This is a genomic window from Phenylobacterium sp. (assembly GCF_041919955.1).
Classification (GTDB): Bacteria; Pseudomonadota; Alphaproteobacteria; order Caulobacterales; family Caulobacteraceae; genus Phenylobacterium.
The window spans coordinates 112,409-164,739 of the sequence record NZ_JAYRSU010000006.1 but is presented as its reverse complement, the minus strand read 5'-3'; the positions used below and the strand labels follow the sequence as shown (position 1 = coordinate 164,739).

General features: G+C 70.3%; 62 protein-coding genes and 2 pseudogenes (2 of these 64 running past the window's edge). 34 read left to right on the top strand and 30 right to left on the bottom strand.

Translation table 11 applies throughout. From position 1 onward, the window contains the following. The 4 genes in view from ACE3T2_RS07740 to ACE3T2_RS07725 are tightly spaced (at most 26 nt apart) and all read left to right on the top strand, a layout consistent with a single transcriptional unit that may run on beyond the window. Positions 1-241, top strand: the 3' end of a protein-coding gene (locus ACE3T2_RS07740; protein ID WP_374656395.1) for a hypothetical protein. Its footprint begins 368 nt before the window's first position; the window shows 241 of its 609 coding nt (coding positions 369-609); its start codon lies beyond the left edge, outside the window; the stop codon is at positions 239-241. Then, positions 238-756 (top strand): hypothetical protein, encoded by a 519-nt coding sequence (locus ACE3T2_RS07735; RefSeq protein WP_374656393.1) that lies wholly within the window; start codon positions 238-240, stop codon positions 754-756. Before ACE3T2_RS07740 ends, ACE3T2_RS07735 begins: the two co-directional genes overlap by 4 nt. Before the next feature lie 15 nt (positions 757-771). After that, on the top strand, positions 772-1,398 hold the full coding sequence (locus ACE3T2_RS07730; RefSeq protein ID WP_374656391.1) for a hypothetical protein: 627 nt from the start codon (positions 772-774) through the stop codon (positions 1,396-1,398). 26 nt (positions 1,399-1,424) lie between these two features. Further along, positions 1,425-1,796, top strand: a complete 372-nt coding sequence (locus ACE3T2_RS07725; protein ID WP_374656389.1) for a hypothetical protein — start codon at positions 1,425-1,427, stop codon at positions 1,794-1,796. Positions 1,797-1,812: 16 nt separating this feature from the next. On the opposite strand, the gene ACE3T2_RS07720 is transcribed toward ACE3T2_RS07725, so the two are convergent. Together ACE3T2_RS07720 and ACE3T2_RS07715 are read right to left on the bottom strand one after the other, a co-directional pair. Next, positions 1,813-2,595 (bottom strand): LytR/AlgR family response regulator transcription factor, encoded by a 783-nt coding sequence (locus ACE3T2_RS07720; protein WP_374656387.1) that lies wholly within the window; start codon positions 2,593-2,595, stop codon positions 1,813-1,815. Beyond that, positions 2,583-3,695, bottom strand: coding sequence for a sensor histidine kinase (locus ACE3T2_RS07715; RefSeq protein WP_374656385.1), 1,113 nt, complete (start codon positions 3,693-3,695; stop codon positions 2,583-2,585). The genes ACE3T2_RS07720 and ACE3T2_RS07715 overlap by 13 nt, the downstream gene beginning before the upstream one ends. Positions 3,696-3,908: 213 nt before the next feature. On the opposite strand from ACE3T2_RS07715, the gene ACE3T2_RS07710 reads away from it, so the two are divergent. Next, positions 3,909-4,427, top strand: coding sequence for a DUF3617 domain-containing protein (locus ACE3T2_RS07710; protein ID WP_374656383.1), 519 nt, complete (start codon positions 3,909-3,911; stop codon positions 4,425-4,427). An 84-nt stretch (positions 4,428-4,511) separates the two neighbouring features. On the opposite strand, the pseudogene ACE3T2_RS07705 reads toward ACE3T2_RS07710, so the two are convergent. Both ACE3T2_RS07705 and ACE3T2_RS07700 read right to left on the bottom strand, forming a co-directional pair. Next, a pseudogene (locus tag ACE3T2_RS07705) lies at positions 4,512-4,637 on the bottom strand (PEPxxWA-CTERM sorting domain-containing protein); the annotation flags it as partial. 710 nt (positions 4,638-5,347) lie between these two features. Then, positions 5,348-5,950, bottom strand: coding sequence for a DUF2726 domain-containing protein (locus ACE3T2_RS07700; protein WP_374656381.1), 603 nt, complete (start codon positions 5,948-5,950; stop codon positions 5,348-5,350). Positions 5,951-6,071: 121 nt separating this feature from the next. Here ACE3T2_RS07700 and ACE3T2_RS07695 point away from each other — a divergent pair, with 121 nt between their 5' ends. Beyond that, positions 6,072-6,500, top strand: coding sequence for an acetyltransferase (locus tag ACE3T2_RS07695; protein ID WP_374656379.1), 429 nt, complete (start codon positions 6,072-6,074; stop codon positions 6,498-6,500). Here the strand turns inward: ACE3T2_RS07695 and ACE3T2_RS07690 are convergent. Continuing rightward, entirely contained in the window at positions 6,497-7,327 is an 831-nt protein-coding gene (locus ACE3T2_RS07690) for a helix-turn-helix transcriptional regulator (protein WP_374656377.1), read from the bottom strand. The two genes, ACE3T2_RS07695 and ACE3T2_RS07690, sit on opposite strands and share 4 nt — an antisense overlap. A gap of 98 nt (positions 7,328-7,425) precedes the next feature. On the opposite strand from ACE3T2_RS07690, the gene ACE3T2_RS07685 reads away from it, so the two are divergent. Next, complete coding sequence (locus ACE3T2_RS07685; RefSeq protein ID WP_374656375.1) at positions 7,426-8,307, top strand: SDR family oxidoreductase; 882 nt, start codon at positions 7,426-7,428, stop codon at positions 8,305-8,307. Here the strand turns inward: ACE3T2_RS07685 and ACE3T2_RS07680 are convergent. Beyond that, positions 8,304-8,891: a histidine phosphatase family protein gene (locus ACE3T2_RS07680; protein WP_374656373.1), complete on the bottom strand. Its 588-nt coding sequence runs from the start codon at positions 8,889-8,891 to the stop codon at positions 8,304-8,306. The genes ACE3T2_RS07685 and ACE3T2_RS07680 overlap by 4 nt on opposite strands. A 93-nt stretch (positions 8,892-8,984) precedes the next feature. Between ACE3T2_RS07680 and ACE3T2_RS07675 the strand changes: the two genes are divergently transcribed. Then, positions 8,985-9,473 (top strand): hypothetical protein, encoded by a 489-nt coding sequence (locus ACE3T2_RS07675; protein ID WP_374656370.1) that lies wholly within the window; start codon positions 8,985-8,987, stop codon positions 9,471-9,473. Positions 9,474-9,567: 94 nt separating this feature from the next. Beyond that, positions 9,568-10,272, top strand: coding sequence for a glutathione S-transferase N-terminal domain-containing protein (locus tag ACE3T2_RS07670; protein ID WP_374656368.1), 705 nt, complete (start codon positions 9,568-9,570; stop codon positions 10,270-10,272). A gap of 12 nt (positions 10,273-10,284) precedes the next feature. On the opposite strand, the gene ACE3T2_RS07665 is transcribed toward ACE3T2_RS07670, so the two are convergent. The 4 genes from ACE3T2_RS07665 to ACE3T2_RS07650 form a co-directional block, all read right to left on the bottom strand. Further along, complete coding sequence (locus ACE3T2_RS07665) at positions 10,285-10,503, bottom strand: hypothetical protein (RefSeq protein WP_374656366.1); 219 nt, start codon at positions 10,501-10,503, stop codon at positions 10,285-10,287. A 113-nt stretch (positions 10,504-10,616) separates the two neighbouring features. Further along, a complete protein-coding gene (locus ACE3T2_RS07660) occupies positions 10,617-11,159 on the bottom strand; it encodes a CinA family protein (RefSeq protein WP_374656364.1) in 543 nt (180 codons plus the stop codon). A 4-nt stretch (positions 11,160-11,163) separates the two neighbouring features. Further along, positions 11,164-11,559 carry a DUF6766 family protein gene (locus tag ACE3T2_RS07655; RefSeq protein WP_374656362.1) on the bottom strand — a complete coding sequence of 132 codons (396 nt, stop codon included), beginning with the start codon at positions 11,557-11,559 and terminating at the stop codon, positions 11,164-11,166. A gap of 31 nt (positions 11,560-11,590) precedes the next feature. Continuing rightward, on the bottom strand, positions 11,591-12,121 hold the full coding sequence (locus ACE3T2_RS07650; protein ID WP_374656360.1) for a hemerythrin domain-containing protein: 531 nt from the start codon (positions 12,119-12,121) through the stop codon (positions 11,591-11,593). A 185-nt stretch (positions 12,122-12,306) separates the two neighbouring features. Between ACE3T2_RS07650 and ACE3T2_RS07645 the strand changes: the two genes are divergently transcribed. Continuing rightward, on the top strand, positions 12,307-17,334 hold the full coding sequence (locus ACE3T2_RS07645) for an alpha-2-macroglobulin (protein WP_374656358.1): 5,028 nt from the start codon (positions 12,307-12,309) through the stop codon (positions 17,332-17,334). A 131-nt stretch (positions 17,335-17,465) separates the two neighbouring features. Further along, positions 17,466-19,532 (top strand): penicillin-binding protein 1C, encoded by a 2,067-nt coding sequence (gene pbpC, locus ACE3T2_RS07640; RefSeq protein ID WP_374656356.1) that lies wholly within the window; start codon positions 17,466-17,468, stop codon positions 19,530-19,532. Between the two features lie 33 nt (positions 19,533-19,565). On the opposite strand, the gene ACE3T2_RS07635 is transcribed toward pbpC, so the two are convergent. From ACE3T2_RS07635 to ACE3T2_RS07620, 4 genes are all read right to left on the bottom strand, one after another. Continuing rightward, a complete protein-coding gene (locus tag ACE3T2_RS07635) occupies positions 19,566-20,189 on the bottom strand; it encodes a carbonic anhydrase (RefSeq protein WP_374656354.1) in 624 nt (207 codons plus the stop codon). Next, positions 20,182-20,826, bottom strand: coding sequence for a maleylacetoacetate isomerase (gene maiA, locus ACE3T2_RS07630; protein ID WP_374656352.1), 645 nt, complete (start codon positions 20,824-20,826; stop codon positions 20,182-20,184). The genes ACE3T2_RS07635 and maiA overlap by 8 nt, the downstream gene beginning before the upstream one ends. Continuing rightward, on the bottom strand, positions 20,823-21,506 hold the full coding sequence (locus ACE3T2_RS07625; RefSeq protein WP_374656350.1) for a fumarylacetoacetate hydrolase family protein: 684 nt from the start codon (positions 21,504-21,506) through the stop codon (positions 20,823-20,825). Before ACE3T2_RS07625 ends, maiA begins: the two co-directional genes overlap by 4 nt. An 85-nt stretch (positions 21,507-21,591) precedes the next feature. Continuing rightward, a complete protein-coding gene (locus ACE3T2_RS07620) occupies positions 21,592-22,182 on the bottom strand; it encodes a DUF4142 domain-containing protein (protein WP_374656348.1) in 591 nt (196 codons plus the stop codon). A 286-nt stretch (positions 22,183-22,468) separates the two neighbouring features. On the opposite strand from ACE3T2_RS07620, the pseudogene ACE3T2_RS07615 reads away from it, so the two are divergent. The 3 genes and pseudogenes from ACE3T2_RS07615 to ACE3T2_RS07605 form a co-directional block, all read left to right on the top strand. Continuing rightward, a pseudogene (locus ACE3T2_RS07615) lies at positions 22,469-23,095 on the top strand (PEPxxWA-CTERM sorting domain-containing protein); the annotation flags it as partial. Positions 23,096-23,178: 83 nt separating this feature from the next. After that, positions 23,179-24,381, top strand: coding sequence for a CaiB/BaiF CoA transferase family protein (locus tag ACE3T2_RS07610; RefSeq protein ID WP_374656346.1), 1,203 nt, complete (start codon positions 23,179-23,181; stop codon positions 24,379-24,381). 157 nt (positions 24,382-24,538) lie between these two features. After that, positions 24,539-26,053, top strand: a complete 1,515-nt coding sequence (locus ACE3T2_RS07605; protein ID WP_374656344.1) for a M20/M25/M40 family metallo-hydrolase — start codon at positions 24,539-24,541, stop codon at positions 26,051-26,053. Between the two features lie 12 nt (positions 26,054-26,065). On the opposite strand, the gene ACE3T2_RS07600 is transcribed toward ACE3T2_RS07605, so the two are convergent. Continuing rightward, positions 26,066-26,761, bottom strand: coding sequence for a VIT family protein (locus ACE3T2_RS07600; protein WP_374656342.1), 696 nt, complete (start codon positions 26,759-26,761; stop codon positions 26,066-26,068). A gap of 25 nt (positions 26,762-26,786) precedes the next feature. Continuing rightward, positions 26,787-27,338: a cytochrome b gene (locus tag ACE3T2_RS07595; RefSeq protein ID WP_374656340.1), complete on the bottom strand. Its 552-nt coding sequence runs from the start codon at positions 27,336-27,338 to the stop codon at positions 26,787-26,789. A gap of 98 nt (positions 27,339-27,436) precedes the next feature. On the opposite strand from ACE3T2_RS07595, the gene ACE3T2_RS07590 reads away from it, so the two are divergent. Further along, on the top strand, positions 27,437-28,237 hold the full coding sequence (locus ACE3T2_RS07590; RefSeq protein WP_374656338.1) for an alpha/beta fold hydrolase: 801 nt from the start codon (positions 27,437-27,439) through the stop codon (positions 28,235-28,237). On the opposite strand, the gene ACE3T2_RS07585 is transcribed toward ACE3T2_RS07590, so the two are convergent. Both ACE3T2_RS07585 and ACE3T2_RS07580 read right to left on the bottom strand, forming a co-directional pair. After that, positions 28,234-29,043 (bottom strand): class I SAM-dependent methyltransferase, encoded by an 810-nt coding sequence (locus ACE3T2_RS07585; RefSeq protein WP_374656336.1) that lies wholly within the window; start codon positions 29,041-29,043, stop codon positions 28,234-28,236. The two genes, ACE3T2_RS07590 and ACE3T2_RS07585, sit on opposite strands and share 4 nt — an antisense overlap. A 235-nt stretch (positions 29,044-29,278) precedes the next feature. Then, entirely contained in the window at positions 29,279-30,694 is a 1,416-nt protein-coding gene (locus ACE3T2_RS07580; RefSeq protein WP_374656334.1) for an HWE histidine kinase domain-containing protein, read from the bottom strand. 194 nt (positions 30,695-30,888) lie between these two features. Here ACE3T2_RS07580 and ACE3T2_RS07575 point away from each other — a divergent pair, with 194 nt between their 5' ends. The 4 genes from ACE3T2_RS07575 (at position 30,889) to ACE3T2_RS07560 (ending at position 32,545) form a co-directional block, all read left to right on the top strand. Next, the gene (locus ACE3T2_RS07575; protein ID WP_374656332.1) at positions 30,889-31,212 is read left to right on the top strand and encodes a hypothetical protein; all 324 of its coding nucleotides are present in this window, start codon (positions 30,889-30,891) and stop codon (positions 31,210-31,212) included. Beyond that, positions 31,209-31,601, top strand: coding sequence for a hypothetical protein (locus tag ACE3T2_RS07570; RefSeq protein WP_374656330.1), 393 nt, complete (start codon positions 31,209-31,211; stop codon positions 31,599-31,601). The genes ACE3T2_RS07575 and ACE3T2_RS07570 overlap by 4 nt, the downstream gene beginning before the upstream one ends. Before the next feature lie 70 nt (positions 31,602-31,671). After that, positions 31,672-32,298: a superoxide dismutase gene (locus tag ACE3T2_RS07565; RefSeq protein ID WP_374656328.1), complete on the top strand. Its 627-nt coding sequence runs from the start codon at positions 31,672-31,674 to the stop codon at positions 32,296-32,298. A gap of 73 nt (positions 32,299-32,371) precedes the next feature. Continuing rightward, a complete protein-coding gene (locus ACE3T2_RS07560; protein WP_082532120.1) occupies positions 32,372-32,545 on the top strand; it encodes a DUF1328 domain-containing protein in 174 nt (57 codons plus the stop codon). Positions 32,546-32,607: 62 nt separating this feature from the next. Here the strand turns inward: ACE3T2_RS07560 and ACE3T2_RS07555 are convergent, their stop codons facing one another. Together ACE3T2_RS07555 and ACE3T2_RS07550 are read right to left on the bottom strand one after the other, a co-directional pair. Then, entirely contained in the window at positions 32,608-33,393 is a 786-nt protein-coding gene (locus ACE3T2_RS07555) for a metallophosphoesterase (protein ID WP_374656326.1), read from the bottom strand. Beyond that, positions 33,390-34,274: a diacylglycerol kinase family protein gene (locus ACE3T2_RS07550; RefSeq protein WP_374656324.1), complete on the bottom strand. Its 885-nt coding sequence runs from the start codon at positions 34,272-34,274 to the stop codon at positions 33,390-33,392. The genes ACE3T2_RS07555 and ACE3T2_RS07550 overlap by 4 nt, the downstream gene beginning before the upstream one ends. 140 nt (positions 34,275-34,414) lie before the next feature. Between ACE3T2_RS07550 and ACE3T2_RS07545 the strand changes: the two genes are divergently transcribed. Both ACE3T2_RS07545 and ACE3T2_RS07540 read left to right on the top strand, forming a co-directional pair. Then, positions 34,415-34,747 carry a YMGG-like glycine zipper-containing protein gene (locus tag ACE3T2_RS07545; RefSeq protein WP_374656450.1) on the top strand — a complete coding sequence of 111 codons (333 nt, stop codon included), beginning with the start codon at positions 34,415-34,417 and terminating at the stop codon, positions 34,745-34,747. 84 nt (positions 34,748-34,831) lie between these two features. Next, entirely contained in the window at positions 34,832-35,293 is a 462-nt protein-coding gene (locus tag ACE3T2_RS07540; protein WP_374656322.1) for an OmpA family protein, read from the top strand. 222 nt (positions 35,294-35,515) lie between these two features. Here ACE3T2_RS07540 and ACE3T2_RS07535 read toward each other — a convergent pair whose 3' ends face one another. Further along, a complete protein-coding gene (locus ACE3T2_RS07535; protein ID WP_374656320.1) occupies positions 35,516-35,857 on the bottom strand; it encodes a hypothetical protein in 342 nt (113 codons plus the stop codon). A gap of 123 nt (positions 35,858-35,980) precedes the next feature. Here ACE3T2_RS07535 and ACE3T2_RS07530 point away from each other — a divergent pair, with 123 nt between their 5' ends. Continuing rightward, positions 35,981-36,169 (top strand): hypothetical protein, encoded by a 189-nt coding sequence (locus tag ACE3T2_RS07530; RefSeq protein WP_374656318.1) that lies wholly within the window; start codon positions 35,981-35,983, stop codon positions 36,167-36,169. Between the two features lie 19 nt (positions 36,170-36,188). Then, a complete protein-coding gene (locus ACE3T2_RS07525; protein WP_374656316.1) occupies positions 36,189-36,440 on the top strand; it encodes a hypothetical protein in 252 nt (83 codons plus the stop codon). Between the two features lie 40 nt (positions 36,441-36,480). On the opposite strand, the gene ACE3T2_RS07520 is transcribed toward ACE3T2_RS07525, so the two are convergent. Next, entirely contained in the window at positions 36,481-36,654 is a 174-nt protein-coding gene (locus ACE3T2_RS07520) for a DUF1328 domain-containing protein (RefSeq protein ID WP_374656314.1), read from the bottom strand. A 78-nt stretch (positions 36,655-36,732) separates the two neighbouring features. After that, positions 36,733-37,527, bottom strand: coding sequence for a response regulator (locus ACE3T2_RS07515; protein ID WP_374656312.1), 795 nt, complete (start codon positions 37,525-37,527; stop codon positions 36,733-36,735). A 224-nt stretch (positions 37,528-37,751) separates the two neighbouring features. Between ACE3T2_RS07515 and ACE3T2_RS07510 the strand changes: the two genes are divergently transcribed. Genes ACE3T2_RS07510 through ACE3T2_RS07495 form a run of 4 tightly spaced genes read left to right on the top strand, consistent with a single transcriptional unit; the run spans position 37,752 to position 40,457 of the window. Next, positions 37,752-37,940, top strand: a complete 189-nt coding sequence (locus tag ACE3T2_RS07510) for a NepR family anti-sigma factor (protein ID WP_374656310.1) — start codon at positions 37,752-37,754, stop codon at positions 37,938-37,940. Then, positions 37,940-38,539: a sigma-70 family RNA polymerase sigma factor gene (locus tag ACE3T2_RS07505; protein ID WP_374656308.1), complete on the top strand. Its 600-nt coding sequence runs from the start codon at positions 37,940-37,942 to the stop codon at positions 38,537-38,539. The genes ACE3T2_RS07510 and ACE3T2_RS07505 overlap by 1 nt, the downstream gene beginning before the upstream one ends. A gap of 12 nt (positions 38,540-38,551) precedes the next feature. After that, the gene (locus tag ACE3T2_RS07500) at positions 38,552-40,276 is read left to right on the top strand and encodes a sensor histidine kinase (protein WP_374656306.1); all 1,725 of its coding nucleotides are present in this window, start codon (positions 38,552-38,554) and stop codon (positions 40,274-40,276) included. Positions 40,277-40,319: 43 nt separating this feature from the next. Next, positions 40,320-40,457 (top strand): entericidin A/B family lipoprotein, encoded by a 138-nt coding sequence (locus ACE3T2_RS07495; RefSeq protein ID WP_374656305.1) that lies wholly within the window; start codon positions 40,320-40,322, stop codon positions 40,455-40,457. A gap of 6 nt (positions 40,458-40,463) precedes the next feature. Here the strand turns inward: ACE3T2_RS07495 and ACE3T2_RS07490 are convergent, their stop codons facing one another. Together ACE3T2_RS07490 and ACE3T2_RS07485 are read right to left on the bottom strand one after the other, a co-directional pair. Beyond that, positions 40,464-41,291 carry a protein-glutamate O-methyltransferase CheR gene (locus ACE3T2_RS07490; protein ID WP_374656303.1) on the bottom strand — a complete coding sequence of 276 codons (828 nt, stop codon included), beginning with the start codon at positions 41,289-41,291 and terminating at the stop codon, positions 40,464-40,466. Continuing rightward, positions 41,288-41,653 (bottom strand): PleD family two-component system response regulator, encoded by a 366-nt coding sequence (locus ACE3T2_RS07485; protein WP_374656301.1) that lies wholly within the window; start codon positions 41,651-41,653, stop codon positions 41,288-41,290. The genes ACE3T2_RS07490 and ACE3T2_RS07485 overlap by 4 nt, the downstream gene beginning before the upstream one ends. 182 nt (positions 41,654-41,835) lie before the next feature. On the opposite strand from ACE3T2_RS07485, the gene ACE3T2_RS07480 reads away from it, so the two are divergent. Beyond that, entirely contained in the window at positions 41,836-42,561 is a 726-nt protein-coding gene (locus ACE3T2_RS07480) for a glutathione S-transferase N-terminal domain-containing protein (RefSeq protein WP_374656299.1), read from the top strand. A gap of 19 nt (positions 42,562-42,580) precedes the next feature. Here ACE3T2_RS07480 and ACE3T2_RS07475 read toward each other — a convergent pair whose 3' ends face one another. From ACE3T2_RS07475 to ACE3T2_RS07465, 3 genes are all read right to left on the bottom strand, one after another. Next, a complete protein-coding gene (locus tag ACE3T2_RS07475; protein ID WP_374656297.1) occupies positions 42,581-43,393 on the bottom strand; it encodes an SDR family NAD(P)-dependent oxidoreductase in 813 nt (270 codons plus the stop codon). Positions 43,394-43,453: 60 nt separating this feature from the next. Further along, positions 43,454-44,332 carry a TauD/TfdA dioxygenase family protein gene (locus ACE3T2_RS07470; RefSeq protein WP_374656295.1) on the bottom strand — a complete coding sequence of 293 codons (879 nt, stop codon included), beginning with the start codon at positions 44,330-44,332 and terminating at the stop codon, positions 43,454-43,456. 71 nt (positions 44,333-44,403) lie between these two features. After that, entirely contained in the window at positions 44,404-44,790 is a 387-nt protein-coding gene (locus ACE3T2_RS07465) for a VOC family protein (protein WP_374656293.1), read from the bottom strand. Between the two features lie 74 nt (positions 44,791-44,864). Between ACE3T2_RS07465 and ACE3T2_RS07460 the strand changes: the two genes are divergently transcribed. Beyond that, on the top strand, positions 44,865-46,223 hold the full coding sequence (locus ACE3T2_RS07460) for an amidohydrolase family protein (RefSeq protein ID WP_374656291.1): 1,359 nt from the start codon (positions 44,865-44,867) through the stop codon (positions 46,221-46,223). A gap of 52 nt (positions 46,224-46,275) precedes the next feature. On the opposite strand, the gene ACE3T2_RS07455 is transcribed toward ACE3T2_RS07460, so the two are convergent. Together ACE3T2_RS07455 and chpT are read right to left on the bottom strand one after the other, a co-directional pair. Continuing rightward, entirely contained in the window at positions 46,276-46,653 is a 378-nt protein-coding gene (locus ACE3T2_RS07455) for a VOC family protein (protein WP_374656289.1), read from the bottom strand. A gap of 66 nt (positions 46,654-46,719) precedes the next feature. Next, positions 46,720-47,391, bottom strand: coding sequence for a histidine phosphotransferase ChpT (chpT, locus tag ACE3T2_RS07450; protein WP_374656287.1), 672 nt, complete (start codon positions 47,389-47,391; stop codon positions 46,720-46,722). 85 nt (positions 47,392-47,476) lie between these two features. Here chpT and ACE3T2_RS07445 point away from each other — a divergent pair, with 85 nt between their 5' ends. The 5 genes from ACE3T2_RS07445 to ACE3T2_RS07425 all read left to right on the top strand — a co-directional run. Further along, positions 47,477-47,674, top strand: a complete 198-nt coding sequence (locus ACE3T2_RS07445; protein ID WP_374656285.1) for a DUF3553 domain-containing protein — start codon at positions 47,477-47,479, stop codon at positions 47,672-47,674. Further along, positions 47,671-48,432: a 3'(2'),5'-bisphosphate nucleotidase CysQ gene (cysQ, locus tag ACE3T2_RS07440; RefSeq protein WP_374656283.1), complete on the top strand. Its 762-nt coding sequence runs from the start codon at positions 47,671-47,673 to the stop codon at positions 48,430-48,432. The genes ACE3T2_RS07445 and cysQ overlap by 4 nt, the downstream gene beginning before the upstream one ends. 326 nt (positions 48,433-48,758) lie before the next feature. After that, entirely contained in the window at positions 48,759-51,056 is a 2,298-nt protein-coding gene (locus ACE3T2_RS07435) for a TonB-dependent receptor (protein WP_374656281.1), read from the top strand. A gap of 192 nt (positions 51,057-51,248) precedes the next feature. Further along, entirely contained in the window at positions 51,249-51,932 is a 684-nt protein-coding gene (locus tag ACE3T2_RS07430) for a Fe2+-dependent dioxygenase (protein ID WP_374656279.1), read from the top strand. Between the two features lie 63 nt (positions 51,933-51,995). After that, on the top strand, positions 51,996-52,331 hold the 5' end (the start) of the coding sequence (locus tag ACE3T2_RS07425) for an acyl-CoA dehydrogenase (protein WP_374656277.1). The gene runs 855 nt beyond the window's last position; only the first 336 of its 1,191 coding nucleotides appear in the window; its start codon is at positions 51,996-51,998; the stop codon falls past the right edge of the window.

Genomic DNA, 52,331 nt, shown 5'->3' with positions numbered 1-52,331 from the left:
CCTGGACCTGGCCGGCCGCCAGGTGCGCATTCGCGGCATGTCGCTGATGGCCGCGGGCAAGAGCCGCGTGGACCTGGCGACCGGGGTGATGCTGGTCCCCTATGTCGGCGTCGCCTCGATCCTGATCGAGGGCGGCGAGATTCAGATACCTGCCGGCGCCCGCGGGACGGTGCGGCTGGCCGAGGACGTGGATTTTCCGGCCGTCGCGTCGCCGGCCGCCCCCGGGGAAACGACACCATGAAAGCTCTGGCCATCTTCGCGACGGGCGCCTGCCTCGCCCTCGCGCTCGGAACCTCCAGCCTGGCGCAGGACGCCCAGCCCGAAGCCGCGCCCGCGCCGGCTCCCGAGGCCGCGCCCGCAGCCGCTGCCCCGGCCCCCGCTCCGGCCGCCGACGCCGCGAACGGCAAGGCGCGCATCGTGTTCTTCCGCCCGGGCCGTCTGACCGGCGCGATCTATACCTACCACATCGTCGAGGTGGGCGATGACGGCAAGCCGGCCAAGGGCGCCGAGCGCCTGGGCGACCTGCCCAACGGCGGCGCGTTCGCGCTCGAGGTCGAGCCGGGCGTCCACGCCTACAACATCACCGGCCCCATGGCGGTGAACAAGGCCGAGGACCGCCTGCGGATGGAGGCCGAGCCGGGCCAGACCTACTATGTCGAACAGACCGTCCGCATGGGCCTGGTCACCGGCGGCTTCCGGCTGGTCCCGGCCGACGAGGCTCGCTTCACCGCGTCCAAGGTGAAGTTGGAAAAATAGGCGGCGGAGAGCCCCATGACCGGCCGGTCGCCAAGCGGCTTCAATCGCAAGCTCACGCAGGTTGTCGCCGCGCGACTGGAGCGGGGACAGGACCGCGCGAGCTTGCTGGCCGAGCTAGAAAGCCGGCTTGGCCGGGACGAGGCCGCCGCGATCCTCGATCGCGTCGAGGCCGCCGCGCCGCGGGCCGACCCGCGGCGACCGGCCGGCCGGTTGGAGACCGTTGTGCGCGTGGCGGCCTGTGCCTGGGCGGCGCTGCTTGTTCTCCAGAATCTCGGCGTCGTGTCCGGCGCGCGCTCGATTCTCGGCGGGGGTTCGCCCCTCGATCACCAGTCCGCGCTGGCGACCTCGATCGCCGTAGGCGGCGTGGTCAAGATCGGGCTACTGGCGGTAACGGCGGCTCTGTTCCTGGCCGGGCGATCCCGGGCGCGCTTCCTGACGTTCGCCGCGGCCATCATCTACGCCTATCCGGCCGGGCTATTCATCGAAGCCGCCCTCACGCCGAACCGCCCGGCCCCCGAACCGCGCATATTCTGGACTGGCGGAGCAATCCTGTCCTACGCGGCCGCTGCAGCCTTGATCGTACTGTGGCGCAAGGCGAGCGAGCGGCCCGATCCGACGCCGATCGCCGAGCAGTTCCGCTGAGGCCGCCCCTCGCCTAGGCTCGCAGCATGTTCCACGACGAGGCCGGGCCGGACTGGATGGGCAAGGCGAAGCGGGCGGCGCGCACGCTGAACGCGACGACGCGCGGCGCGCGCGGGGCCGGGCATTCGGTCTATGTGGTGCTGCTGCGCGACCGGCGGCGGGCCGACCCGTGGGGGCTCTATGTCGGCCAGACCTCGCGCGATCCCGACCTGCGTTTCGACCAGCACAAGGCCGGCTACAAGGCCAGCGGCGCGGCCCGGCGGTTCGGGTTGCGGCTGCTGCCGGCGCTGACCGAGCATCTCAATCCGATGCGCGCCTGGGAGGCGCTGGACCTCGAGGCGGCGCTGGCCGAAGCCTTCGTCGCCGCCGGCGTGCCGTGGGTCGAGGGCGGGCATTAGAGGCGCGAAGCACCTGTCAGTGGGCCGCGACGCCCGGCGACCTGTCCAGGCCCAGGGCCGAAACGACGCGGGCGGCGTAGCTCGCCCCCACATCGACCATGGCGCCGTCCTCTGTTTGCAACCGCATCAGGTTGCGCCCATTCCGCTCCACGCGCCGAACCAGGTCGAGACGAACGAACGCCGAGCGATGCACCCGAATGAGCTGTGCGGGGTTCAGGCGACGCTCGAGCTCGCCCATCGTCGTCCGCAAGATGTATGTCCGGCTGGCGGTATGCAGCAGGGCGTAGTCGCGGGCCGCCTCGATCCGGCGGATCTGGTTGACGTCGAGACGGATGAAGCCGTCGCGCTGCTTGATCCAGAACGCATCGTGGTAGCCAGGATCGTCCGGAACGGGCGCGGGAACCAGCGGCGGACCGCCGATCCCGGTGTTCCGCGCAGCCTGAAGCCGCCGCCCGGCCCGTCGGATCGCCTCCTGCACGCGATCGAACCGGACCGGCTTGAGGATGTAGTCCGCCGCGTCGAGCGCGAACGCTTCCAGCGCAAAATCGGTGAACGCCGTCACGAAGACGATCTCAGGGCGAACCTGCGCCTGGGCGAGCGCTCGCGTCACGGCGATCCCGCTCCGTCCCGGCATCTGGATGTCGAGGAGAACGAGGTCCGGCTTCAGGTCGGCGATCCGCTGCTGCGCATCGTCGCCATCGATCGCCGAGCCGACCAGCTCGACCTCGGGAATGAGCTCCAGGCATGCCCGCAGCCTCTCCAGGGCCAGCGGTTCGTCGTCGACGATCAGGATACGCACGCCAGACCTCCCTCTGCGAGCTGCTGGTCGATCTGGAGCGGCATGACCAGCTCAGCCGTATATCGCCCCTCGACCAAGCAGGTCCGCAGACCGCCGCGATCGCCGAACAGCGCCTCCAGCCGGGCCCGGACGTTGGCAAGGCCGACGCCGGCGCCGTTCGCGGCCGCGTGGACCGGGCCGATCGCCGCATCGTCCGTGACGGTCAGGACCAGGCGTCCGGCCGAGGCGCGCGCCCGGATCGCGATCGTCACCGGACGCTTGGCCTGGGCGACGCCATGCTTGATGGCGTTCTCGGCCAGAGGCTGAAGGATGAAATGGGGCACCATGGCGCGCCGCAGGGGCTCGGCGGACTCGATCTCGACCACCAGCCGGTCGCCGAAGCGCGCGGCCTCGATGTCGAGATAGGAGCCGGTGATGTCGAGTTCGTCCTCCAAGGGGACGAGGTCGCCGGGCGCGAGCGTCAGGGACGCCCGGAAGAACTCCGAGAGCCGGATGACCACCGCCTCGGCCTCGACCTTCCGGTCCGCTCCGATCAGGGCGGTGACCGCGTTCAGCGCGTTGAAGAGGAAGTGGGGATTGATCTGGAAACGCAGGGCGGTGAGCTGGGCGGTCTGGGCGGCGGCCTGCGCCGCGGCCAGCCGCCGCTCCTGGTCGCGCATGCGGGCCGACGCGGCCGCAAGTTCAATGGCCGCGACGTAGAGGCCGTAGATCCAGACGTAGATCAGAATGTTGAAGACGAAGCCGTCGATCAGGGCCGGCAACTGGTTCGCCGCCCGGAAAATCCGGGCGCTGACGACGAAGGCCTGGTGGTCGAGCGCGGAATGGACGACGGCGGCGACCAGCGCGGCGGCCAGCAAGACGCCAAGCCGCGTGCGGCCGGCCGCGTCGCGCAACACGCGGCCAAGGCCGTAGAGTCCCATGGAAAAGACGAAGCCACAGGCGACGATCCCCAGGTAAGCGGTCGTTTCCCAGACCGTTACGCGCCCAGTCCTCAAGGCCGGGGCCTGGAAGACGACAAGGGTGAACAGCCAGAAGACCAGGGTCAGCCAGACGATCGCCGGCCGCCGGCTCCAGTTGATCTCTCGACGTGGCGTAGGCATCGGCCGCTTCCTTCCAAACCAAGCCTATACTGTTTGGGCCCGCCCTCGCGCATGCTCGTCGCAAGGAATGCAGGGCTCGTCGCAGCCGTCGCAGGCTTCGGCCGGCCCGACCGTGGGTTCATCGCAGAAATCCGTCGACTGATCGCGCGGTCGTTGCCCGCCGTCGCGGACCACGCCCATTGCGCAGGCTCCCTTGACCAGAGCCGAGCCGCCATGCGCCCGATCCCGATCCTCGCCCTCACCCTCCTCGCCGTCGCCGCCTGCGGCCAGCAGGCCCCGTCCGCAGCCCCGGCCGCCGGCGAAACCACCGCCCGGCCCGCGGCCGCAACGCCGGGCGGGACGCCGCCCCTGGACGCCCGGGGCGTTCCACGTTTCCGGCCTGGCCTCTACGAGATCGTGCAGGTCTCCGACGGCGAGCCGCCCGAGACCAGCCGCGAGTGCCTGGGGACCGGCGCCTCGGCCGAGTTGCGCGATATCCTGACCCGGAAACCCAGCCCCGAGTGCAAGATTTCGCGGTCGAGCGGGCCAGCGGGGCTGCAGGTCGCGACCGAGTGCCGGCAGAACGGGAACATCAACCGACTGCGGCTGACCCTGACGGGCGGCGAGACGGCCTACAGAATGACCCTGGCCATCGCCGTGACCACTCCGAACGGCGAGACTTCAAGCACCGAGTCCGCCATTCAGGGCCGCTGGCTGGGCGCCTGCGCCGAAGGCGCAGAAGAGGACCGATAACCGCGGCGGCGAGCGCCGCCTTCCCGGTTTGCAAAAGCCCCGCTCCCGACTGAAGGGAGCGGGGCTCGCAGGTCTGGCCGGCGATTACGGACAGCCCAGAGAGAGATTCGCCGCGCTACGCCGGCGGGTGGAGCGCAGCATCGCGCCGGTCGCGCCGAAACCGACGATCATCAGCGCCCAGGTCGAGGCTTCCGGCACCCCGCTCACCACGCCGAGGTCGCCGTAGATCCGCATTTCGTTGAGGCCATAGGCGTAGTCCCCAAACGGGTAGGGCCGGGTCGCGGCGACCGAGCGCGGGCGGAACTGGATGTATCGATATCCCCCGCTTCGGGCCGCGAAGGTCTGGGCGTCGATCTCGGTGTCATGCTCGGCCAGCATCTTGCCGTTGACCAGGCGCACGATCCCGCCGCCCAGAGTGAACCCGTTGGCGCCGTCGGCGACCAGCTCCGATCCCGCCAGGATCTCGAAGCTTCCCACGCCGCGGTCGAAATGGTGGGCGTTGTGCGTGTTGAAGAGTTCGAAGGTCAGGTTCGAATAGACGTCGCCCAGGTCGATCGTGATGTAGGCGAGCGGGTTGGTGTCGCGGTGCAGCCAGAAGGAACCGTCGAAGGCGGCTTCGGGCGCGATCGCGCCGGTCTGGCGGTTGAAGATGTTTGCGGCATCCCAGGCCGAACCGAGGCTTTCCGTCGCCCCGACGATATTGCCGCCGCTCATCACGATCTGGGCGGCGTGCGCAACGTTGGCCGAGGCGAGGACGGCCGTCGCTGCGACCGCCAAACTAAGCTTTCTCATATTGAAACCCCATTTACAGAGGCGTGCAGAGGGGCCTTCCCGCCCCTGATCGACATCTGGTTTGCGATGAGCCCGACAGGCTTTGCGACGAGCGCCCGTCGGCCGGGCGGGCGGCTATCGCCCCGATGCTAGGATGAGGCGCGGGCGCCTTCGGCCACGCGCGAGATGGCGCGAGCCAGTTCGTCGGCGGGGTGTGTCGGGGTGATCTCGATATAGGCGACGCCAGCCAGGCGCAGCGCCTCGCGCTTGACCGCGTCCCGGGCAGGCGCAGAGCCCTGGTGATGCCCCTCGCCCTGATACTCGACCGCGGCCAGGGGCTCACCGGTCCGTGAGATAAGCAGGATGTCGACGCGCTTGCTGTTGATGGCGCGATAGGCTGCATCATCCGGCGACGACAGGATTTCGCCGAGGCTGACCTGGGCCATGACCCGCCAGTCCAGCCGTTGGGCGCTGATTGCATTCTCAGCGGCGTAGAAGACCTGGGCCTCTGACCGCGACATCAGCCGACGCTTGCGGAAGGTGGCGCCGATCACCGCACGGAGCTGGTCGACGGCGTCCCCTGGCGGGTCAGACTCGCCCGCGCGCGGCGCAAACTTCACGACATTCCTGGCCGGCCGCTTCGCCGACCAGGCCTTTCGCGCCCGCCGCGCCCGCCACTTCTCACCGTACCAGCCGGCCAGGAACGCCCCGGCGGTGAGCAGGAAGATCAGGATGATCAGGTCGTTGGACATGCGCGCCCCCGCCTCCGACCGGTGAAGCCTGAACGATCAAAGCGCGCAAGGACAGCTGCTGCAAGCCACAGGCGAACGCGCAGGCCTTTCGCCCAACTCTCCGACGGCCTATCTGGCGGCCATGATCAGAGCCATGACGCCCGACGACGCCCCTGCCCTGCTGGCCCTCTGGCGCGGCGCGGTGGAGGCGACGCACCATTTCCTGACGCCCGCCGACATCGAGGGGCTTGAGCCGGAGGTGCGCGGCTATCTGGCCAGCGGGGCGGAGATCTGGGTGGCCGAACGAGATGGGGCGGCGGCGGCCTTTCTCGGTCTGGACGACGCAGAGATCGCCACCCTGTTCGTCGATGCGGCGTGGCGCGGCCAGGGGGTGGGGCGGGCGCTGGTGGCCTTCGCGCTCGAACGCGGGGCCGATTGGGTGCAGGTCAACGAGCAGAACCCGCAGGCGGTCGGCTTCTACGAGGCGATGGGGTTCGCTCATGCCGGGCGCTCGCCGGTGGACAGCGCCGGGCGGCCCTTCCCGCTGCTGACCCTGAAGCGGAAGGCCTAAGGCGCGGCCTTCAGCGCCGCGGCGATCGCGGCGGCGTCGTCCGCCGTGGCGGGGTTGTAGACCAGCAGGCTGAGGTCGGGCCGCGCGTCGACCGCGAACACCGAATATTCGAACGAGACCAGGCCGAGCACAGGATGCCGGATCTGCTTGACCGCCTCGGCGTGGCCGGGGACCGGGCTCTCGCGCCAGAGGGCGGCGAACTCAGGGCTGGCGCGGCTGAGTTCCTCGACCAGGGGGGCGATGTCCTCGGACGCCCCGGCGCGGGCGGCCTCGATGCGGAAGGCGCCGACCACGAAGCGCGCCACATGCTCCCAGTTCAGGTAGGCGTCGCGGCGCCGCGGGTCTAGGAACAGCGAGCGCAGGAGGTTGCGGTCCTGCGGCGCGGCGGCGGCGAAGTCGGACAGCATGACGGTGGCGGCCCGGTTCCAGGCGAGGACGTCCCAGGCCGCCGTGCGGATCAGGGCCGGCGCGGGGTCGAGGGCGTCGAGCACCCGCTGCAGCCGGGGGGTGACGCTGTCGTTGCGGCGATAGCGCGCCTGGGGCGGGCGGCCCAGCGCCAGCAGGAAGAGATTCTCGCGCTCCGCCGGCGCCAGCACCAGGGCCGCGGCGATGCGCTCCAGCGCCTGGGCCGAGGGCGCGCCGCCGCGGCCCTGCTCCAGCCAGGTGTACCAGGTGGCGCTGATGCCCGCCCGCTGGGCGACCTCCTCGCGGCGCAGGCCGGGCGTGCGCCGCCGCTCCGCCGGAAATCCCAGGGCGGCGGGATCGAGCCGGGCGCGGCGATCCTTCAGATAGGCGCCGAGCTGTCCGTCTTCGGGGCGGCCGGTCATCCTGTTAGTCCTTATACCCCGATAATCTCACGACTTTACCAGGATACATCGGCGCCGCGAGACTGTCTCCGGACATTGGATTTGACGGAGATTCAGCCATGCGGGTGTTCGTGACCGGGGCGAGCGGGTTCGTAGGGTCGGAGGTGGTCGCCGAGCTGATCGAGGCCGGACACCAGGTGTCGGGCCTGACGCGGTCGGCGGCGGGGGCGCAGGCCCTGGAGGCGATGGGAGCGGCGGCCCATCATGGGTCGCTGGACGACCTGGACGGGCTGAAGCGCGGGGCCGAGCAGGCCGACGGCGTGATCCATCTGGCCTTCAACCACGACTTCTCGACGTACCAGGCCAATTGCGAGGACGACCGGCGGGTGATCGCCGCCCTGGCCTCGGTGCTGGCAGGCAAGCCGCTGCTGGTGACCTCGGGGACCGGGATGGGCGCGGCGGGCCCGGGACGGCTGGCGCTGGAGACCGATCCGCCCGCCAGTACGGCGGCCAGTCCGCGGGCGGCCTCGGAAGAGGCGGCGGACGCGGCGGCGGCGCAGGGCGTGAGGGCCTGCGTCGTGCGCCTGCCGCAGGTGCACGACCCCGAGCGGCAGGGCTTGATCACCTATGCGGTGCAGGCGGCGCGGGAGAAGGGCGTCAGCGCCTATGTCGGCGAGGGAACCGGCCGCTGGGCCGCCGCCCACCGGCTGGACGTGGCGCGGCTCTACCGTCTGGCGCTGGAGCAGGCCCAGCCCGGGGCGCGCTACCACGCGGTGGCCGAGGAGGGGGTGCCGATGCGCGCCATCGCCGAGACCGTCGGACGACGGCTGGGCGTGCCGGTCCGCTCGATCGCGCCGGACGAGGCGGCCGCGCATTTCGGCTGGCTGGCCATGTTCGCCGCCGCCGACGCGCCGGCCTCCAGCGCCCTGACGCGCGAGCGCCTGGGCTGGACGCCGACCGGCCCAGGACTGCTGGAGGACCTGGCGCGGCTGCCGCTCTAGGCGGGAGCGGTCGCGGTCTCGCGGAGGTGGGCGCGCTCGTTGAGGGCGACGATGTTCCGCTGGCCGCCGCGGGCGCACATGTAGCGGTGGACGCTGGTGTAGCCGGGCTCGAAGAACAGCCGCGGCGCCATGCCCAGCACATGGGCGGTCCAGACGTTGATCACCCCGCCGTGGCAGAAGACCGCGACCCGCTGGCCGGGATGGGCGGCGATCACCTCCTCGAGGCCGGAGACCACGGCGGCGTGGAAGGCCTCGATGTCCATGTCGTGCTGGCCGCTGGCCATGGCCAGCCACGCCTCGTAGTTCTCGCGCTTGAGCACCTCCATCGGGATGTAGGAGCCGCTGTCGCGGTCGAACTCGGCCACCCCCTCGTGCAGGCTGATCTCGTGGCCGAGATGGGCGGCGAAGGGCTCTGCGGTCTGGACCGCGCGGCGCATCGGGCTGGACCAGACCGCGTCGGCGCCCTCGTGCGCCAGCCAGGCGGCGACCTTACGCGCCTGGTCGTGGCCCTCGGCCGACAGGTCGGGATCGGAGCTGTCGTCGCGGCGCACCGGCAGGCCGTGGCGGATGAGGATCAGTTCCATGACGCTTTCCTTGGGTCTGACCCGCCTTATCCCCGAGCCGCAGGGGCGGCGCCAAGGGTGACGGTGCGGAAGGGGCCGGTCGCGAAATCTTGCGTGTTCTCCGCCCGCCTGACGGGCGATAGTGAAGAGCCTGGAAGGAGCCATGCCATTCGCGCCGCCTGCCTCATCGCCGCCCTCCTGCTGGCCGCTCCGGCGGCGGCGTCGGGCGCCGACGGCGCGGACCGGCCGATCGAGGCGCGGCCGGCCGACAATTCGTGCCGGGACTATGCGGACGGCTCCAGCCGCTGCGTGGGGCCGGACGGGCATGTGCGGATCGAACGGCTGGACGAGAACGGTCGCAGGCGAACGACCTCGACCGACCCGAAGCTCTGGGGAACCTCGAACGGCGACGGCAGCGGGATCACCCCGCCGCCTGGCCTGCTGGACCACCGCCCGGAATACCGCCGAGAGGCCTATGGCCGGGTGACCGAGCCGTGGACCGCGCCGCGGACCGCCCCGGCCAAACCGTCGAGTTCGGGCGTGCAGGTTCCGGGTTCGGATGGTTGCTCGGTCGCAGGCGGGCAGATGCGCTGCCGGCGGTGAAACGGGCCGCCGAACCCCGATCGCGCCGATAGGGACTGGCGCGGCGCCGTCGCGCCGCCCAATTATCGCGTCCCCCTTCGCCCAGGAGCGCCCCGTGGCCGACCTTTCCGCCTTTCCGATCACCCGCCGCTGGCCCGCCCAGCATCCCGACCGCCTGCAGCTCTATTCCCTGCCGACGCCCAACGGGGTGAAGGTCTCGATCATGCTGGAGGAGATCGGCCTGCCCTATGAGCCGCACCTGGTCGACTTCGGGACCGACGACCAGAAGACGCCCGAGTTCCTGTCGCTGAACCCGAACGGCAAGATCCCGGCGATCCTGGATCCCGACGGTCCGGGCGGAAAGCCGCTGGCGCTGTTCGAGTCCGGCGCGATCCTGATCTACCTGGCCGAAAAGACCGGCCAGCTGCTGCCCGCCGATCCGGCGCAGCGCTACGAGACCCTCGAATGGCTGATGTTCCAGATGGGCGGGATCGGGCCGATGTTCGGCCAGCTCGGCTTCTTCCACAAATTCGCGGGCCGCGAGTACGAGGACAAGCGCCCGCACGAGCGCTATCGCGCCGAGGCCGAGCGGCTGCTGGGGGTGCTGGAGACACGGCTGGCCGACCGGCCGTGGCTGGCGGGCGAGGACTACACCATCGCCGACGTCGCGACCCTGGGCTGGGTGCGCAACCTGATCGGCTTCTACGAGGCGCGGGAGATCGTCGCCTTCGACAAGCTGAAGAACGTGCCGGCCTGGCTGGAGCGCGGGCTGGCGCGGCCGGCGGTGCAGCGGGGGCTGAACATTCCGGCGCGGGCGTAAGGGGGCGGCGCCTCAGCGCCCGGCGGCGGCCCTGAGCTTCAGCGGCGTTCCGCGCGGGAAGGTCATCACGCAGCGGTGGCCTTGCCAGACCACGACGTGGGAGGCGGCGGCGTGCTCGCCCAGCACCTCGATGGCGTGGGTGACGGCGACGGCGTCGGAGGCGCACTCCACGGCTTCGAAGCTGGGGGCCAGTCCGTCGGGCCGGGTGGGGTAGAACGTATAGAGAGCCATCGGGACGTGCGCTTTCGCGCGTCGCCGGAAGCGAAGGGCGCTTTCGTTCTGCAACGCGAGCGGGAGCCTACGCCCTTGCGACCGCGTGCGGGGATTATTCGCGCGACAGGCGATCACGTTCGCGGCGCCGCGGCCGAGCTTGCCTGCGCCGTCTCCTCCAGGCGCTCCATCAGCATCTGCAGGCCGGTTTCCAGGCAGGCCAGGCGCAGGGCCGCGCGACCGGCGTCGCCGAACTCCATATGGCGGGCGACCACCTCGCGCCCACGCGCGGCGCTGGCGAACCAGACGCGGCCGGCGGGCTGGCCGGGCGCGGCCTCCATCCAGCCGGTGACGGCCAGCGTCAGGTCCGCGCCGGAGCGTTCCAGGGCCCCGGCGGCCATGGCGCTGGCGGCGGGCTCCGAAACCGGACCGGGTCCTGAGAGCACGCCGTCCGGCACCCCCAGCATCTGATGCTTGGCTTCGTCGGTATAGGTCACGAAGCCGCGCTCGAAGGCGTGGGAGCAGCCGGGGACGTCGGTCAGCAGCGAGGCCAGCAGCCCGCCGGTGCAGCTCTCGGCCGTGGCGAGCTTCAGGCCGCGCTCGCAAGCGGCCTTCAGCACGCGATGGACCAGGGCCTCGGTCGGCGGCGGCAGGATCGGGCTGAGGGCCTCGGCCATGGCGTCAGGCCTCGGTGTGGGCGTGCGGCTTGGAGTGGCCCGAGGTGCGCAGGTAGCGCTCGTCGATCTCGCGCAGCATGGCCTCGCCCCGCTCGGCTCCGACCAGGCGAATGAGCGCGTCGAGCTTGGCCTCGGCGCGGTCGTCGTTCTCCTTGGAGGCCGGCGAGCCGACATAGAGGAAGTAGGCCAGGCCCACGACCTGCCAGATCAGCTGCAGGAACTCGGACTGCCAGTTCTCGAAGGTGTCTCGGCCCATCTCGACAAGATAGCCCCCGATCGCCGGTTGGGCGTGCAGGGCGGTCTGCTCGTCGAGATAGGCGTACCATCCGAACGCCCAGTGCCCGGCGATCGAGACCAGGAAGAAGATGGCGGTGAGCCATCCATAGGCGTAGCGCTTCATGGCGTTCTCCCACGTTTCCGCGGGCGCCGCGTCAGGCGGTCAGACCGACATGCTGGACGCGGGCGCCCTTCAGGGCATGGACCTGCTGGACCGGCAGGCCGGACGCCGCGAACTGGGCCAGCAGCTCGGCCTTGCGGGCGCGCATGCGCTCGGCCAGGGCGTCCATGTCGAGGCCGGCCTCGCGCGCCTGGGCGAAGATGCCTTCGACCCGCATCTCCTCTTCCTTGACGTGGTGCTCGATCTCCTCTGACAGCACCTTGACCTTGGCGTCGTAGAAGGGGTCGGACGGCGCGCCGTCGACCAGTTCGGCGATCAGCATCTTGGCGCCGTCGTGCTCGACATAGGCCTCGTCGAGGTCGGAGTCCTCGACCTTGCCGCGGCAGGCCGGATAGAAGATTTCCTCCTCGATCAGGGTGTGCACGGTCAGCTCGGTGCAGATCTCCTTGACCAGGGCGGCCTTGCGCGTCGCGACGCGGGCCTTCTCGAACTGGGCGAACAGGTCCTCGACCTTGCGGTGGTCGGCCTTCAGCAGCGCGATCGCATCGGGCTGAGACGAAGCCATGGGGTCCTCCGTTGTAAGGCAGGCGGCGCAGCGCCGCGGGCGTGATGTCAAACACCATCCCGCAGGCGCGGTTCCGAAGGGCCGCTTGCACGCGTCCTCCACAGGCCCGTCACCTACCCGAGATTGACGGAGCGGAGCCTTTCGCGTCCCTTGGCGCCTGCGACATTCTGTCAGGAGAACGACCGATGGCCAGCGACGAGACCCCCGGTTCGGCCCGGAGCTGGCTCAACAGGCTGAAGACGAGCCGGATGCCGGGGCTGCTGGCCGCGGGCCTGGTGGTCGCCTCGTTCGGCGGCGGCTTCATCGCCGCCAAGGGCTTCGACGGATTCGCCAAACCGGCGGCGGAGAGCAAGGCCGAGCCGGGGGCGCAGGGCTGGTCGCTGTTCGGCAAGCTGCGCGGGGCCAATGCGCCGCGGCGAGGGATTCCGAAGCCCGAAGGGTTCGCCGTCTGGCGCCACCGGATCGAGACCGGCGGGAACCAGCCGGCCGCCTGCATCGAGATGACCCGGCCGCTGGACCCGGCCAAGTCCTATAGCGACTTCGTGCTGATCTCGCCCGACCTCGGCCGCACCCCGGCCGTGAGCGTGAAGGGCGCGGAGCTGTGCATCGCCGGGACCGGCTTCGCCGACCGCCGCGTGACGCTGCTGAAAGGGTTGCCTGCCAAGGGCGGCGAGACCCTGGCGGCCAACGCCGACGTCGACTTCACCTTCGGGGAAAAGCCGCCCTATGTCGGCTTCGCCGGCGAGGGCGTGATCCTGCCGCGCGAGGACGCCGACGGCATCGGCATCGAGACGGTCAATGTCAGCCGCCTCTCGATCGAGGTCTGGCGGGTGGTCGACCGCAACCTGGTGCGCAAGTCGATCAGCGCGCCGGACCCGACCGGCGAGGGCGAGTATCCCAGCGACTATGGGTCGGACAGCGCCGACGACGAAGGGCGCGTGGTCTGGAAGGGCGAGGTCAACGTGACCACGCAAGGCGCGGGCGAGCGGGTGACGACGGTCTTCCCGCTGGGCGCGGTGCTGAAGGAGATGAAGCCGGGCGCTTACGTGATCAAGGCGCGCGACGCCTCGGGCGGACGCGACCTGAAGGGCGGCGGCGAGGACGACTACGACCCCAATCCGCCGGCCCAGGCGCGGCGCTGGGTGGTGTTCACCGACATGGCCCTGGCCGCCTACGACGGCTCCGAGGCGCTGGACGTGGTGGTCCGCTCGCTGAAGACCGCCAAGGTGATGCCGAACGTGAAGGTGACCCTGGTCGCCCGCAACGGCGAGGACCTGGCGGTCGCCAAGAGCGACGCGCAAGGGCGCGTGAAGTTCGACCGCCCGCTGCTGGAGGGCGAAGGCGCGGCCGACGCCAAGATGGTGATGGCCTATGGCGACCAGGGCGACCTGGCGGTCATGGACCTGGACCGCGCGCCCGTGGACCTGTCCAAGCAGGGCATCGGCGGGCGCACCGACGACTCCGGCACGTCCGGCCGCTCGGTGGCGAGCACCATCGACGGCTATCTCTATGCCGACCGCGGGATCTATCGGCCCGGCGAGACCGCACACCTGAACGCGCTGCTGCGCGACCGCGAGGCCCGCGCGGTTAAGGACCGCAAGGGGGTGCTGGTGGTGCGCCGGCCCTCGGGCGTGGAGTTCAAGCGCTATCCGTTCGACAAGGCCCCGCTGGGCGCCGTGCCGGTCGACATCGCCTTGCCCAAGAGCGCGCCGCGTGGCCGCTGGACCGCCCGGCTGGAGATCGACGGGCTGGACAAGCCGGCCGGCGAGCTGTCGTTCCAGGTCGAGGATTTCGCCCCGCAACGGCTGGCGGTGACCGCCGTCGGCCAGGAGGCGACGCCGCTGAAGATGGGCGAGACGCGCAATGTCGAGGTGACGGCGCGCTTCCTCTACGGCGCGCCGGGCTCGGGCCTGCAGACCCAGGGCGAGGCGCGGCTGCGCGTCGACCCCAACCCGTTCCCGGCCTTCGAGGGCTATGAATGGGGCGACCAGCGCGAACCCTTCGCCGAGCAGTTCATCGAGGTCGGCGAGAGCGTGACCGACGGGTCGGGCCGCGCGGTGCTGGCCGTGCCGTCGGAGGCGGCCGGCGACACCGCCCAGCCGCTGACCGCAGCCTTCGTCGCCAGCGTGTTCGAGCCGGGCGGGCGGCCGGTGCGCGAAAGCCTGGACCTGAAAGTCCGTACTCGGAACGTCTATCTCGGCGCCAAGGTCGAACAGGGCGATTCCGCCGGCAAGGGCGACCCGGTCACCAGCATCGACCTGATCGCGGTCGACGCCGCGGGCCGGCGGATCGCGGCGCCGGGGACAACCTACGCCCTGATCGCCGAGAACTGGGACTACGACTGGTTCCAGCAGGACGGCCGCTGGCAGTGGCGGCGCACCAGCCGCGACGTGGTGATCACCCGCGCGAGCGTGAACCTGGCGGCGAACGCGCCGACCAAGATCAGCCGCCGGCTCGGCTGGGGCGACTACCGGCTGGAGATGACCGGACCCGGGGGCGCCAAGAGCGTGATCCGCTTCGCCTCCGGCTGGGGCGCGCCGGCCAAGGACGTCGAGGCCCCCGACTTCGTGCGCGTCAGCGCCGGAACCAAGACCTATGCGCAGGGCGACACGGTCGAGATCACCCTGAAGCCGCCCTATGAAGGCGAGGCGCAGGTCGCCGTCGCCACCGACCGGCTGATCGACCTGAAGACCGTCACCGTCGGCAAGGACGGGGCCAAGGTCCGGCTGAAGACCAGCGCCGCCTGGGGTGGCGGGGCCTATGTGCTGGTCAGCGTGATCCAGCCGCGAGACCCTGTTTCCTCGCCCAAGCCCAAGCGGGCCCTGGGCCTGGTCTATGTGCCGCTGGAGCCCAAGGGCCGCCGGCTGGAGGTGACGATCGACACCCCGGCCAAGATCGACTCCAAGGCCGTGCTGGAAGTGCCGATCGTCATCAAGGGCGCCGGTTTCGGCGGCCGCGCGCACGTCACCCTGGCGGCGGTGGACGAGGGCATCCTGCAACTGACCAAGTTCCAGAGCCCCGACCCGGTGAAGTGGTACTTCGGCAAGCGGGCCCTGACGCTCGACTATCGCGACGACTACGGGCGGCTGCTGGATCCGAACCTGGGGGCGCCGGCCAACGTGAACTTCGGCGCCGACGGCATCGGCGGCGAGGGGCTGAGCGTGACGCCGATCAAGACCGTGGCCCTGTGGTCGGGCGTGGTCGAGACGGGCCTGGACGGCAAGACGAAGATCAAGCTGCCGGCCGCCCAGTTCAACGGCGAGCTGCGGCTGATGGCGGTGGCCTGGACCGACAACGCGGTCGGGTCGGCGAGCAAGCCGCTGACCGTGCGCGAAGCGGTGGTCGCCGACCTCGCCCTGCCCCGCTTCCTGGCGCCGGGCGACAAGGCGTTCGCGACCCTGGAGCTGCACAACATCGAGGGCAAGGTCGGGCAGTACATCGCCCAGCTGACCAGCGAGGGCGGCATCCTCGCTCCGTTCAAGAAGGCCTTCCAGCTGCTGCTGGGCCAGCGCATCGCCGAGAAGATTCCCTTCGACGCGCCGGGCCGCGCCGGCATCGGCAAGATCGGCTTCAAGGTCAGCGGACCGGGCTTCGAAACCGGCAAGGACTATCCGATCCAGACCCGGCTGGGCTGGAGCGCGGTGACGCGGACCACCTACGAACTGCAGCAGGCGGGCGCGGCCTATACCCCCGCCTCGAGCCTGCTGGCCGGGATGGCGGCCGGCGACGTGACCCTGCACGTCAGCTACTCGCCGTTCCGCGGCTTCGACCCGGCGCCGATCGCCAACGCCTTGTCGCGCTATCCCTACGGCTGCACCGAGCAGACGGTGTCGGGGGCCTATCCGCTGATCTATGCGGCCGAGGTGGCCAGCGATCCGAAGGCTAGGCGCACCTCGGCCGCCCTGGCCGGGGCGGTCGGGCGGCTGCTGGACCGCCAGACCCTGGACGGGGCCTTCGGCCTCTGGCGGGTCGGCGACGGCGAGGCCGATCCCTGGCTGGGCGCCTATGTCACCGACTTCCTGATCGAAGCGCAAAAGGCCGGCGCGCCGGTGCCGCAGGACGCGGTCGACCGGGCGCTGTCGGCGATGCGGCAGGTCTCGCGGCCGGAGGGCTGGGCCTCGGTATCCTATCGGATGGAGTATCCGAGCTGGTGGGCGGGGTCGGAGGAAGCCTCCAAGAAGGCCACCGAGCGGATGCGCAGCCGCGCCTCGGCCTATGCGCTCTACGTGCTGGCCAAGGGCGGGCGCGGCGACTTGGCGCGCCTGCGCTGGTGGCACGACGTGCAGATGAAGACCGAGGCCTCGCCGCTGGCCAAGGCCCAGGTCGGCGCCGGCCTGGCGATGATGGGCGACAAGGCCCGCGCCCGCTCGGCCCTGCGCCAGGCGGCCGCCTCGCTCGGATGGCGCGACGAGGCCGACTGGTACCAGAGCCCGCTGCGCGATATCGCCGCCGTGGTCGCCCTCGCCTACGAGGCGGGCGAAGCGGACATCGCCCGCGGCCTGCAGAAGCGCCTGGAGAACGCGGTGAAGGACCCCGACGCGCTCAACACCCAGGAACAGGCGCGCCTGCTGCAGGCGGCCCACTGGATGCTGAAGGCGGCCGGCGCCATCCGCATCGACGCCAAGGGCGCCCAGCCGCTGAGCGCCATGGGCGGGGCCCCGCGCTGGGCAGTCGGCAAGCTGGCGGAGGCCCGCTTCGTCAACGCCGGCAAGGGCGCGCTGTGGCGGACCGTGACGGTGACCGGCACCCCGGTCGCCGCGCCGCCGGCCGAGGAGAACGGGCTGTCGCTCAACAAGCGGCTGGTCGGGTTCAGCGGCGGGGCGGTCGATGCCTCGGCCCTGCGCCAGGGCGATCGGGTGATCGTGCTGGTCACCGGGCGGTCCGACCAGGCGCGGTCGATGGCCCTGGTGGTCGACGATCCGCTGCCGGCCGGCTTCGAGATCGAGACCGTGCTGGGGCCGGACGACGCGCAGAGCGGGCCGTTCAAGTTCCTGGGCGAGCTGTCGAACGCCGACGTGCAGGAGGCCCGCGACGACCGCTATGTCGCGGCCATGGACCTGGCCGGAAAGGGCTCCTTCGCCTTCGCCTATGTGGCGCGGGCGGTGACGCCGGGCGACTTCCTGCTGCCGGGCGCCCAGGCCAAGGACATGTACCGCCCGACCCTCTCGGCGCGCACCGGCGCCAGCCGCACGGCGATCGCGCCGGGACCATGAGGCACGTACGCAACCCTTCTCCCCCTGCGGGAGAAGGTGGCGGGCGAAGCCCGACGGATGAGGGGGCTGCGGCGGTTGGGTCGGCAGAGGCGGCGGGAGCTGAAACGCCGCCCCCCTCATCCGCCCCCGCTATGCGGGGCCACCTTCTCCCGCGAGGGGAGAAGGAAAGGGCTCGCCGGCTCACTTTGGGATTGATCGCCCTGCTCGGCGTGGAGGCGGCGGTGTTCGCCGTGGACGCAATCCTGCCGCCGGACATGGGGCGGGCGGAGCGGTCTTCGCCGGTGGCGCTGGATCGGCGGGGGGCATGGCTGCGGGCGCTGCCGGTGGAGGACGGACGCTGGCGGATCCGGGCGGACCTGAACCGGACCGACCCGAGTTTCCAGCGGCGGCTGGTCGCCATCGAGGACAAGCGGTTCTGGCTGCACCCGGGCGTCGACCCGGCGGCGATCGTGCGGGCGGCGGGGTCGGCCGTGCTGCACGGGCGGGTCAGTTCGGGCGCCTCGACGCTCAGCATGCAGACGGCGCGGCTGCTGGAGCCGCGGCCGCGGACGATCCCCGCGAAGCTGATCGAGATGGCGCGGGCCGTGCAGATCGAGGCGCGGCTGAGCAAGCGCGAGATCCTGGCGCTCTACCTGACCTTGGCGCCCTATGGCGGAAACCTGGAAGGCGTGCGGGCCGCCAGCCTGTCCTACTTCGGGCATGAGCCGGAAACCCTGACGGCGGGCGAACAGGCGCTGCTGATCGCCCTGCCGCAGTCGCCGGAGGCGCGGCGGCCCGACCGGCGGCCGGAGGCGGCGCGGGCGGGGCGGCGCGAGGTGCTCGACAAGATGATCCGCACCCACGCCCTGACCGAGGTCGAGGCGGCCGAGGCCGAGGGCGAGCCCCTGCCCGGCCGCGCGAAGTTCCCGGCCTTCGCCTGGCACGCGGCGGGCGAGCTGGCGCGAGCCGCGCCCCACGATCAGGCCTCGGTGATCTCGACCCTGGACGCGGGGCTGCAGGCGCGGCTGGAGCCGCTGGCCGCCGCGGCGGCGCGCAGCCAGGGGCCCGAGGCGACGGCGGCGATCCTGGTGGTGGAGATCAAGGGCCGGGCTGTGCGCGCGGCGGTCGGCTCGGGCGGCCTAGCGCGCCCTGGCGGCTGGATCGACATGACCCGGGCGATCCGCTCGCCCGGGTCGGCGCTGAAGCCGTTCATCTACGGCCTGGCCTTCGACGACGGGCTGGCCGCGCCGGACACCGAGATCGAGGACGCCGCAAGGCGGTTCGGCGACTACCAGCCCGAGAACTTCGACCGCATCTTCCGGGGCAAGGTGACGGCGCGCGAGGCGCTGACCTATTCGTTGAACGTGCCGGCGGTGGAGATGCTGGACAAGGTCGGGCCCGCCGCCTTCGAGGCGCGGTTGGACGGTGTCGGGATTAACCTGGTGCGGCCGCGGGCGCAAACCCGCGAGGCGGGGCTGGCCATGGCGCTGGGCGGGGTCGGGATCAGCCTGCGCGACCTGGCGGTGCTGTACGCGGCGCTGGGCGACGGCGGCGTGGCCAAGCCGCTGGCCTGGACCGAAGGCGAGGCCCGGCGACGCGAGGACCAGGGCGGGCGGCGGCTGATGCGCAAGGAGGCCGCCGACCAGGTGCTGGCCATCCTGCGCGAGACCCCGCCGCCGGCCGGGGCTACGGCGGCGGCCCTGACCCGGGGCAGGCCGGTGATGGCCTTCAAGACCGGCACCTCCTACGGCTTCCGCGATGCGGTGGCGGCCGGCGTGGTCGGCCCGTACGTGGTGGCGGTGTGGACAGGACGGGCCGACGGCGGGGCGCGCGGCGGTCTGACGGGGCGGGATGCGGCCCTGCCGCTGCTGTTCGACGCCGCCGACCTGATCGACGCGCCGGCCAGCGCGCCGCGCCCGATCGCCCCGCGCGGCGCGCCGCAGGCCCTGGCCAGGCTGGAAACGCAGGACGTGGGCCCGCGGCTGGTCTTCCCGCCCGACGGCTCGACCGTGCAGGTGGAGGCGTTCGGACCCGGCTCGCGCGGCCTGGTGCTGGCGGCCGGCGGCGAGGCCCTGAGCTGGTACGTGAACGGCGAGCCGCTGGGCGTGGACGCCGTCAGCGGCCGGACGGTCTGGCGGCCGAAGGGGCCGGGTTTCTACCGGCTGACGGTCGTCGACGGCCAGGGCCGCAAGGCCAGCGCGCGGGTGCGCATCAAATAGCGTCCTTCTCCTGCGAGGGGAGAAGGACGACGATCACTTCCCGCCCTCGATCACCTCGGCCAGATCCTCGGCGTTGGAGATAGTGCAGTTCTGGTCGGTGACCAGGCCGTTGGCGATGGAGTAGACCCAGCCGTGGATGCTGAGGCTCTGGCCGCGGGCCCAGGCGTCCTGGACGAAGACGTCGGAGGCGACGTTGCGGACCTGGCGCATGACGTTGAGCTCGATCAGGCGGTCGATGCGTTCGTGGTCGTGCAGCGCCTCCAGCTCGGCGCGATGCTCGGCATAGACCTCGCGGATCGGGTGCAGCCAGTGGTCGACCAGGCCGCGACGCTTGCCGTCCACGGCCGCGGCGACGCCGCCGCAGCCATAGTGGCCGACGACCATGATGTGCTTCACCTTCAGCACGTCGACGGCGAACTGCAGCACCGACAGGTAGTTGGCGTCCTGCGGCGGGGCGAGGTTGGCGACGTTACGGTGCACGAACAGCTCGCCCGGGTCGAGATTGACGATCTCGTTGGCCGGGACGCGGCTGTCCGAACAGCCGATCCAGAGGTATTCCGGGCTCTGCTGAGCGACCAGGCGTTCGAAGAAGCCGGGGTCGACGGAGAGCTTGCCGGCCGCCCAGCGGCGGTTGTTGGCCTTCAGGTCTTCAAGCATTGACGGCGTCCGGTTGACGATCGGGATGGGCGGCGGCGAAGGCCGGATGGGCGTTCGCATGGTCGGCGGCGGCGACGATGGCCGGGAACGGCGCAAGATCGACGTTGTAGCGGTGGGCCGAATAGACCTGGGGCACCAGGCAGCAGTCGGCGAGGGTCGGGGCGTCGCCGAAGGCGAAGCCCCGACCGTGCGCGGCGACCATCGGCTCCAGCGCCGTGAAGCCGTCGACGATCCAGCGCTGGCTCCAGTCCTGGCGGCCGGCCTCGTCGACGCCGAGGGCGGCCAGCGCCTTCTGGATGCGCATGTTGTTCAACGGGTGGATGTCGCAGGCGATGAGCGTCGCCATGGCCCGCACCGTGGCGCGCGCGAAGGCGTCCTTCGGCAGCAGGGCCGGCGCCGGATGCGTCTCCTCCAGCCATTCGAGAATGGCCAGCGACTGGGTCAGCACGTGGTCGCCGGTGTCGAGGGCCGGGGTCAGGTGCTGTGGGTTCTTGGTGGCGACATAGTCCGGCGCGTGCTGCTCGCCCTTCAGCAGGTTCACGCCGACATAATCGTAGGGAAGGTCCTTGAGGTTGAGGCCGATGCGCACCCGATAGGGGGCGGTGGCGCGCCAGTAGGAATGCAGGGTCAGGCTCATGCGGTCACCTTGAACTCAAGCGCGCCGACGCCCTCGATCTCGCCATGGACGACGTCGCCGGGGACGAGCGGGCCGACCCCCTCCGGGGTGCCGGTGAAGATCAGATCGCCGGGGGCTAGGGTCCAGAGCCTGGAGGCCTCGGCGATGATCTCGGCCACATTCCAGATCATGTCGGCAAGGGCGCCGTCCTGACGCGCCGCGCCATTGACCGCGAGGGCGATGGCGCCTTGCGGCGGGGCGCCGTCCCATTTGCGGATGGCCGAGATCGGGGCCGAGGCGTCGAAGGCTTTGGACGCCTCCCACGGCTGCCCCTTGTCCTTGGCGGCGTTCTGCAGGTCGCGGCGGGTAAGGTCGACGCCGACGGCATAGCCGTAGACGTGAGAGAGCGCCTCGCTCACCGGGATGTCCTTGCCGCCCGACTTCAGGGCGACCACCAGTTCGATCTCGTGATGCAGGTTGGCGGTGGCGGGCGGATAGGGAACGTCGGCGCCCGGCAGGACCAGGGCGTCGGCGGGCTTGGAAAAGAAGAACGGCGGGTCGCGGTCGTCGCCACCCATTTCGCGGCGGTGGGCGGCGTAGTTGCGGCCGACGCAGAGGACGCGCCGCACGGGAAAGGCGCCGGCCTCCCCCTCGACGGGCGCAACCACGATGGGCGGCGGGGTCAGGACATAGGCGCTCATGGCGCCGCCTTACGCCGGGACACGCCCGATGTGAACCCCTGCCGCCGTGGCAGCACGCCCATGGCGGCAGGGGAGGAAGGGAACTCTACTTCAGCGCGTCGCGGATGGCCTTGGCGTGGTCGTGGTGCTGCTGGATCACCGGGGCGGTGGCGGCGGCGAAGGCCTTGATCTGGGCGACGTCGCCGTCCTGGGCGTAGCGCTGCATGACATCCAGCGCCGCCTGGTGGGCGTCGACCTGGTTATCCATGTAGGCGACGTCGAAATTGTCGGCCTTGTTGAGGTCGTTGATCTTGTCCTGCAGATCGTTCGGCAGGGCCGTCGGCAAGGTCAGGGTGGTCTGGCCGGAGTCGGCGATGGCCTTCTTGAGATCGGCCGTCGACTTGGTGTGGGCGGCGATCATCTCGCCGGCGAACTTCTTCACGTCGGCGTTCTTCGACCGCTTCTGCGCGATCTTGGCGGCCTCGATCTCGAACATGTCGCTGGCCGCGGCCTTGGCGACGAAGTCGGGGGCGGCGGCCTCGTTCGACGGGGTCGGGATGGTGGCGGCAGGGTTGGCGTCCGGCGTCGCCGCCTGTTCGGCCGGGGTGGCCGCGCCCTTGGTGTCGGTCTTCTGGCCGCAGGCGGCCAGGCTCAAGGCAGCAACCGTCGCCCCCGCGATAAGCAGGTGTCGGGTCATCGAACCCTCCTCGTACAAAGTGATCTGTAATGTTCCGCGCAGGCCGGGGCGGCCGGCGCACGGTAGCCAAACTCACGGCCGCGTGATCCGTTCCTAAGGCTAAGCCGCCGCATAGTGCGATTGGATCATGAGGCCGCGGGCCGGTCCCTATAGCGAAGCTTTGACCGGGCGCCGGCAGCGCCCACGCAGATCCTGTGGAGGTTGAATGCGTCGCGTACTCCTGTTGGCCACGGCCATGACCATGCTTGCCAGCGGCCCGGCCCTGGCTGCGTCTCTCGTCAACGGCGGCTTCGAGCAGCCGGGCGGCCTGGCGGCCGCCTTCCTGCCGCCCGGCAGCACCTACATCACCGGCTGGACGACGGTCGACGCCACGCCGGGCGGCGACAGCGACGTGCAGTATTCGTCCAACGCCTCGTTCGGGAGCTACGGCGTCGTCGCCTCGGAAGGCACGCACTATCTCGACCTGACCGGCGTCAGCGGGCGAGGCAAGGGCGTGATTTCCAACGCCGTGGCGGTGAACGCCGGCGAAAAATACCGTGTCGCGTTCGACGTCGGCGCGTTCTTCGTCGCCGGCCAGGGCAGCTACGGCGACGCCACGGTCGACCTGCTGGTCAACGGCCTGCTGGCCGGCAGCTTCACCAACACGATGGACCTGAAGGCGGCCGGGTCGGACTGGCGGCGGTTCTCGTACGATTTCACCGCAGCCTCGCCGAGCGTGCGGCTGACTTTCCTGTCGAGCACCTCGCTGGCCTCCAGCAGCCTGGGCGTGGGCCTCGACAACGTGACCTTCGACAGCCTGGGCGGCGCGCCGGTCGGCGGCGCGGTGCCGGAGCCGGCGACCTGGGCGATGATGATCGCGGGCTTCGGCCTGGCGGGCGCGAGCCTGCGGCGGCGGCGCGCGATCCTGGCCTGAAGCCCTTCGCGGCGCCTTCCCGCCATTGACAGACGCAGCGGCGCCCCGCTCCAAGGACGCCGAGGCATGGGAAGGAGCCGCGGATGAGCGAGGCCGGCAACGGGCCGCTGAAGGGCCTGAAGGTGATCGAGATGGGGACCCTGATCGCCGGCCCCTTCTGCGGCCAGATCCTGGGCGACTTCGGCGCCGACGTGGTGAAGATCGAGGACCCCGGAACGGGCGACCCGATGCGCCAGTGGGGCCGCAGCCTGCCCAAGGGGCTGTCGCCCTGGTGGCCGGTGATCGGGCGCAACAAGCGCTCCATGACCCTCAACCTGCGCACCCCCGAGGGGCGCGAGATCGCCCAGAAGCTGATCGACCAGGCCGACGTGCTGATCGAGAACTTCCGGCCCGGCACGCTGGAGAAGTGGGGCATGGGCTACGAGGCGCTTAAGCTCCGCAATCCCCGGCTGATCGTCGCGCGGGTGTCGGGCTTCGGCCAGACCGGGCCGTGGGCCAGCCGCGCGGGTTACGGCCTGATCGGCGAGGCGATGGGGGGCCTGCGCCACGTGACCGGCGAGCCGGACCGCCCGCCGGCGCGGGCCGGAATCTCGATCGGTGATTCGCTGACCGCCATGCATGCGGTGATGGGGATCACCATGGCGCTGCACGCGCGCGAGCGGACTGGCCGCGGCCAGATGATCGACGCGGCGCTGTACGAGAGCGTGCTGGCGGTGATGGAGAACCTGGTCACCGAATACGACCTGACCGGCTATGTGCGCGAGCGCTCGGGCTCGATCCTGCCCGGCATCGCGCCCTCCAACGTCTATCCGTGCGCGGAGGGCGAGATGATCCTGATCGGCGGCAACGGCGATACGGTGTTCGCGCGGCTCGCCGAAGCGATGGGCAAGCCCGAACTGGCGAGCGATCCGCGCTATGCGACCCACGCCGCGCGGGGCGCGAACCAGGGCGAGCTGGACGGCCTGATCGGCGATTGGACCAAGGGCTGGAAGCTGGACGCGCTGCTCGCGCATCTGGAGGAGAACGGCGTGCCGTGCGGGCGCATCTTCCGCGCGCCGGACATGCTGGAGCACGAGCAGTTCAAGGCGCGCGAGGCGATCGTCGAGACCGATCACCCGGTGTTCGGCAAGGTGAAGATGCAGAACGCCTTTCCCAAGCTGTCGGAGACGCCCGGCGCCGTGCGCTGGCCGGGCCCGGACCTGGGGCAGCACACCGACGAAGTGCTGGCCGAGATCGGCCTCGACGCCGAAGCCGCCGCGGCGCTGCGCGGCAAGGGCGTGGTGTAGCTTGCACAAGCGATGTCATCCCGGTTTGCGAAGTAAGACCGGGATGACGCCCGTAGCGATAGGCGCGCAGGAGCATCTGGCACCCCTTGCCGATGCGCGAGGTTCGGCCTCCTATTCGACCCCAGGTTTTTCTTTTGATGTTTTTCAGGGGGCGATCATGTCCATCATTCAAGACCGGCGCACGCTGCTGACCGGGGCCGCGGCCGCGACGCTGTTCACGCCGGGGCTGGCTTTCGCCCAGAGCGGCGACGTCACCCCGATGCGGGCCGCCGCCGAGAAGGGCTTCGACGCCTCGGTCAAGCGCATCCAGGACTGGATCGCCCTGCCCTCCATCGCCGCCGAGAACCGCGACATGGAGAAGGGCTGCGAATACATGATGGCCCTGGCCAGGGACGCCGGGTTCCAGCACGTCGAGCGCATTCCCACCGACGGCTTCCCCGGTGTGTTCGCGACCCTGGACGTCGGCGCCAAGCGGACCATCGGCATCTACTTCATGTACGACGTGAAGCAGTTCGATCCGGCCGAGTGGTCGAGCCCGCCGCTGGAAGCGCGCGTGGTCGACAAGCCCGGCTTCGGCAAGGTCATCGTCGGGCGCGGGGCGGTGAACCAGAAGGGGCCGGAGGCGACCTTCCTGGCGGCGCTTCATGCGATCCGCGCGGCGGGCAAGAAGCCGCCGGTGAACATCGTGCTGGTCTGTGAGGGCGAGGAGGAGATCGGCAGCCCGAACTTCCGCCAGATCGTCACCCAGCCGAAGGTGCTGGCGGCGCTGAAAAAGTGCGAGGGCGTGGTCATCCCGGCCGGCTGGCAGAGCCCCAGCAACGGCGGGGTCAGCGTCAACCTGGGCGCCAAGGGCGTGGTCGAGTTCGAACTGGTCGCCAGCGGCGCCAAGTGGGGCAAGGGACCGAAGACCGACATCCACTCCAGCGAGAAGGCCCGCGTCGACAGCCCGGCCTGGCGGCTGGTCTCGGCGCTCGCCACCCTGGTGACGCCTGACGGCAACACCCCGGCGGTGGACGGCTATTTCGAGAAGGTGCGGCCGCTGACCGCCCGCGAGAAGGAACTGCTGGCCATGGCCGCCAGGCAGATGAGCGAGGCCGACGCCAAGAAGGCGATGGGGGTCGACCGCTGGATCGACGACCTGCCCTGGGACAAGGCGCTGGAGCGCCTGGCCAGCCAGCCGACCATCAATATCGAGGGTCTGGTCTCGGGCTATACCGGCCCGGGCGGCAAGACCATCCTGCCCGGCCGGGCGGTGGCCAAGATCGACACCCGGCTGGTGCCGAACCAGACCAAGGACGACGCGGTGGCCAAGATCCGCGCCCACCTGGACAAGCGCGGCTTCACCGACATCGAGCTGAACGTCACCGGCGGCTACGACCCCACCGAGACCGACGAGTCCAGCCGGCTGATCAAGGCCGAGATCGCCACCTACAAGAAGGCCGGCGTGCCGATCAGCGTCTATCCCCGGCTGGCCGGGTCGTGGCCGGGCGCGGTGTTCACCTCGGCGCCGGTCAGCCTGCCGGCCGGGCAGTTCGGCCTGGGCCACGGCAGCGGGGCGCATGCGCCGAACGAGTACTATGTGATCGAGTCCACGAACCCGAAGGTCGAGGGCCTGGTCGGCGCCACGGTCGGCTATATCGACTTCCTCTACGAGATCGCCGCGATCAAGTAGGCGTCTCGAAGGCTAGGCCGCCACCCCGAACAGGGCCCCGACCCCGGCGGTGACGGCCATGGCCATCGCGCCCCAGAAGGTGACGCGCAGCACCGGCTTGAGCATCGGCGCCTTGCCCGCACGGGCGCCGATGGCGCCCAGCACGGCGAGGTAGACCAACGACGCCGCCGACACCGCAGGAACCACGACCGGCAAAGGCGCGATCGCGGCCACCAGCAGCGGCATGCCCGCGCCGGCCGAGAAGGTCAGGGCGGAGGTGATCGCCGCCTGAATCGGCTTGGCGGCGGTGGTCTCGTTGATGCCCAGTTCGTCGCGGGCGTGGGCGCCCAGGGCGTCCTTGGCCATCAGCTGCTCGGCGACCTGGCGGGCGAGGTCGGGGGTGAGGCCGCGCGCAACATAGATCGCGGCCAGTTCCTGGCGCTCGAACTCCGGCTGTGTCGCCAGCTCGGCCCGCTCGCGCGACAGCTCGGCGGTCTCGGTGTCGAGCTGGGAGCTGACCGAGACGTATTCGCCGGCGGCCATGGACATGGCGCCGGCGACCAGGGCCGCGACCCCGGCGACCAGGATGTCCGACCGCCCCTGGGCCGCGGCCGCGACGCCGACGATCAGCGAGGCGGTCGAGACGATGCCGTCGTTGGCGCCCAGAACGGCGGCCCGTAGCCAACCGATACGCTCGACGAAATGGATTTCCTGATGCTTCGGATTCATCGACGCCCCCGGCTCGCGGCGCCGATCAGACCCGGCGCACCCAGAGCATACGCTGCAACGTGCGGTCGCGGTCGTAAACCAGGTGCTTCACGGCGCCGGCCACATGCAGGGCGATGAGCGGCCAGAACAGCTTCGTCGCTGCGCCGTGCACCTCTTCACAGGCTTCGTGCAGCCAGTCCACGCGCCCGGCGAAGGGGCTGGGGATCGCAAAGAGGTCGAAGACCTGCAGCGGCTGGCCGGTCGACCAGACGGCCAGCGGGCCGGTCACGATCAGCACGGCGATCATCAGCAGGAAAAGGCCCTGGACCGCGCGGGCGGCGATGCGAAGGACGGCGTTCTGTCCGATCGGCCGGGGCGAGGGCTGGGACGCGGTCCAGAACAGACGGGCGGCGAGGAAGGCGATCAGCAGCATGGCGACCGACACGTGCAGATCGCGGGCCGCGATCTTCTCGGCCCGATCGGCGGCGTCCTCCATCCGCTCGCCGAGGAAATAGAGGACGGTGACGCCCACTGCGCTGATCCAGTGAAGGGCGATGGCGATCCAGCCGTAGGCGGCGCGGGTGTTGTTGAGGGACATGGGACTCCTTGCCTGCGCCCACGCTAGCGGCGAGGCTGGCGGCCGCACATTGATCGAACTCAAAGGCGGGAGCCTCCGCCGCAGGACCCAGCGCCGCCATGCCCTTCGCCGCCGTGAACGGACTTCAGCTCTATTTCGAGCGCGCTGGCGAGGGACCGCCGCTGCTGTTCATCTCCGGCACCGGCGGCGACCTGCGGGTGCGGCCCAACCAGCTGGACGGGCCGTTTCCCAAAGCCTTCGACATGCTGACCTGGGACCAGCGCGGACTGGGGCGGTCGGACAAGCCGGACGTTCCCTACTCCATGGCGGACTACGCCGACGACGCCGCGGCGCTGATGACGAGGCAGGGCTGGGAGAGCGCCCATGTGGTCGGGGTCTCGTTCGGCGGCATGGTCGCCCAGGAGCTGGCGTTGCGTCATCCGGGCCGGGTGCGGCGCCTGGTGCTGGCCTGCACCTCGCCCGGCGGCGCGGGCGGCGCCTCCTATCCGTTCCACGAGATCGAGCACCTGAAGGGCGAGGCCCGCGCGCGCCATCTGCTGCCGATCTCCGACACCCGGCGGGACGCCGCCTGGGCCGCCGCCAACCCGGCGCTGTACGCCCAGCTCATCGCCATGAGCGCCAGCGATCCGTATGCGGATGAAGCGGGCCATGCGGCCGGCGCCCATCGCCAACTGGAGGCGCGGGCCGCGCACGACACCTGGGAACGTTTGGGTCAGATCAGCGCCCCGACCCTGGTGGCCGGTGGGCGATACGACGGCGTCGCCCTGCCCCAGACCCTGGAGCGGATGGCCGCGCGCATTCCCGGCGCTCGGTTGGAGTTCTTCGAAGGCGGGCACCTGTTCATGATCCAGGACCGCGCGGCGGTGAAGGCGATGATCGCCTTCCTGCAGGACGCCTAGGACGAGCGGCGCGGCCCGGCGCAGACGAAGGCGCCGGCGTCCTTGCCGATCCGCAGGCGGCCGCCGCCGTCCTGGAAGACGCGCCCGATCTCGGCGGCCAGGGCGCGGGCCTCGTCGGCGGTGGCGTCGATGCCGGGCGGGCTGGAACGCAGATAGGCGGCGACGTCGATCGGGTCGGTGCAGTCGAGGTCGTCGGCGTGCCGGCGCAGCTCGACCTCGGCGAAGGCGACCGCCAGCATGTCGCCGCCGTTCTCCAGTCCGAACAGGTCGGCGACTTCCGGATGGGGCGAGGCGGGCCAGACCACGGCCTCGATCTGGGCCAGCTCGCGCAGGTGGCCGCGGCCGTTGGTGGTGACGATCACGGAGCCGCCCGGGCGCAGAACGCGGGCCATCTCGGCGATGGTCCGGGCCGGGTCGGGCACGTGGTAGAGCATGTGGAAGGCCATGACGACGTCAAAGCTGGCGTCCGGGAACGGCAGGCGGGCGGCGTCCAGGACCCGGCCGCGGACGGTCCAGTCGGGGCCGGCGGCGGCGGCGCGCGCGCAGGCGGCCTCGACCATGCCCGGCGAGAGGTCGGTGAGGGTCAGGTCCAGCCGCGTCGGCAGCAGATCGGCCGCCGCGTCCCAGAACCAGCCCGGCCCGCAGCCGATTTCCAGCACGCGCGCGCCCTCGATCCAGCGCACCTGCTCGGCGGCCCAGGGGAACCAGTCCCCGCGGCCATACTTGCGGTGCAGGCGGGCCCGCGCGTCGAGGTGACGGGTGTCGGCGTACTGCGACCGGCGCAGATAATCCGGATCGTTGAACATCGGCGTCTCCAAGGAGGCGCGGACAACGAGTGTCCCGATCCCGAAGTTCGTCGGCGCTTCGTGGCGACCTCGGACGAACTTCGGGATCGATCAGGACACTCGAAAGTCCATCCTTCTAGCGTGCTTTATGGATCTGAAGGTCGCTCCGGCGCGCGGCCCATTTTTCCCGCGACCTTCAGATCCAGCACACTAGGTCAAACGCAGGTTGAGGAAAACCCGAGAATTCTAGCTGTGGTTAAGCTTGCGGCGACAGCAGGGCGGCGACGGCGGCGGCGACCTGGGTGACGTCGTAGGGCTTGCGGATCACCGGAGCGTCGAAGCCCATCGGGGCGCCGGCGTCGCCATAGCCGGTGGCGAAGACGAAGGGCACGCCGCGCGCGGCCAGGGCCTCGGCCACCGGGGTGACCGACAGGCCGTTGAGATTGGCGTCGAGCACCGCCGCGTCGATCGGCTGGGCCAGGAGGTTCAGGGCTTCCTGCAGCTCGTAGGCCGGGCCCACGACCTCGGCGCCGGCTTCGGAGAGGCCGGTCTCGAGCTCCAGCGCCAGCAGCACAGCGTCCTCGACGATCAGCACGCGGGCGCCGTGCAGGTCGGTCGGGCCCTGGGCGGCCGGGGCCGGTTCGTAGACGCGCGGCGCGGGCGCCTCGGGCACGGTCTCGGGGCGCGAGACGATGGCGGCGGGGCCGGCGCGCAGGCGCGCGCTGACGCCGGCGCGGCGATATTCGACCTCGGCCTCGCCGTTCAGTTCGCGGCCCGTCACCTGGCTGAGCAGGGTCGAGCCGAAGCCGCGGTGAACGGGGGCGGAGACCGGCGGCCCGCCGGTCTCGGTCCAGAACAGCTCGAAGCCGCCGTCGGCGATGCGCGCCCAACGGACCTCGACCCGGCCGCTCTCGGTCGAAAGCGCGCCGTACTTCACCGCGTTGGTGGCCAGTTCGTGCAGGGCCAGCGACAAGGCGTTGGCCGCACGAGGGGTGAGGAACAGCTCCGGTCCGTCCCAGCGGGTCTGGCCGGGGGCCAGTCCCCCCAGCTCGGCGGCGGCCAGATGGCCGACGGCCGCGCCGCGCCAGCGGGCGGCGGTCAGCAGTTCGTTCGCCGACGCCATCGACTTCAACCGCCCGGCGAAGGTGGCCAGGAAACTGTCGAGCGAGGTGGTCCGCTTTGCGGTCTGGACGGCCAGGGCCTGGACCGCCGCCAGCACGTTCTTCACCCGGTGGTCGAGTTCGGCCATCAGGGCGCGGCGGCGCTCTTCCTCGGCGCGGCGCTCGCCGATGTCCTGGACCAGGCCGACGGCGCGGAGCGGGCGGCCGGCGTCATCGGCCACCAGCACGCCGGAGGTGCGGGTCCAGATGGTGCGGCCGTCGTCCTCGCGGATGCGGCGGTACTCGGTTTCGAACCGGCCCTCGGCGCGCATGGAGTCTTCCATGGTGCGCTGGGTCGCCTCCCGGTCGTCCGGATGCACGCCACGATAGAGGAACTCGCCACGCTCGGCAGGCCATTCGCCGGCCGGCAGACCTGTGATCTCGGCCATGCGCGGGCTGATGGCGACGACGTCGCGAACCATGTCCCAGTCGTACTCGCCAAGGCGCGCGGACTGGAGCGCCAGTTCGAGGCGTTCGCGGTCGAGATCGATATCGGCGCCCAGTTTCGCCATGGCGTGACCATAAAGCCGGGTTCGTGTCCGAGCGACAGGAACCGCAGGTTGCATGACCCGATTTCCAGGGCGTCTCGTCAACAGCTTTTCGACAGAACCGGAACCGCCTCTTGTCTTTGACGTTCCGGCAAGGCTTTGATGCGATGCCTTCGCTTCGAAAAAGCGACACCTGCCGAATACTTGGAGACACAGACATGGCTACGAACGCCGTCGACAACGCCAAAGACGACGCCAAGGCCGCGGCCCAGGCCGTCGCGGACTCGGCCTCCAAGCTGTCGGCCGAGGCCCAGCGCAGCTTCGGCGAAGCCGCCCGCAAGTTCGAAAGGGTGGTCGCCGAGGGCCTGGAACAAATCCGCGCCCAGAGCCGCACCTACGCCGACACCGCCGGCGAGCAGTTCGACGAAGCCCAGCGCTACGTCGTCGAGCGGGTCAAGGAACGCCCGCTGGTCGCCACGGGCGCGGCGCTCGGCGTCGGCCTGCTGATCGGTCTGCTGCTGGCCAGCGGACGCAAAGATTGATCCTCAGGAAAGCGATCTACTACGCCGTCGCCGTCGTTGCGCTCGCCGCAACGGCGGTGATCTGCGTCACCTTCCTGGCCATGGCGCTGCACGCGGCGCTGAAGCCGGCCGTGGGCGAAGCCTGGGCCGGCGTGCTGGTGGCCGGCGCCGCCGCGCTGCTGGCGGGCGCGATCTCGGGCTTCATCCTGCTGCGCGCGAACCCGCCGCGCAGCCACAAGGCCCCCCCGCAGGACCGCGACCTCACCTCGCGCATGTTCGAACTGGCCCAGGCCAAGCCGTGGGTCGCCCTGGGCGTCGTCGGCGCGATCGCCGCGGTGGCGCTAAAAAATCCGCGGACGACGGCCACGGTGGTGTCGGCCCTGATGGCCGGACGGGCGACGAAAAAGTAGCGAACCAAGTTGGAGCTTCAGTGTTTTCGTGGGATTGCGGGCGCCTTCCGCTTCCTCCCAGGAAAACACCATGTTCAAGCTTCCCGACCTTCCGTACGACCACGCCGCCCTGGAGCCTGTGATCTCGCAGGCGACCATGCACCTGCACCACGGCAAGCATCACAAGCGCTACTTCGACGTCATGAACCAGATCGTCGAGGAGCAGGGCCTGTCGGGCAGCATCGAGGATCTGGTGCGCGCCTCGGCCGGCAAGGCCGAGAGCCGCAAGCTGTTCAACAACGCCGCCCAGGCGTGGAACCACACCTTCTTCTGGGTCTGTATGAGCCCGCAACGCCAGGCGCCGCAAGGCGAACTGGCCGCTGCTATCGACCGCGACCTCGGCGGCCTGGAAAAGCTGAAGGCCGACTTCGTGGCCAAGGGCGTCGGCCACTTCGGGTCGGGCTGGGTGTGGCTGGCCGCCAAGCGCGACGGGACGCTGGTCATCGTCGACAGCCATGACGGCGAGAACCTGCTGACCGACGATGGCGTGCTGCCGCTGCTGGTCTGCGACCTGTGGGAGCACGCCTACTACCTGGACCACAAGAACGACCGCGAGGGCTTCCTCAAGGCCTGGTTCGACGCCCTGCCGAACTGGAGCTTCGCCGCCGAACAGTACAGCGCCGCGAAATCGGGCGGAAAAGGCTGGCAGCACCCCTAAACCGCGAAGGTTTGTCGGAACGCCCGGCCGGCAGAGACGTTCTTAACAACGGAAGACACTCCGGAGGAACGACATGCTTGGTTGGGCTTTGACTTTCCTGGTTGTGGCGCTGATCGCCGGTGTGCTTGGCTTTACATCGATCGCGGGTGCGGCCATGGGCGTCGCGAAGATTTTGTTCTTCGTGTTCCTGGTCCTGTTCGTGGTTTCGCTGGTCATGCACATGGTGCGAGGGCGCGGCGCGCTATAGCGCCGACCTGAGAAGTCCGTAATCGGAGCGCCCGTCCCCGCCAGGGGGCGGGCGTTCTGCATTCAGGCGAGCGCCCTGCGCTCCACCGCCCAGGTGCGCGAGGGCTCGAAGTGCGAACCGGCCCAGGCCTGGGCCACGACGCGGATTTCGCGCGCATCGATCTCCAGCGTGTTGAATCCCGGCGGGACGCCGCGCTCGCGGACCGACAGGGTGCCGGCGCCCACCGCATGGGTGCGCCCGTCCGCGAACGGATAGGGCCAGACGAAGGGCGCGTGGATGTGGCCCGACAGCACGAGGTCGACCCCGCCCTCCGCCAGGTCGCGGGCCGCCGCCTCCCCGCCCCAGACGCGGGCGGTCATCGGTCCGCCGATCATCTCGGCCAGCGGATGGTGGCACACCAGAAGCTTAAGGTCGCCCGGCCGGCCGGCGAACCAGTCGAGCGCGTCTCGGACCTGGCGACGCGCCACCTGCCCCTTCGACCAGTTCAGCCGCGGCTGCACGCCGCGCGCGCTGTTCAGCCCGCGCACGGCCAGGCCCGGCGCCGTAAAGACCTGCGGATCGACCGGACCGACCATGCGGCCAAAGCGGCCGAAAGGACTGACGAACCGCTCCCAGAAGGCGAGGTAGGGGGCGTCGTGATTGCCTGGGCAGACCAGCCGCGGCGGCGCCAGGGTCGCGAGCCAGGCGGCGGCGGCCTCGAACTCGCCGACCGCGCCGAACTGGGTGAGGTCGCCGGAGATGATGGCGAGGTCGAAGCTCCCCGCATTGACGAAATCGGCAGCGGCCTTCACCGCCGCGACATTCTCGCCGCCGAAATGGATGTCGGAGAGATGGACCAGGCGGATCACGCGGCGTCGGCCTCCCGTGGCGGGGCGAGAACGCGGGCGACCTTGGGCCGCCATTCGATACGGGCGGCCGAGGGCAGGCGCGCCGGCTCGCCGTCGAGCACCGCGGGAATGCGGCCGGCGGCCCAGACCCCGGCGGTGCGGCAGCTGACCGAGGTCACCGCCGGATCGCTGCGCCAGTCGGAGATCAGTGCGCTCAGCCCGATGCGGGCCGCCTGCGCCAATCCCTGCGGGTCGATGATCGCCGCTTCCAGCGCCTGCTCGTCGTTCGCCATCACCTTGGAGGCCATTGGGCACATGAAGGCGAGCGCCTCGGCCTTACCGCGCGGCCCGCCGTCGAGCGCATAGCGCAAGCGACCGGAAAACGCCCGGCTCCACGCCCGGCGCATGCGGCCGAGCGCGATGGACAGGTTTCCGGCCCGCATCGCCTCGCGGGCCGGGGCCCAGAGCGCGGGCGCGCCAAGGATGGCGGCGACCAGAAAACTACGCCCATCGACACAGCCGCCGCCGATGTCGCGGGCCTCGCCGCTCTCGAGCGCATCGGCGAGCGCCTCCTCCCACGGCCGCACGCCGTAGACCGCGTGGGGCAGCATGTTCATGGTCCCGCCGGCCAGGGGCGCGATCAGCGGGCCGTCGGGGCCGGCCAATTCGGCGGCGCTGCGCGCGGTGCCGTCGCCGGCCAGGATCACCACGAGGTCGGGGGCGGATTCGATGGCGGTGCGCAGGCTGCGCCCGACCTCCTCGCCCTGAACCGCGTGGACGCGCGCGGTCACGCCGCGCTCGGCCAGCAGCGCGGCCATCTTCTCGGCCGCTTCCGGCGAGGCGCCGCCGGAGGCGATGTTCACGACCGCCTCGACGCGGGAGATCCGGGGGTTCTGCGGCATGGCTCCTCGATCGGCCTCGTGGCCGGCTTGCCGGTAACGGCGAAGGTTGCTGGCGGTTCCTCCCGGAACTCAGCCCTGCGCGGGGCGTTGGGGTCGGCGGGATATGTAAGGAGAGCCAGATGCTCAAGGCCAAATCTCTCATGACGCTTGCGGCCGTGACGGGGGCCAGCCTGCTGGCGGCCTGCACCACCACAGGCAATGTCGAACGCAACGCCGCCGGCGGGGCGGCCCTCGGCGCGCTGGCCGGGGCGGTGATCGGCAACAATGTCGGCGGCGGCGACGCCGGGACCGGCGCGGCCATCGGCGCGGCGATCGGCGGCACCGCCGGCGCGGTGCGCGGCTGTCGCCAGGACGGCGGCTGCGGCGCCCAGACGCCGAACCGCCGCCAGTATTACGACGAGCGCGCCGGTCGCTATTACTACTACGACTCCGGCAGCGGCCGGTATTACTGGGAAGACGGCAGCCCCCGGTGACCCGGCGGCCGCAAAAGCTCGACTAGCGGGAACGGGGCGGTCGGCTATGCTGACCGCCCTTTCCTTTGCACGGGGTCCGAGAGCATGACACTGCGCCGCAAAACCTTCGCCGCCCTCGGCCTCGTCGTCGGGACCAGCCTGATCGTCGCGGCCTGCGCGACGCCCGGCGGGCCGCGGGCGCGGATCGTCAAGGCGACGCCGGCGTGCGAGGACGTCACCGTCCAGATCTATTTCGAACCGGACAGCGCCGCGGTGACCAGCGAGGGCCGCGCCGTGCTGGCCCAGGCGGCGACCACAGCCAAGTCCTGCAAGATCGACCGGGTGAAGGTGCTGGGCCTAGCCGACGCCGTAGGCGCCCCGGCCGCCAATCTGGAGCTGTCGAAGAAGCGCGTGGCGGCGGTGACCAAGGCCCTGGTGGCCAACGGCTTGCCGTCCGGCGAATTCGACCTGACCGCGGCAGGCCAGGATGGGGCCGTCGGAGCCGGCGGCGAGGCCCGGCCGCTGCGCCGCCGCGCGGACGTGACCATCGAGCTCAGCGCGCCCTGACGGGCCGAGCCTTGGCTCAGGCGACGCCGTTCGGGCGCACATAAGAAAAGGCGGACCCGAACGGTCCGCCTCTTGAAGTGTGCATCATCGAGAAAAGGGTGCGGAGACGGCAGACCGGCATGGTCGCCGGCCTCAAGTCGGGGGGGGCGTCGCCGCCTCCGCAATCCATAAACCCATGGCCAGGGGCTTCGTTCCCGGCCGGGGCGAAAAATTTTCGGCCGCTTAGTTAACGGCCACCGCGGGCATGGCGTTGAACTCCGCCAGGCTGAGAGGCGCGACGCGCCCGTCGCCCTCGACCTTGAGGGCGCCGATGGCCAGACTGCGCGGGCCCGCGGTCGGCGGGCCCTTGGGGCGCACCAGGACCTGCGCGGGCGTACCGTCGGCGCGGCGGATCACCCGCTCCACATGGCCGAGCAGCACCCCGCCCTGGCCGCGCACCGGCTTGCCGTCGAGGGCCGCGGCCGAAGCGGCCGCCGGCGTTCCCTGGGCGAAGGCCGCCACCGGGGCCGAGGTCGTCAGGATCAGGCCGCCGAGGATCGCGGCCGCGGTCTTGGTGATGTTCATGTGACAATAGATAGGGAGCCTCGGCCCTTTCGCGAAGCCCCTGCGGCGCCGGGAACGCCCGGACGCCCCGGAACGTTTGCCAGATGCGGGCGTCCAGTCCCGCGGTCTTCCTGGGGCAAGGTCATGGCCTTCACGCGTTTTCAACCCGAAGAGGCCGGAGCCTATCCGGGAGGCGCAGGGCGCCGCTGGCTGGCGATCTTGGTCATAGCGGCCGTGGCGCTGGCCGGCGCGCTGCTCGGGCAGATGTCGGTGGTGCGCGACGACGCGGCGCGGCCGACGCCGCCGGGACCGCTGGACGCCCTGCCGTTGTAGCAGATTGGAGACCTAAATCATGGCTATCAGCCGCGGCCTGAACGCCACCCGCGCCCGGCAGGGGCGCTTTGGGGTCCACATGTTCTGGGTCCTGGCCGTCTCGACCGCCCTGGCGGCGCTGGCGCTGTTCGGGGCCTGGTCCTGGCGCGCAGACGACCTGAACTCGACCCTGCCTAGCAAGGCCGGCGCGGCGCGCACGGCCCAGCACTTCGATATGGGCGAACCCGCCGCCCTGCAGAACACCCCGTCGTCGACGCAGCCGGCGCAATAGGCCCGGCCGGGCCGGGCGAGCGCCCGGCCCGAAGTCTTTGCTAGAGCACCGAGCGGCCGCGGAACGCCCGCACCGCAAAGGTCGCGACCAGCAGCACCAGGAACACCACGAACAGGATCTTGGCCACCGTGGCGGCGAAGCCCGCCAGACCAGCGAAGCCGAGAACGCCCGCCAGTACGGCGAGCAGGGCGAAGACCAGGGCCCAACCGAGCATCAGCACGTCCTCCAACGAAAAACGCCGCGCCGTTGGCTGGCGCGGCGTTTCGGAAACGCGACGTCGAGGAGCCCGTTCCTAGGCCGCCTTGCGGTTGTTCCGAGGATGGAAGAACAGCGCCTGGCCGATCGCCGCCTTCACCGTCTCCGGCTGGAACGGCTTGGTGATCAGGAACGTCGGCTCGGGCCGCTCGCCGGTCAGCAGGCGCTCCGGGAAGGCGGTGATGAAGATCACCGGCACGTCGAGGCGGGCCAGGATGTCCTTCACCGCGTCGATGCCGGACGACCCGTCGGCCAGCTGAATGTCGGCCAGGACCAGACCCGGCGTCTTGCGGGCCACGGCGTCGACCGCCTCGGTGCGGGTGGCGGCGATGTCGACCACGGTATGGCCGATTTCCGTGACCAGGGCCTCGATGTCGGCGGCGATCACCGGCTCGTCCTCGATGATCAGGACGTCGGTGGCCAGTTCGGCGTCGATCTCGGCCTGGGCCTCGGCGATCAGGCGCTCGACCTCGGGAAACTCGACGCCGAGGATCTGGGCGGCCTCGGAGGGCGTGAAGCCTTCGAGCGCGGTCAGCAGGAAGGCCTGGCGCGAGCGCGGGGCGATACGCAGCAGCCGGCGGCTGGCGTCGTCGCCGGCTTCCTCGTCGCGCGGCCCTTCGAGCTGGGCGCCGCTGCTGAGCCAGATGGCGTGGAACACGTGATAAAGGGCGACCCGCGGCGTCAGATTGGCCTCGAGCACCCGATCGCCCGCCGCCAATGCTTCCAGCGCGACACGGACGTAGTGATCGCCCGTCGTCTGGTCGCCGGTCAGGGCGCGAGCATAGCGACGCACATAAGGCAGATGCGGAGCCAGCCGGGCAAGTAGACTCAAATCAAACCCCTCCCGAATAAAATGCAGAAGCCGAGCATGGGAAAACACTCCCTCGCGGGGCCATCATTCGCCGGAAACGCGGCCCTTGGGAACCGGTTCCCTAAGAAGCCGGTTTTCTGCATGTTATGGACTTTGCTTTGTGGAACCCTGGGTGGGGTGAGGCGTTGACCGGCGACCAGAACGAACCGAGGGGGCGAGCTCTGCGCAAGCCGGGCGACGGTGACATGATCGAACAACACGCATCGGAGGACCGACGGCGCGCGCCTGCGGCGCTGGACGAGGCGCGCCTGCGCCAGCAGGCGATCGGCGTGCGCCTGCGCCAGATGTTCGACGAGGTGGTCAGCGAGCCGGTTCCGGAGGAATTCCTCTCCATCCTGCGTCAGGCGGACAAGAAGACCGCGGAGAACGGCTGATGGCCGCCGCGAGCAACGCCGGACCGGACCGCGCGACCGACGAAGCCTTCAAGCGGGAGCTGGTCCAGCTCATACCGCACCTGCGCGCCTTCGCCCGCACCCTGACCGGGGACCCGGCCAGCGCCGACGACCTGGCCCAGGACGCGATGATGAAAGCCTGGGACGCACGGACAAGCTTCCAGATGGGCACCAACATGAAGGCCTGGACCTTCATGATTCTGCGCAACCAGTTCTATTCCGAGAAGCGCCGCTCCTGGCGCCAGAGCCAACTGGACCAGGAGGCGGCCGAACGCACGCTGGTGGCGGTGGACGATCCGGAGGCCCCGGTGGCGCTGGACGAACTGCGGCTGAGCCTGGCGGCGCTGCCGGCCGAACAGCGCGAGGCGCTGATCCTGGTCGGCGCCGGCGGCTTCGCCTACGAGGAGGCGGCCGAGATCTGCGGCTGTGCGGTCGGCACGGTGAAAAGCCGGGTCAGCCGCGCGCGCAAGGCGCTGCACGCCATTCTGGAAGACGGCTCATACGAGCGGGACGGGAGCGCGGCGAGCGACGCCATGACCTCGATCCTCGCCGATGCGGAGCGCCTGAGCAGCGCGCGCTGACAGGACGGGAGGATGAACGGCGCTCCCTGGGGATCACTCACGACGATACGGGTCCGGCTGACGGCCGCGCTGGCGGGCGCCCTGTTGCCGGTGATGATCCTCGGCGTGCTGCAATCGGCCATCGCCTTCCGCCGCGAGGCCGTGCAACTGCGTGAGGAACTGGCGGCCGCCTCTGAACGCAGCGCCGCCACCGCGCGGGCCCGCATGGAGGCCGCCGACATCCTGCTGGAGACCCTGGCCCCCGGCTCGGTGGGCTTCAATTGCGCCCAGCGGCTGGCCGAGGTGACCCAGCGCATTCCCGGCTATCACAACCTGATCCGGTTCGACCGCATCGGGCGGGTGGCCTGCGCCGGCGGGACGGTCCCCGCCGACCCGGCGCGTCAGACCCGGCCCTGGTTCAAGCGGCTGGCCAAGGGCGACAGCCTGGTGATCACCCGCGAGGCGGGCGCGACCTATGCTGACGTCCCTGCCCTGCTGGCCGCGGTGCCGGCCCACGACGCGCGCGTCGGCTTCGACGGGGCGCTGGTGGCGGTCATCACCCTGGAAAGCCTGGCCCCGCGTACGGCCGACCGCTCGCTGCCGGAGGACGCCGAGGTCGCCCTGGCCGACGGCGAGGGCAAATATATCAACGCCACCGACAAGGAGGCCTTTCCCGTCCTGCCCGCCGACTGGCGCGCGCAGGCCCTGAAGCAGGGCTCGCTGGTCTGGTACGCCCGCGACGAGCGCGGCGAGCGGCGGGTCTATTCGGCCGCGCCGTTGGTCGGCGACGAGCTCTTCGTGGTGCTGTCGGCGCGCTCGGGCGGGATCTTCACCTGGGCGACCCTGAACCCGCTGACCAGCATCGTCTTCCCGATCCTGACCTTCATACTGGCCCTGGTGGCGGTGTCGGTGGTGACCGAGCGGGTGGTGATCCGCTGGATCGCCTACCTGCAGCGCATCGCCGCGCTCTACGCCCGCGGCCGGCTGAGCGTTCGCCCGGTCCAGGCCGACCAGGCGCCGGTCGAGATCCGCGACCTGGCCGAGACCCTGGAGGACATGGCCGACGCCATCGTCGGGCGAGACGCCTCGCTGCGCGATTCGCTGGCGCAGAAGGACGACCTGATGCGCGAGATCCACCATCGGGTGAAGAACAACCTGCAGGTCATCTCTTCACTGCTGAACATGCAGCAGCGGGCGCTGACCGACCCGGCGGCGCGGGCGGCCATGTCCGACACCCGCCAGCGGATCACCGCGCTCGCGCTCATCTACCGCGCTCTCTACCAGGGACCGGACCTGAAGCGGGTCGACCTGCGCGCCTTCCTGGAGGAGCTGACCGCCCAGCTGATCGCCGCCGACGGCTCGCACGGGGCGCAGGTGCGCACCGATATCCACGTCGACGATCTGGTGATCGACCCCGACCGGCTGGCGCCGCTGGCCCTGTTCGCGGTCGAGGCGGTGACAAACGCCCAGAAGCACGCCTTCGCCGGCCGCGGCGGATCGCTGACCGTCAACTTCATCGTACGCGGCGAGGAGGCCGAGCTGGAGATCAGCGACGACGGCAAGGCGCCCGAGGACGCCCTGGTCTCGTCCGGCGTCGGGCGCACCCTCATGACCGCCTTCGGCCGCCAGCTGCGGGGCCGTTCCGAGGTCGTGCGCAACGAGGCGGGCGGCGTCACCGCGCGGCTGATCTTCCCGACGCCTACCGACGAGGCGAGCACGCGACGGGGCGGCGCCAGGGGGAACCAGGCCGCAGCGTAGCCGTTAATGGCCACGCACTATTCACCCCGACATGAGGCAAGTCATGCGCAAGTTCGTAGTCCTGGCCGTCCTGGCCGCCAGCCTGGCGGTCACCGCCTGCAACACCGTCTCCGGCGCCGGCAAGGACGTGAAGGCGGCCGGCCAGGCCGTGACCAACACGGCTGAAGACGCCAAGAAGTAGGCGCCGCTAGGCGGCGATGCGGAAGGCCGGGTTCCTCGCATAGAGGCCGGGCCTTCCGCCCACCGACTGAAAGGCCCCTTGCAGGCTGGCGACATCCTCGCCCCGCCCCAGGAACAGGAACCCCTCCGGCGCCAGCGCCCGGGCCAGGTTCTCCAGAAGCCGCGCCCGCATCGGCTCTATGAGCGCCGAAAGCACGTAGCGGCAGAAGATCACGTCGAAACGGCCGGCCGTGCTGAGGTCGGCGACCAGGTTGACCCGGCGCCAGCGGACCATCTGACGGATCCGCGGCGAGATCGCCCACATCTCGCCGTCCTTTTCAAAATGGCGCACCAACTGGCGGATCGGCAGGCCGCGCTGCACTTCGAACTGGGTGTAGAGGCCGCTCTGGGCCTTCTCGAGCTGGCGCTCCCCGACGTCGGACCCGAACAGTTCGACCTTCAGCCCAGGCAGGCGGGCGCGCTCGTCCTCGACGATCATGGCCAGCGAATAGGCTTCCTGCCCCGAGGCGCAGGCGGCCGACCATATCCGCACCGGCTCGCCGCCGCGCAGGCCCGCGACGGTGGGCAAGACCTCGTCGCGGAACAGGGCGAAGGGCTCGCGATCCCGGAAAAAGGCGGTCTCGGCATGGGCCATGGCCTCGACTATGGCCCATGCCAGCCGATCCTCGCGCCGCTCGCGCAGGGCCGCGACCAGGTCGGCGGCGGCGCCGAAGCCCTCGCGCCGGGCGACCGGCGCCAGACGGCTCTCGATCAGGTAGGATTTCTCGGGATCGACCCGCACGCCGGCGCGGGCGGCGCACAGCTGGGAGACCAGTTCGCGGTCCTGCGGGGTCATACCAGCCCGGCCTCGGCGAACTTGGCGGCGATGATGTCGCCGTCGAAGGGCTTCATGATGTATTCGTCGGCGCCGTTGTCGAGCGCCTCGCGGATGCGCTCCACGTCGTTCTCGACGGTGCAGAAGACCACGGTGGGGCGCTCGCCGCCGGGCTCGCCGCGCAGCACCTTGAGGAATTCGATCCCCGACATCACCGGCATGTTCCAGTCGAGCAGCACCGCGTCGGGCATGGCGGCCCGGCACCAGGCAAGCGCCTCCAGCCCGTCGGACGCCTCGGCGATCTCGAAACCGATGTCCTCAAGGATGCGGCGCGCGACCTTGCGGATCACGCGGCTGTCGTCGACGACCAGACAGGTCTTCAAGTGGGGACGCCTCCCTTCCTGCCTTTTTCTGGCGTGCGTTGGTTAAGGAGCCGTATGGGCGCGCGCAGATTCCGGGGGACGCCCCCGCCCTGCTGCACGCGGCCGCAGAATTTGTCGATTGAGCCGCCAGCGCCGCGGGGGCGAGGGTGGCGGTCCGTACCGCATGCAAGAGGACCGTCGCCATGATCGACCTCCACTACTGGCCAACGCCGAACGGCAAGAAGGTGAGCATCCTGCTCGAGGAGCTGGGCCTGCCCTATACCGTCGCGCCGGTGCACATCGGGCGGGGCGACCAGTTCAGCGACGATTTCCTGAAGATCTCGCCGAACAACCGGATGCCGGCCATCGTCGACCATGCGCCGGAAGGCGGCGGGGCGCCGATCAGCGTCTTCGAGTCCGGAGCGATCATGCTGTACCTGGCCGAGAAGACGGGCCGCTTCCTGCCCGCCGACGTTCGCGGCCGCTACGAGGTCATTCAGTGGGTCATCTGGCAGATGGCCAACCAGGGCCCGAAGTTCGGCGAGCGCGGCCATTTCAGCCGGGTCGGCCCCGAGGCCGGCGACCAGTCCTACGCCCAACGCCGCTTCAACGACGAGACGCACCGGCTGTATGGCGTGCTGAACAACCGGCTCTACGACCGCCCCTATATTGCCGGCGACGATTACACGATCGCCGACATGATCGCATATCCCTGGACGGTCGGCTGGCAGGCCCAGGGGATCGACCTGGAGGAGTTCAAGTATTTCAAGCGCTGGTTCGACGAGCTGAGCGCGCGGCCCGCGGTGCAGCGCGGCCTGGCGGTGAGCGCGGGACCCGCCGAGGATCCCGCGTCACTGAGCCCCGAGGAGCAGGCGCGCCGCCGCAGGCTGCTCTACAACCAGCGCGCCCGTCCCGCCCCGGCTTCCTAGGCGTTTCGGGGTCGAACGATCAGACCAGCTCCGCGGGCGTCACGTCGAGCTCCCTGAGCAGCGGCTCGGCGTAGTCGACCCGGCCGGTGACCACCTTCGGATCGCCGCTGGCCAGGCGGTAGACCGCCTCGGCGATGTACTCGATCGGCTGGACCCGGTCCTTGGTCGCCTCGTTGATCAGGCCGTGCACGGCGACGCCGGGGGTGTCGACCAGACCCGGCGAGACCACGTTGACGGCGATATTGTCGGCGTGAACCTCCGAGGCGAGGCCGGTCGAGAACCGCTCCAGCGCCGCCTTGCACATGCCGTAGACCGTGCCGCCGCGGAACGCGCCATAGGGCTGCTTCGGGTGGATGCCGGCCGGCGAGGAGATGTTGACGATCCAGCCCGCGCCCTTCTCGCGCATCCCCGGGATGACCAGCTGGGAGAGGTGGAAGGGCGCGTAGACCTGCACCTCCATCATCAGCTTGAAGCGCTTTTCCGGGAAGTCCTCGACCGGGATGAAATAGGTGATGGCGGCGTTGTTGATCAGGATGTCGACGGGGCCGTAGAGGGCGCTCGCCTCCTCCACCAGCCGCTCGCGCTCGGCGGCTTGGGCCAGGTCGGCCTTGATGAACGAGGCCTCGCCGCCCGCGGCGCGGATGCGATCGACGGTGTCATGCAAGGTGCCCGGCAGGCGGCTCTCGCCGCTTTCGGCGGTGCGGGCGGATGCGACGACCCGGGCGCCCTCCTGGGCCAGGCGCGCGCAGATCGCCTCGCCGATGCCCCGGCTGGCGCCGGTGACCAGGGCGACGCGGCCCTTCAGCGGCCCGTTCGGATTGACGGTGGCCATGTTCGAAATCTCCCTAATGAAATGTCTTTGTTTTTATGAAGAAACGGGGTGTTGGCCCCGTCAGGCGACGCCCTCCGCACGGCGGACGGCGGTCTGGTCCGCGGGCGCGGGCCAGGGGTCGACCGTGACACGGCGCATATGGCGCCGCTGCCCCGGATAGTCGTTGAGCGCGAAGTGCCAGACCGAGCGATTGTCCCAGAAGGCCAGGGATCCGGGCGCCCAGGAAAAGCGGCAGGTGAAGGCCTCGTAGCGGGAATGCTCGAACAGGAAGTCGAGCAGAGCCTTGCTCTCGCGCCGGCTCCAGCCCTCGATCCGCATCGTGAAGGCCGGGTTCACATAGAGCGCCTTGCGGCCGCTTTCCGGGTGGACCTTGACGATGGGATGGACGAATTCGCCGACCGCGCCCTCGGCCTCGACCACGTTCATCGAGGCGCGCTTCTGGGCGGAATGTCCCTGGGCCGAATATTCGCGGCCGGCGGAGTGGACGGCGTTCAGGGTCTCCAGCGTCGCCTTGAGGCCCGGCGAAAGGGCGTCGTAGGCGGCGGCCTGGCTGGCGAACAGCGTATCGCCGCCCCACTGCGGAATCTCCAGGGCGTAGAGGATCGAGCCGATGGCCGGCGTCTCCAGGAAGCTCATGTCCGAGTGCCAGCCGCCGCCGAAGTTCACCTTGTCGCCCGGCTCCTTGATGATCTCCATGATCTCGGGATGGCCATCCATGCCGGCGACATAGGGATGGATGTTCAGCGGCCCGAAGCGGCGGCCGAAGGCGAGTTGGGCCTCCGGCGTCAGGTCCTGGTCGCGGAAGAAGATCACCTGGTGCTCGACCAGGGCCGCACGGATGGCGGCGATCGCCGCATCCGGCAGGTCGCGGGAAAGATCGACGCCGGAAATCTCGGCCCCGAGGGCGCCGGCGACCTTGCGGATCCTGAGCTCGGCCATCGTACCGTCTCCTTCAATCTGGACGGAGGCGATGAAACTACGGGCCGGGCCTTGGGGCGAGTCAGTTCCTCTCAAACCGGCTGTAAGAGATCCCAGCGATTGCCGTAGAGGTCCTCGAAGACCGCCACCGTGGCGTAAGGCTCGTGGCGCGGCGCTTCCAGGAACGTCACCCCTGCGGCCAACATGCGTGCGTGATCGGCGTCGAAGTCGTCGGTGTGGAGGAAGAAGGCCACGCGCCCGCCGGTCTGATCGCCGATCCGAGCCGTCTGCTCGCCGCTCGCCGCCTTGGCGAGCAGCAGGCCGCCCTGCGAGCCCGGCGGGGTGACGACCACCCATCGCTTGCCCCCGCCCATGTCGTCGTCGCGGCTGAGCGAAAAGCCGAGCTTGCCGACGTAGAAGTCGATCGCCGCGTCGTAATCGGCGACCACGAGGGTGGCGAGGGCTAGAAACTGGGTCATGCGGGTCCGTCGGGGCCTGGACGTAGGCGCCTCTGCAGGTAGAGTGCGCGCCGTCCTATAGGGGGGAAGTATCCATGCGTAGAGTCGCCACGTCTGTCGCCGCCATGCTGCTGGGGCTCGGCCTCGCCGGCCATGCGGGCGCCCAGAGCCAGCCCGCCGCGCCGAAGGTCGTGGTCATCCATGCCGGCTCGCTGCTCGACAAGCCCGGCCAGGCGCCGCGCGGCGCCAGCACCATCGTGGTGCGCGGCGGCAAGATCGAGGCGGTGAAGGACGGTTTCGCGGCGCCCGAGAGCGTTGGCGCGGCCGGCGCCCAGGTGGTCGACCTGCGCGACCAGTTCGTGCTGCCGGGTCTGATCGACAGCCACGTCCACATCTTCAGCGACGACGACAAGGTGCGGGCCCGGATGGAGGGCTTCAACCGCGACGACGAAGACGACATGGTGATCGGGATCGACAACGCCCGCCGCACGCTCGAGGCCGGCTTCACCACCATCCGGGACCTGGGCAGCGACATCCACGCCGTCACCGCCCTGCGCGACGGCATCAACAACGGCCTGCTGACCGGCCCGACGATCGTGGCGGCCGGCAGCCCCATCTCGGTGACTGGCGGGCATGGCGACCGATCCAACAACCTGAACCGCGACCTGGCCGAGATCGCTCACCAGCATGCCGAGAACGTCTGCAACGGCGCCGAGGACTGCCGCCGCGCCGTACGCAGCCAGATCGGCCAGGGCGCCGACGTGATCAAGTTCACCGCGACCGGCGGGGTGCTGTCGAACGTGGCCGGGGGCCTGGGCGCCCAGATGTTCGAGGACGAGATGAAGGCGGTGGTCGAGACCGCCCACATGTTCGGCCGCAAGGTCGCCGCCCACGCCCACGGCACGGACGGCATCATCGGCGCGCTGAACGCCGGGGTGGACTCGATCGAGCACGGCACCTTCGGCACCGCCCAGACCGACGCCCTCTTCAAGAAGACGGGCGCCTATTTCGTGCCGACCATGCTGGCGCCCAAGACCGCGCTGGACCAGGCCCGGGCGGGCGCACGCTCGAAGGCCTCGCTGGAGAAGGCCGAAATCGCGGCGAAGACGGCGATGGAGAACCATAAGCGCGCCATCGCCTCGGGCGTGAAGATCGCCTTCGGCACCGACACCGGGGTCTCGGCCCACGGCGACAACGCCAAGGAGTTCGCCTTGATGGTCAGCGTCGGCATGAGCCCGGCCGAGGCGATCAAGGCCGCGACGGTCAACGCCGCGGACCTGCTGGGCCGCTCGGCCAGCATCGGCACGCTGGAACCCGGCAAGGACGCCGACATCATCGCCGTGGCCAAGAGCCCGCTCGGCGACGTCACCCAACTGGAGCGGACCACCTTCGTCATGCATCGCGGCGCGGTGGCGAAGATCGGCGGCCTGCGCGCGCCGTTCCCGCCGAACTAGAAGGTCGGCTAAGCGGACCGAAAAGGGCGGCGACAGCCGCCCTTTTTATTGGCTAATGCATCGTGCCGGCGACGATCTCGAGCTTGTTGCCGTCAGGATCGAGCAACACCGCGCCGTAGTAGTCGGGCGAGATGTCGGGGTGCAGGCCGGCGGCGCGCACGCTGGTCGCGCCGGCCGCCAGGGCCGCGGCATAGGCGCCGTCGACCGCCGCCCGGGTCGGGGCGGTGAAGGCGATGTGGGCGGCCAGGCCCGCGACCTGATCGCCCTCCACCGGATAGAGCCAGAACAGCCGGCTTTCGCCGCCGGGGCCGTAGGCGAGCTCGTGCTCGGCCGCCCAGGCGTTGGCGCAGTCGAGCGGGGCGAAGAAGGCGTCGTAGAACACGCGCGCCGAGGCCAGGTCGCGAACGCCGATGGACATGTGGTCGAACAAGGGCAGGCCCTCCACTTGAAGCTATGCAGCTTCAGGTGTGGGGCGCCCCTGCCTCGCGCAAGGTGCTCAGGCCGGAACGGTGGCCGCGAAGGTGACCTTTTCCTCGCCGACGTCGGCGAAGACGCGGCCGCCAGCGTCGCCCATGAACAGGTGGACGTAGTAGGCCTGGACCCAGTGGCCGTGCAGCCCCTCGCCCATCGGCTCGCCGCGCAGGCCGCCGAGGACTTCGGGACGCAGGCGGGCCTTGGCGCCGACCGCCTCGACCGCGATGGCGATGGTGGCGCCCTGGGCCACCGCGCGGACCTTGGCCGTCCCGCCGGTCGGCAGGGCGGCGCCGGCCATCTGGGCGAGATTCATCAGGGCGCGGGCGGCGGGCTTGTTCACGGCGCTCGCCTCGACCTGCCAGTCGAGTTCGGCGCGCATGTGGTTGAAGACCCCCTGGGCGAGCTTTTCCAGTTCGCGCGGGTCGAAGGTCTCGGCCGAGGCCGAGGCGCCGAAGGCCACGCGGGTGAAGGCCAGCAGGTCGGCAAGCTTGCGCGCCGAGCCGGCGATCAGGTTCATGGCGTCCTCGCGCATGTCCTGGGCGCTGGGATCGTCGAGCAGGTCGAGGCCCGAGACGATGGCGCTGGCCGGGCTGATGAAGTCGTGACACATGCGCGCGGCCAGATAGGCGGCCACTTCGGCGGTGCGCGGCGGGCCCTTGGGCTCTGACGCCGTTTCGGGGGTGATATCGGTCATCTGGGCGCCGTCGATCATTTTACTCGCGAACTTGTCCTGATTTGGCGCTTTGGCAAACGCGCCGCTCCACTCTAGAGAACCAGGGATGAGCCCCCTTGATCCCTTCCTCGAGCCCGGCGTGCTGGTCAGGCACCCGACCGAAGGCGACTGGGGTCTGGGCCAGGTGCAGTCGGTCGCGGGACGCAAAGTGACGGTGAATTTCGAGCATTCGGGTAAACAGGTGATCGACGCCGCCGTCGTCGCCCTGGTCTTTGTCGCCGACGACCCGCGAGGCGCCCGATGAGCCGCGAGATGGGCGAAGTCCTGGCGGACATCTGCGAAGAGGCCGCCGTCCTGATCCTGCCGCTCTGGCGCTCCGAGCTGGAGGTGTTCCGCAAGGCCGACGAGAGCCCGGTGACCGAGGCCGACCAGCGCGGCGAGGCGCTGATCCTGGAGCGGCTGGGCGCGCTCTTCCCCGACGTCCCGGTGATCTCCGAGGAAGACGCCAGCGAGTTCGGCACACCCGATGCGGTGGGGCCGCGGTTCTTCCTGGTCGACCCGGTGGACGGGACCAAGGCTTTCGTACGCGGCGACCCGAACTTCACGGTCAATATCGGCTATATCGAGAACGGCCGCCCGGTGGCCGGCGCGGTCTGCGCCCCCGCGACCGGCGAGACCTGGTTCACCGCAGGCGGCAAGGCGATGAAGCGCACCGGCGGCGGCGGGGCCGCGCCGGTCGGGGTCCGGCCCTGGCCCAAGGGCGCGGCGGTGGCGCTGGTGAGCCACACCATGAAGGAAGAGGTCGCGGTGAAGCTGGCGGAGCAGTACGGCTTCGATCTGCGCGAGCCGATGGATTCCTCGATCAAGTTCTGCCGCATCGCCGAGGGCGGCGCCGACATCTATCCACGCCATGGCCCGACCATGGAGTGGGACGTCGCGGCCGGACACGCGGTGCTGGAGGCGGCCGGCGGCCAGGTGAAGACGCCAGAGGGCGCGGACTTCACCTATGGCAAGGCCGCCGACGGCTTCCGCAACGGCTGGTTCGTCGCCCGAGGGGCCTAGAAGGCGGGCAAGTGCGGGGCGAGCGCCACGTAGCCCGCGAAGCCGGCCGTGAAGGAAACGGCTGCGATCCAGAGGAACGGCCGGGCGATATCGGTCAGGCTGACTTCGGTCATGGGCTTGCTTGCTCCTGATCGTGAAACAGCCGGACCTGGGCCGTGGTTGCGAGACGCCGTCGATAAAAGCCTCTGACGCCGCGACGGAGCGGCGCCGGTGACGCATCCGCGCAACAATCGACTTAGTTGCGACTAATTCTCATTGCCTTGCTCGAGCCTCGAAACTAAGAACGCCTCGCAGTTTCATTCTTAGAAGACGACGAGGGGCGATAAGTGGACAAGCGGCGGACGAACGGCGTCAGGGCCTATGCGCGCAAGGCGCTGACCCCGGCGGCGGTGGCGGGCGTGGCCGGGCTGGCGCTGGCGCCGCAACTGGCGCTGGCCGACGACGCGGCGGCGGATGCGGCGACCGAGGTCTCCGGCGTCCAGGTCGAGGGCCGCGCGGCCCTGCAGCCGACCTCGCCGAAGTACACCTCGCAGATGATCGACACGCCGCGCAGCGTCACGGTGATCCCCAAGGAGATCATCAACCAGACCGCCGCGACCTCGCTGAGCGACATTCTGCGCACCTCGCCGGGCATCACCTTCGGCGCCGGCGAAGGCGGCCAGCCGCTGGCCGACCGCCCGTTCATCCGCGGCCAGGCCTCGGGCAACAACGTCTTCGTCGACGGCGTGCGCGACACCGGCGGCCAGGTCCGCGACCTGTTCAACCTGGAGCAGGTGGAAGTCATCAAGGGCCCCGACAGCGCCTATAACGGTCGTGGGTCCGGCGGCGGCAGCATCAACCTGACCACCAAGCGCCCCAACCTGACGGAGTCGACCACGGTGACCGCCCGGGTCGGGACCGACAGCTACCTGCGCGGGGCGGTCGACGCCAACCTGCCGGTCGGCGAGACCAGCGCGATCCGCATCAACCTGATGGGCTCGCAGGGCGACGTCCCCGGCCGCAAGGTCGTCGATTTCGACACCTGGGGCGTGGCGCTGGCCGGCGCGGTCGGCATCGGGACCGACACCCGCGTCACGGCCAGCTACTATCACCTCGACCGCAACGACATGCCCGACTACGGCGTGCCGCTGTTCACCAAGCTGCCGGGCGTGCCGCGCACCAACGAGAGCGGGGTGCTGAACGTGCCGCGCGACGCCTTCTATGGCCTGTCGGCCCGCGACTACCAGAAGACCAAGGCCGACATCTTCACCCTGATCGCCGAGCACGACATCAACGAGGCGATCACCTTCCGCAACGTGTTCCGCTACTCGAAGACGTTGAACGACTATGTCGTCACCAATCCCGGCGACGGCGGCGCGGCCCAGTTCGTGGCCGGCGAATGGTGGATGAAGCGCGGCACCAAGAGCCGCTGGAACGAGGCGACCACTGTCGCCAACGTCACCGACTTCTACGGCAAGTTCAAAACCGGCGGCATCGAGCACAGCTACGACGTCGGGCTGGAGCTGTCGCGCGAGACCAACGAGAACGCCGCCTACGTCATCTACACCACGGCCGGCGCGGCCTGCCCGGCGGGGTTCACCAACAACGCCACCACGGCCGGCGTCGGCGACTGCACCCGCGTCTTCGCCCCGAACCCGGGCGATCCTTGGCAAGGCCGCATCGTGCGCCCCGACCCGTCGGTGAACTACACCAAGACCGTCGGCGTCTACGCCTTCGACACCCTCTCGTTCGGCGACAAGTGGCTGCTGAACCTGGGGATCCGCCACGACGAGTATTCGGTGAAGGGCCGCGACGTGGCCGTCACCAGCGCGAACGGCGTGATCAGCGCGACCACCATCACCCCGCGCGAGGGCGACTGGAGCTTCACCAACTACCAGGCGGGCCTGGTCTACAAGCCGACCCCGAACGGCAGCATCTACGTTTCGTACGGCACGTCCTCGACCCCGCCGACCATCGCCGGCGGCGACCAGAACACCGCAGGCGGCACGGGCACGGGCAACCTCGCCAACACCCTGCTGGACCCGGAAGAGGTCACCTCGACCGAGGTCGGCGTGAAGTGGGCCTTCTTCCGCGAACGCCTGTCCACCTCGGCGGCGATCTTCCACATGAAGCGCGAGAACGCCCAGATCCAGATCGCCAGCGGCGTCTACGCCCAGGTCGGCGAGGCCATGGTGCAGGGCCTGGAGATCGGCGTCACCGGCCGGGTCACCCCGGACTGGATGGTGTTCGGCGGCTACACCTACATGGACAGCGAACTGGTCCGCGGCGCCTATAACGGCGTGAACCAGGGCGACAAGCTGGCCAACACGCCCGAGCACACCTTCAGCCTGTTCACCACCTACAGCCTGACCGACGCCTTCAGCTTCGGCGGCGGCGCGTACTACGTCTCCGACAGCTACGGCGGCAACCAGGGCGGCGCGGGCGGCGGGACGAACCGGGTCTTCGCCCCGGCCTACTGGCGCTTCGACCTCTACGCCGGCTACCGGATCAACGAGCGCATGGACCTGCAGCTGAACATCCAGAACGTGACGGACGAGGACTACATCGCCCGCACCAACGGGGTTCACCACGCCGACTACGGCGCCGGCCGCCAGGCGATCCTGACCCTCAACGCCCGCTTCTGACCTCCCCCAACGAGAAGCAGGCGCGCCTGAGCAAGATCCGATCCGGTCGGATCTTGCTCAGGACTCTTTGGATTTCGCGCATCTCTCCGCCGAACCGGCGTCCACTTCGGCGGAAATGCTCACGAGGCCGGCCCCGCCCCCAAAAGGCGGGGCCTCTTCTATTCCGCCCCAGCCGAACTAAGGTCACCCGCGATGATGCTGCATATCCCCCAGGTGCTGACCAAGGACCAGGTCGCTCAGATCCGCGCGATGATCGACGCGGCCGACTGGATCGACGGCAACGCCACCAGCGGCGCGCAGTCGGCCCTGGCCAAGCGCAACGAGCAGCTTCCCGAGGCGAGCGAGGCGGCCAAGGCGGCGGGCGAAGCGATCCTGGACGCGCTGTCGGCCAATCCGCTATTCGTGACCGCCGCCCTGCCCCAGACAGTCTTTCCCCCGCTGTTCAACCGCTACGCCGGCGGCCAGACCTTCGCCACCCACGTCGACAACTCGGTCCGCCAGAGCCGCGACGGGGCGGTGCGCATCCGCAGCGACCTGTCGGCCACGCTCTTCCTGACCGAGCCGGAGGACTATGACGGCGGCGAGCTGCTGGTCGAGGACACCTACGGCGTCCACGAGGTCAAGCTGCCGGCCGGCGACATGATCCTCTATCCGGCTTCGAGCCTGCACCAGGTGACGCCGGTCACCCGGGGAGCCCGCACGTCGAGCTTCTTCTGGATCCAGAGCCTGGTGCGCGAGGACGCCCGGCGCACCCTGCTGTTCCAGATGGACATCGCCATCCAGCAGCTGGCCGGCAAGGTCGGGGCCGGGGCGCCGGAACTGGTCTCGCTGACCGGCGCCTATCACAACCTGCTGCGCATGTGGGCCGACCTCTAGAACGTAGCGGCCCGCCGGAAATGGAGCCATAAGGCCCCAAATCGTTCCAAGGGAGACCGCGCCATGGCGCTCGACACCGCTTCGCCCGCCAAGACCTTTGACTGGGAAGACCCGCTGGACCTGGCCGCGCGCCTCACCGAGGAAGAGCGGATGGTCTGGGAAAGCGCCCGCAGCTACGCGCGCGAGAAGCTGCTGCCGCGCGTGGTCTCGGCGTTCGCCGAGGAGCGCTTCGACCGCGAGATCATGACCGAGATGGGCGCGCTGGGCTTCCTGGGCGCCACCCTGCCCGAGCAGTACGGCGGCGCCGGCGTCAGCCACGTCGCCTACGGCCTGATCGCCCGCGAGATCGAGGCGGTCGACTCTGGCTATCGCTCGGCGATGAGCGTGCAGTCCTCGCTG

Excerpts from the sequence above, each read along its gene's own strand:
- ACE3T2_RS07735 (WP_374656393.1), top strand. The coding sequence starts at position 238 with ATGAAAGCTCTGGCCATCTTCGCGACGGGCGCCTGCCTCGCCCTCGCG.
- ACE3T2_RS07730 (WP_374656391.1), top strand. The coding sequence starts at position 772 with ATGACCGGCCGGTCGCCAAGCGGCTTCAATCGCAAGCTCACGCAGGTT.
- ACE3T2_RS07725 (WP_374656389.1), top strand. The coding sequence starts at position 1,425 with ATGTTCCACGACGAGGCCGGGCCGGACTGGATGGGCAAGGCGAAGCGG.
- ACE3T2_RS07715 (WP_374656385.1), bottom strand. The coding sequence starts at position 3,695 with ATGCCTACGCCACGTCGAGAGATCAACTGGAGCCGGCGGCCGGCGATC.
- ACE3T2_RS07710 (WP_374656383.1), top strand. The coding sequence starts at position 3,909 with ATGCGCCCGATCCCGATCCTCGCCCTCACCCTCCTCGCCGTCGCCGCC.
- ACE3T2_RS07700 (WP_374656381.1), bottom strand. The coding sequence starts at position 5,950 with ATGTCCAACGACCTGATCATCCTGATCTTCCTGCTCACCGCCGGGGCG.
- ACE3T2_RS07695 (WP_374656379.1), top strand. The coding sequence starts at position 6,072 with ATGATCAGAGCCATGACGCCCGACGACGCCCCTGCCCTGCTGGCCCTC.
- ACE3T2_RS07690 (WP_374656377.1), bottom strand. The coding sequence starts at position 7,327 with ATGACCGGCCGCCCCGAAGACGGACAGCTCGGCGCCTATCTGAAGGAT.
- ACE3T2_RS07685 (WP_374656375.1), top strand. The coding sequence starts at position 7,426 with ATGCGGGTGTTCGTGACCGGGGCGAGCGGGTTCGTAGGGTCGGAGGTG.
- ACE3T2_RS07680 (WP_374656373.1), bottom strand. The coding sequence starts at position 8,891 with ATGGAACTGATCCTCATCCGCCACGGCCTGCCGGTGCGCCGCGACGAC.
- ACE3T2_RS07665 (WP_374656366.1), bottom strand. The coding sequence starts at position 10,503 with ATGGCTCTCTATACGTTCTACCCCACCCGGCCCGACGGACTGGCCCCC.
- ACE3T2_RS07660 (WP_374656364.1), bottom strand. The coding sequence starts at position 11,159 with ATGGCCGAGGCCCTCAGCCCGATCCTGCCGCCGCCGACCGAGGCCCTG.
- ACE3T2_RS07655 (WP_374656362.1), bottom strand. The coding sequence starts at position 11,559 with ATGAAGCGCTACGCCTATGGATGGCTCACCGCCATCTTCTTCCTGGTC.
- ACE3T2_RS07650 (WP_374656360.1), bottom strand. The coding sequence starts at position 12,121 with ATGGCTTCGTCTCAGCCCGATGCGATCGCGCTGCTGAAGGCCGACCAC.
- ACE3T2_RS07645 (WP_374656358.1), top strand. The coding sequence starts at position 12,307 with ATGGCCAGCGACGAGACCCCCGGTTCGGCCCGGAGCTGGCTCAACAGG.
- pbpC (WP_374656356.1), top strand. The coding sequence starts at position 17,466 with ATGCGGGGCCACCTTCTCCCGCGAGGGGAGAAGGAAAGGGCTCGCCGG.
- ACE3T2_RS07635 (WP_374656354.1), bottom strand. The coding sequence starts at position 20,189 with ATGCTTGAAGACCTGAAGGCCAACAACCGCCGCTGGGCGGCCGGCAAG.
- maiA (WP_374656352.1), bottom strand. The coding sequence starts at position 20,826 with ATGAGCCTGACCCTGCATTCCTACTGGCGCGCCACCGCCCCCTATCGG.
- ACE3T2_RS07625 (WP_374656350.1), bottom strand. The coding sequence starts at position 21,506 with ATGAGCGCCTATGTCCTGACCCCGCCGCCCATCGTGGTTGCGCCCGTC.
- ACE3T2_RS07620 (WP_374656348.1), bottom strand. The coding sequence starts at position 22,182 with ATGACCCGACACCTGCTTATCGCGGGGGCGACGGTTGCTGCCTTGAGC.
- ACE3T2_RS07610 (WP_374656346.1), top strand. The coding sequence starts at position 23,179 with ATGAGCGAGGCCGGCAACGGGCCGCTGAAGGGCCTGAAGGTGATCGAG.
- ACE3T2_RS07605 (WP_374656344.1), top strand. The coding sequence starts at position 24,539 with ATGTCCATCATTCAAGACCGGCGCACGCTGCTGACCGGGGCCGCGGCC.
- ACE3T2_RS07600 (WP_374656342.1), bottom strand. The coding sequence starts at position 26,761 with ATGAATCCGAAGCATCAGGAAATCCATTTCGTCGAGCGTATCGGTTGG.
- ACE3T2_RS07595 (WP_374656340.1), bottom strand. The coding sequence starts at position 27,338 with ATGTCCCTCAACAACACCCGCGCCGCCTACGGCTGGATCGCCATCGCC.
- ACE3T2_RS07590 (WP_374656338.1), top strand. The coding sequence starts at position 27,437 with ATGCCCTTCGCCGCCGTGAACGGACTTCAGCTCTATTTCGAGCGCGCT.
- ACE3T2_RS07585 (WP_374656336.1), bottom strand. The coding sequence starts at position 29,043 with ATGTTCAACGATCCGGATTATCTGCGCCGGTCGCAGTACGCCGACACC.
- ACE3T2_RS07580 (WP_374656334.1), bottom strand. The coding sequence starts at position 30,694 with ATGGCGAAACTGGGCGCCGATATCGATCTCGACCGCGAACGCCTCGAA.
- ACE3T2_RS07575 (WP_374656332.1), top strand. The coding sequence starts at position 30,889 with ATGGCTACGAACGCCGTCGACAACGCCAAAGACGACGCCAAGGCCGCG.
- ACE3T2_RS07565 (WP_374656328.1), top strand. The coding sequence starts at position 31,672 with ATGTTCAAGCTTCCCGACCTTCCGTACGACCACGCCGCCCTGGAGCCT.
- ACE3T2_RS07560 (WP_082532120.1), top strand. The coding sequence starts at position 32,372 with ATGCTTGGTTGGGCTTTGACTTTCCTGGTTGTGGCGCTGATCGCCGGT.
- ACE3T2_RS07550 (WP_374656324.1), bottom strand. The coding sequence starts at position 34,274 with ATGCCGCAGAACCCCCGGATCTCCCGCGTCGAGGCGGTCGTGAACATC.
- ACE3T2_RS07545 (WP_374656450.1), top strand. The coding sequence starts at position 34,415 with ATGACGCTTGCGGCCGTGACGGGGGCCAGCCTGCTGGCGGCCTGCACC.
- ACE3T2_RS07540 (WP_374656322.1), top strand. The coding sequence starts at position 34,832 with ATGACACTGCGCCGCAAAACCTTCGCCGCCCTCGGCCTCGTCGTCGGG.
- ACE3T2_RS07535 (WP_374656320.1), bottom strand. The coding sequence starts at position 35,857 with ATGAACATCACCAAGACCGCGGCCGCGATCCTCGGCGGCCTGATCCTG.
- ACE3T2_RS07530 (WP_374656318.1), top strand. The coding sequence starts at position 35,981 with ATGGCCTTCACGCGTTTTCAACCCGAAGAGGCCGGAGCCTATCCGGGA.
- ACE3T2_RS07525 (WP_374656316.1), top strand. The coding sequence starts at position 36,189 with ATGGCTATCAGCCGCGGCCTGAACGCCACCCGCGCCCGGCAGGGGCGC.
- ACE3T2_RS07520 (WP_374656314.1), bottom strand. The coding sequence starts at position 36,654 with ATGCTCGGTTGGGCCCTGGTCTTCGCCCTGCTCGCCGTACTGGCGGGC.
- ACE3T2_RS07510 (WP_374656310.1), top strand. The coding sequence starts at position 37,752 with ATGATCGAACAACACGCATCGGAGGACCGACGGCGCGCGCCTGCGGCG.
- ACE3T2_RS07505 (WP_374656308.1), top strand. The coding sequence starts at position 37,940 with ATGGCCGCCGCGAGCAACGCCGGACCGGACCGCGCGACCGACGAAGCC.
- ACE3T2_RS07500 (WP_374656306.1), top strand. The coding sequence starts at position 38,552 with ATGAACGGCGCTCCCTGGGGATCACTCACGACGATACGGGTCCGGCTG.
- ACE3T2_RS07495 (WP_374656305.1), top strand. The coding sequence starts at position 40,320 with ATGCGCAAGTTCGTAGTCCTGGCCGTCCTGGCCGCCAGCCTGGCGGTC.
- ACE3T2_RS07490 (WP_374656303.1), bottom strand. The coding sequence starts at position 41,291 with ATGACCCCGCAGGACCGCGAACTGGTCTCCCAGCTGTGCGCCGCCCGC.
- ACE3T2_RS07480 (WP_374656299.1), top strand. The coding sequence starts at position 41,836 with ATGATCGACCTCCACTACTGGCCAACGCCGAACGGCAAGAAGGTGAGC.
- ACE3T2_RS07475 (WP_374656297.1), bottom strand. The coding sequence starts at position 43,393 with ATGGCCACCGTCAATCCGAACGGGCCGCTGAAGGGCCGCGTCGCCCTG.
- ACE3T2_RS07470 (WP_374656295.1), bottom strand. The coding sequence starts at position 44,332 with ATGGCCGAGCTCAGGATCCGCAAGGTCGCCGGCGCCCTCGGGGCCGAG.
- ACE3T2_RS07465 (WP_374656293.1), bottom strand. The coding sequence starts at position 44,790 with ATGACCCAGTTTCTAGCCCTCGCCACCCTCGTGGTCGCCGATTACGAC.
- ACE3T2_RS07460 (WP_374656291.1), top strand. The coding sequence starts at position 44,865 with ATGCGTAGAGTCGCCACGTCTGTCGCCGCCATGCTGCTGGGGCTCGGC.
- chpT (WP_374656287.1), bottom strand. The coding sequence starts at position 47,391 with ATGACCGATATCACCCCCGAAACGGCGTCAGAGCCCAAGGGCCCGCCG.
- ACE3T2_RS07445 (WP_374656285.1), top strand. The coding sequence starts at position 47,477 with ATGAGCCCCCTTGATCCCTTCCTCGAGCCCGGCGTGCTGGTCAGGCAC.
- cysQ (WP_374656283.1), top strand. The coding sequence starts at position 47,671 with ATGAGCCGCGAGATGGGCGAAGTCCTGGCGGACATCTGCGAAGAGGCC.
- ACE3T2_RS07430 (WP_374656279.1), top strand. The coding sequence starts at position 51,249 with ATGATGCTGCATATCCCCCAGGTGCTGACCAAGGACCAGGTCGCTCAG.